The sequence below is a fragment of the Streptomyces sp. NPDC047706 genome, from assembly GCF_043204795.1.
GTDB lineage: Bacteria > Actinomycetota > Actinomycetes > Streptomycetales > Streptomycetaceae > Streptomyces.
The window spans coordinates 1-57,671 of the sequence record NZ_JBIDCW010000024.1 but is presented as its reverse complement, the minus strand read 5'-3'; the positions used below and the strand labels follow the sequence as shown (position 1 = coordinate 57,671).

Annotated in this window: 35 protein-coding genes and 2 riboswitches (1 of these 37 running past the window's edge); of the genes, 17 read left to right on the top strand and 18 right to left on the bottom strand. The window is 74.1% G+C overall.

What is annotated here, in order from left to right; all coding sequences use genetic code 11:
- The 7 genes from ACGF8A_RS25965 to ACGF8A_RS25935 all read left to right on the top strand — a co-directional run.
- Positions 1 to 1,366 carry the 3' portion of an ABC transporter substrate-binding protein gene (locus ACGF8A_RS25965; protein ID WP_393112131.1) on the top strand. 221 nt of this gene lie to the left of the window's left edge, so 1,366 of the gene's 1,587 nt are visible here — the last part of the coding sequence; its start codon lies off the left edge, out of view; the stop codon is at positions 1,364 to 1,366.
- A gap of 20 nt (positions 1,367 to 1,386) precedes the next feature.
- Positions 1,387 to 2,355, top strand: a complete 969-nt coding sequence (locus ACGF8A_RS25960) for an ABC transporter permease (RefSeq protein ID WP_393112129.1) — start codon at positions 1,387 to 1,389, stop codon at positions 2,353 to 2,355.
- 5 nt (positions 2,356 to 2,360) lie between these two features.
- Positions 2,361 to 3,266: an ABC transporter permease gene (locus tag ACGF8A_RS25955; RefSeq protein ID WP_393112259.1), complete on the top strand. Its 906-nt coding sequence runs from the start codon at positions 2,361 to 2,363 to the stop codon at positions 3,264 to 3,266.
- A 191-nt stretch (positions 3,267 to 3,457) separates the two neighbouring features.
- Positions 3,458 to 4,525, top strand: coding sequence for an ABC transporter ATP-binding protein (locus ACGF8A_RS25950; RefSeq protein WP_393112127.1), 1,068 nt, complete (start codon positions 3,458 to 3,460; stop codon positions 4,523 to 4,525).
- A complete protein-coding gene (locus tag ACGF8A_RS25945; RefSeq protein WP_393112125.1) occupies positions 4,518 to 5,216 on the top strand; it encodes an ABC transporter ATP-binding protein in 699 nt (232 codons plus the stop codon). Before ACGF8A_RS25950 ends, ACGF8A_RS25945 begins: the two co-directional genes overlap by 8 nt.
- Before the next feature lie 202 nt (positions 5,217 to 5,418).
- Positions 5,419 to 6,537 carry an MFS transporter gene (locus tag ACGF8A_RS25940; protein WP_393112257.1) on the top strand — a complete coding sequence of 373 codons (1,119 nt, stop codon included), beginning with the start codon at positions 5,419 to 5,421 and terminating at the stop codon, positions 6,535 to 6,537.
- Positions 6,534 to 7,529, top strand: coding sequence for a sugar ABC transporter permease (locus ACGF8A_RS25935; RefSeq protein ID WP_393112123.1), 996 nt, complete (start codon positions 6,534 to 6,536; stop codon positions 7,527 to 7,529). Before ACGF8A_RS25940 ends, ACGF8A_RS25935 begins: the two co-directional genes overlap by 4 nt.
- A gap of 267 nt (positions 7,530 to 7,796) precedes the next feature.
- Here ACGF8A_RS25935 and ACGF8A_RS25930 read toward each other — a convergent pair whose 3' ends face one another.
- The gene (locus ACGF8A_RS25930; RefSeq protein ID WP_393112121.1) at positions 7,797 to 8,927 is read right to left on the bottom strand and encodes an acyl-CoA dehydrogenase family protein; all 1,131 of its coding nucleotides are present in this window, start codon (positions 8,925 to 8,927) and stop codon (positions 7,797 to 7,799) included.
- Between the two features lie 160 nt (positions 8,928 to 9,087).
- Between ACGF8A_RS25930 and ACGF8A_RS25925 the strand changes: the two genes are divergently transcribed.
- Positions 9,088 to 10,830, top strand: coding sequence for a CoA transferase (locus ACGF8A_RS25925; protein ID WP_393112119.1), 1,743 nt, complete (start codon positions 9,088 to 9,090; stop codon positions 10,828 to 10,830).
- Positions 10,827 to 12,503 carry a class I adenylate-forming enzyme family protein gene (locus ACGF8A_RS25920; protein ID WP_393112117.1) on the top strand — a complete coding sequence of 559 codons (1,677 nt, stop codon included), beginning with the start codon at positions 10,827 to 10,829 and terminating at the stop codon, positions 12,501 to 12,503. Before ACGF8A_RS25925 ends, ACGF8A_RS25920 begins: the two co-directional genes overlap by 4 nt.
- A 64-nt stretch (positions 12,504 to 12,567) precedes the next feature.
- Here ACGF8A_RS25920 and ACGF8A_RS25915 read toward each other — a convergent pair whose 3' ends face one another.
- Genes ACGF8A_RS25915 through ACGF8A_RS25905 form a run of 3 tightly spaced genes read right to left on the bottom strand, consistent with a single transcriptional unit; the run spans position 12,568 to position 14,854 of the window.
- The gene (locus tag ACGF8A_RS25915; protein WP_393112115.1) at positions 12,568 to 13,395 is read right to left on the bottom strand and encodes a metal ABC transporter solute-binding protein, Zn/Mn family; all 828 of its coding nucleotides are present in this window, start codon (positions 13,393 to 13,395) and stop codon (positions 12,568 to 12,570) included.
- Entirely contained in the window at positions 13,353 to 14,222 is an 870-nt protein-coding gene (locus tag ACGF8A_RS25910; RefSeq protein ID WP_393112113.1) for a metal ABC transporter permease, read from the bottom strand. Before ACGF8A_RS25910 ends, ACGF8A_RS25915 begins: the two co-directional genes overlap by 43 nt.
- Positions 14,219 to 14,854, bottom strand: a complete 636-nt coding sequence (locus tag ACGF8A_RS25905; RefSeq protein ID WP_393112111.1) for an ATP-binding cassette domain-containing protein — start codon at positions 14,852 to 14,854, stop codon at positions 14,219 to 14,221. Before ACGF8A_RS25905 ends, ACGF8A_RS25910 begins: the two co-directional genes overlap by 4 nt.
- A 138-nt stretch (positions 14,855 to 14,992) precedes the next feature.
- Positions 14,993 to 15,217, top strand: a riboswitch (cobalamin riboswitch).
- A gap of 163 nt (positions 15,218 to 15,380) precedes the next feature.
- Here ACGF8A_RS25905 and metE point away from each other — a divergent pair.
- Positions 15,381 to 17,699 carry a 5-methyltetrahydropteroyltriglutamate--homocysteine S-methyltransferase gene (metE, locus tag ACGF8A_RS25900; RefSeq protein ID WP_393112109.1) on the top strand — a complete coding sequence of 773 codons (2,319 nt, stop codon included), beginning with the start codon at positions 15,381 to 15,383 and terminating at the stop codon, positions 17,697 to 17,699.
- A gap of 225 nt (positions 17,700 to 17,924) precedes the next feature.
- Here the strand turns inward: metE and ACGF8A_RS25895 are convergent, their stop codons facing one another.
- From ACGF8A_RS25895 to ACGF8A_RS25840, 12 genes are all read right to left on the bottom strand, one after another.
- Entirely contained in the window at positions 17,925 to 19,325 is a 1,401-nt protein-coding gene (locus tag ACGF8A_RS25895; protein WP_393112107.1) for an MATE family efflux transporter, read from the bottom strand.
- Between the two features lie 56 nt (positions 19,326 to 19,381).
- A complete protein-coding gene (locus ACGF8A_RS25890) occupies positions 19,382 to 20,404 on the bottom strand; it encodes an LLM class F420-dependent oxidoreductase (RefSeq protein ID WP_393112105.1) in 1,023 nt (340 codons plus the stop codon).
- A gap of 50 nt (positions 20,405 to 20,454) precedes the next feature.
- Entirely contained in the window at positions 20,455 to 21,768 is a 1,314-nt protein-coding gene (locus ACGF8A_RS25885) for a YcaO-like family protein (protein ID WP_393112103.1), read from the bottom strand.
- Between the two features lie 82 nt (positions 21,769 to 21,850).
- On the bottom strand, positions 21,851 to 21,973 hold the full coding sequence (locus ACGF8A_RS25880) for a hypothetical protein (protein ID WP_260460595.1): 123 nt from the start codon (positions 21,971 to 21,973) through the stop codon (positions 21,851 to 21,853).
- Positions 21,974 to 22,110: 137 nt separating this feature from the next.
- The gene (locus ACGF8A_RS25875) at positions 22,111 to 22,803 is read right to left on the bottom strand and encodes a (2Fe-2S)-binding protein (RefSeq protein WP_393112101.1); all 693 of its coding nucleotides are present in this window, start codon (positions 22,801 to 22,803) and stop codon (positions 22,111 to 22,113) included.
- 95 nt (positions 22,804 to 22,898) lie between these two features.
- On the bottom strand, positions 22,899 to 23,735 hold the full coding sequence (locus ACGF8A_RS25870; protein WP_393112099.1) for an ABC transporter ATP-binding protein: 837 nt from the start codon (positions 23,733 to 23,735) through the stop codon (positions 22,899 to 22,901).
- Positions 23,732 to 24,727, bottom strand: coding sequence for a FecCD family ABC transporter permease (locus ACGF8A_RS25865; protein ID WP_393112255.1), 996 nt, complete (start codon positions 24,725 to 24,727; stop codon positions 23,732 to 23,734). Before ACGF8A_RS25865 ends, ACGF8A_RS25870 begins: the two co-directional genes overlap by 4 nt.
- Before the next feature lie 119 nt (positions 24,728 to 24,846).
- Complete coding sequence (locus tag ACGF8A_RS25860; RefSeq protein WP_393112097.1) at positions 24,847 to 25,839, bottom strand: ABC transporter substrate-binding protein; 993 nt, start codon at positions 25,837 to 25,839, stop codon at positions 24,847 to 24,849.
- 142 nt (positions 25,840 to 25,981) lie between these two features.
- Entirely contained in the window at positions 25,982 to 26,389 is a 408-nt protein-coding gene (locus ACGF8A_RS25855; RefSeq protein WP_393112095.1) for a (2Fe-2S) ferredoxin domain-containing protein, read from the bottom strand.
- A gap of 36 nt (positions 26,390 to 26,425) precedes the next feature.
- A riboswitch (cobalamin riboswitch) is annotated at positions 26,426 to 26,616 on the bottom strand.
- Positions 26,617 to 26,752: 136 nt separating this feature from the next.
- The gene (locus ACGF8A_RS25850) at positions 26,753 to 28,192 is read right to left on the bottom strand and encodes a Gfo/Idh/MocA family protein (RefSeq protein ID WP_393112093.1); all 1,440 of its coding nucleotides are present in this window, start codon (positions 28,190 to 28,192) and stop codon (positions 26,753 to 26,755) included.
- A 264-nt stretch (positions 28,193 to 28,456) separates the two neighbouring features.
- A complete protein-coding gene (locus tag ACGF8A_RS25845; protein ID WP_393112091.1) occupies positions 28,457 to 29,287 on the bottom strand; it encodes a hypothetical protein in 831 nt (276 codons plus the stop codon).
- Positions 29,288 to 29,389: 102 nt separating this feature from the next.
- Positions 29,390 to 29,584 carry an amidohydrolase family protein gene (locus ACGF8A_RS25840; protein WP_393112089.1) on the bottom strand — a complete coding sequence of 65 codons (195 nt, stop codon included), beginning with the start codon at positions 29,582 to 29,584 and terminating at the stop codon, positions 29,390 to 29,392.
- Positions 29,585 to 29,606: 22 nt separating this feature from the next.
- On the opposite strand from ACGF8A_RS25840, the gene ACGF8A_RS25835 reads away from it, so the two are divergent.
- The 4 genes from ACGF8A_RS25835 (at position 29,607) to ACGF8A_RS25820 (ending at position 34,856) form a co-directional block, all read left to right on the top strand.
- On the top strand, positions 29,607 to 30,152 hold the full coding sequence (locus ACGF8A_RS25835; protein ID WP_393112087.1) for a hypothetical protein: 546 nt from the start codon (positions 29,607 to 29,609) through the stop codon (positions 30,150 to 30,152).
- Positions 30,153 to 30,231: 79 nt separating this feature from the next.
- Entirely contained in the window at positions 30,232 to 31,941 is a 1,710-nt protein-coding gene (locus ACGF8A_RS25830; protein WP_393112085.1) for an ABC transporter ATP-binding protein, read from the top strand.
- Positions 31,938 to 33,713: an ABC transporter ATP-binding protein gene (locus ACGF8A_RS25825; RefSeq protein ID WP_393112083.1), complete on the top strand. Its 1,776-nt coding sequence runs from the start codon at positions 31,938 to 31,940 to the stop codon at positions 33,711 to 33,713. The genes ACGF8A_RS25830 and ACGF8A_RS25825 overlap by 4 nt, the downstream gene beginning before the upstream one ends.
- Positions 33,714 to 33,785: 72 nt before the next feature.
- A complete protein-coding gene (locus ACGF8A_RS25820; RefSeq protein WP_393112081.1) occupies positions 33,786 to 34,856 on the top strand; it encodes an iron-siderophore ABC transporter substrate-binding protein in 1,071 nt (356 codons plus the stop codon).
- A 48-nt stretch (positions 34,857 to 34,904) separates the two neighbouring features.
- On the opposite strand, the gene ACGF8A_RS25815 is transcribed toward ACGF8A_RS25820, so the two are convergent.
- On the bottom strand, positions 34,905 to 35,114 hold the full coding sequence (locus ACGF8A_RS25815; protein WP_393112079.1) for an MbtH family protein: 210 nt from the start codon (positions 35,112 to 35,114) through the stop codon (positions 34,905 to 34,907).
- Positions 35,115 to 35,134: 20 nt separating this feature from the next.
- Entirely contained in the window at positions 35,135 to 53,992 is an 18,858-nt protein-coding gene (locus ACGF8A_RS25810) for an amino acid adenylation domain-containing protein (RefSeq protein ID WP_393112077.1), read from the bottom strand.
- A 171-nt stretch (positions 53,993 to 54,163) separates the two neighbouring features.
- On the opposite strand from ACGF8A_RS25810, the gene ACGF8A_RS25805 reads away from it, so the two are divergent.
- The 3 genes from ACGF8A_RS25805 to ACGF8A_RS25795 all read left to right on the top strand — a co-directional run bounded on the left by ACGF8A_RS25805 (position 54,164) and on the right by ACGF8A_RS25795 (position 57,561).
- A complete protein-coding gene (locus tag ACGF8A_RS25805) occupies positions 54,164 to 55,204 on the top strand; it encodes a FecCD family ABC transporter permease (protein ID WP_393112075.1) in 1,041 nt (346 codons plus the stop codon).
- A gap of 370 nt (positions 55,205 to 55,574) precedes the next feature.
- Positions 55,575 to 56,684, top strand: coding sequence for a FecCD family ABC transporter permease (locus ACGF8A_RS25800; protein WP_393112073.1), 1,110 nt, complete (start codon positions 55,575 to 55,577; stop codon positions 56,682 to 56,684).
- 4 nt (positions 56,685 to 56,688) lie between these two features.
- Positions 56,689 to 57,561 (top strand): ABC transporter ATP-binding protein, encoded by an 873-nt coding sequence (locus ACGF8A_RS25795; protein WP_393112071.1) that lies wholly within the window; start codon positions 56,689 to 56,691, stop codon positions 57,559 to 57,561.
- The last annotated feature ends 110 nt before the right edge of the window (positions 57,562 to 57,671 follow it).

Below are 57,671 nucleotides of genomic sequence, written 5' to 3'. Positions count from 1 at the left end.
CGAACTGAAGCCGGCGCTGGCGAAGTCGCTCCCGGAGGTCGGCGACGACGGCCTGACCTACACGTACACCCTGCGCGACGGCGTGGAGTTCAGCGACGGTGAACCGCTGACGCCCGCCGACGTCGTCTTCACGTACCGGACCATCCTGGACGAGAAGACCAACAACACGGCCAGAAGCGAACTGGACGCCGTCAAGGATGTGCGGGCGAACGGCGACGACAAGGTCGTCTTCACGCTGAAGTATCCGTATGCGCCCTTCGCCGGTCGCACGGTGCTGCCCATCGTGCCCGAGCACATAGCGGGCGAGCAGGACCCCAACACCGGCTCCTTCAACACCGAGCCGGTCGGTACCGGACCGTACGTCCTCTCCGCCTGGAGCAAGGGCGAGAAGATGACGTTCAAGGCGAATCCGGACTACTGGGGCGACGCGCCGAAGGTGAAGACACTCACCATGGCCGTCATCACCGACGACAACGTGCGCGCCACCCGGCTGCGCTCCGGCGACCTGGACGGCGCCGTCCTGCCGCCCAACCTCGCCGCCACCTTCAAGAACGACGAGGGTGCGAAGTCGTACGAGGCGAGGTCCTACGACTTCCGCACCGTCACCCTCCCGACCGCCGGCAAGGTCACCGGCGACCGCGCTATCCGGCAGGCGCTCGACGCCGCCGTAAACCGCGAGGCCATGGTCGACAAGGTCCTCGACGGCGCGGGCCGACCGGCGTACGGGCCGCTGCCGGTCGACGACCCCGCGTTCGCCAAGGGCATCGAGCGTCAGCAGGACCTGGACGAGGCCCGGCGGATCCTCGACGCGGCGGGGTGGAAGGCCGGCGCGGACGGCATCCGCGCCAAGGGCGGGCAGAAGGCCGCGTTCACGCTGCTGTACCCGTCCGGCGACAAGGTCCGCCAGGACCACGCTCTCGCCTACGCCTCCGACGCCAAGAAGGCCGGCATCGACGTGAAGGTGGAGAGCGCCACGTGGGAGGTGATCGAACCGCGGATGAAGGACACCGCGGTCCTCGCGGGCTTCGGCAGCACCGGTGACCCCGACTTCGGCCTCTACACCCTGCTGCACTCCTCCCTCGCCGGCGACGGCTTCAACAACATGGCCCGCTACCACAACCCGGCCGTGGACGAGGCGCTCGACGCCGGTCGCCGCACCCAGGACCCGGACCAGCGCAAGGCCGCGTACGAGACCGTCCAGCTTGAACTCGTGAAGGACCCCGGCTACACGTTCCTCACCCACATCGACCACCTCTACGTGCTCGCGGACCGCTGGGACGGGCTGACCACGCAGCTCGAACCGCACGAGCACGGCTTCGCCAGCGGTCCATGGTGGAACATCGAGGACTGGCAGCCCAAGAAGTGACACCCCTGCCCTGGGGAGCGATGGCACGCCTGGCGGGACGGCGGACCCTGTACGCCGTCCCCGTCCTGCTCGTCGTGACGTTCGGCGTCTTCGCCATCGCCGCCGCCTCCCCCTTCGACCCCGTGAAGGCGTACGCCGGTACGGCGGCGCTCGGCGCCGACCAGGAGACCCTGGACCGGCTGCGCGACAACCTCGGTGTGGACCAGTCGTTCCCGGCCCGCTGGTGGCAATGGCTGACCTCCGCCCTCACCGGTGACCTCGGCCATTCCAGCGTGCTGCGGCAGCCGGTGGCCCAGGTGATCGGCGAACGCCTGGTGTGGTCCTCGCTGTTGTGCGCGGTCGCGTTCGCGGTGGCCGTGCTCGCCGGGACGGTGCTCGGGGTCCTCGCCGCCCGCCGTCCCGGCTCGCTGCTCGACCGGGCCGTCACCTCGCTCTCGTACACCCTGGAGGCCGCGCCGGTCTTCTGGCTCGCCCTGCTCGCCGTGTGGCTGTTCGCCCTCCAGCTCGACGTGCTCCCGGCGGGCGGACTCACCGACACCGCCAGCGAACAGGTCACGCCCGGACAGGTCGCGAGCCACCTCGTCCTGCCCGCCGGGGTGCTCGCCGTGTCCCAGCTCCCCTGGTTCGCCCTGTACGTGCGGCAAGGGGTGGGCGACGCCCTCGCCGAGGACCCGGTACGGGGCGCCCGCGCCCGCGGACTGAGCGAACGCACGGTCCTGCTGGGGCACGCCCTGCGCTCGGGGCTGCTGCCGGTGCTCACCCTGATCGGGTCCCGCGTTCCCGAACTCATCACCGGAGCACTGCTGGTGGAGAGTGTCTTCAGCTGGCCGGGCATCGCCGCGGCCACCGTCGAGGCGGCCACCGCCGTCGACTTCCCGCTGCTCGCCGCCCTGACCACCCTCGCGACCGCCGCCGTCCTGGCCGGCAACCTGCTCGCCGACCTGCTCTACGGCCTGTTCGACCCGAGGGTGAAACTCAGTGACATGTGACCTTGGTGATTCCCTTGCCTGACACCGCGACAGAGACCGAACCACTGCCGGCGACCGCGTGGCGCTCCGCCGGTCCCGCCCGCCGCTCGACGCGTACTCTGCGTGTGCGGATCTCCGGCGCGCTGGTGGCCCTGACCGTGCTCGCCGTGCTGCTCGTCCCGCCGCTGGTGCAACTCGACCAGCAGGCCGTCGATCTGGCCGCCAAGCTGCAGCCGCCCTCCTGGGCACATCCCTTCGGCACCGACGACGTCGGCCGGGACCTGCTGCTGCGCTGCGTGTACGGTCTGCGGGTCTCGCTGCTCGTCGGTGTGGCGGCGGCGCTGACGGCGACCGTGGTCGGCACGGCCGTCGGGGCCACCGCCGGCGCCCTGGGCGGCTGGTTCGACCGGGGCATCATGCGTCTGGTCGACACCTTCTCCTCCGTGCCTCACCTGCTGCTCGGCATCTTCATCGTCGCCATGTTCCGGCCCGGCGTCTGGCCGGTGGTCGTCTCGGTCGCGCTCACCCACTGGCTGTCGACCGCGCGCATCGTCCGCGCCGAGGTGCTCTCGCTGCGCTCACGGCCGTACATCGACGCCGCCGTCTGCGGGGGTGCCTCCCGGTGGCGGGTGGCGGTACGGCACCTGCTGCCCGGCGTGCTGCCCCAGGCCGCGCTGGCCGCCGTACTGATGGTGCCGCACGCCATGTGGCACGAGTCGGCCCTGTCCTTCCTCGGGCTGGGGCTGCCCACGCACACGGCGAGCCTGGGCACCCTCATCCAGACGGCCCGGGGCTCGCTGCTCGCCGGGCAGTGGTGGCCGACCCTCTTCCCCGGCCTGTTCATCATCGTGCCCACCCTCGCCATCGCCGGACTCGCCGGCGCCTGGCGGGAGCGGATCAATCCCCGCCGCCGATCGGAGCTGATGCTGTGACCGAGCGACCGCCTCAGCGACCGGCCGAACACCCGGCTGAACCTCCGGCCGGGGAACCGGCCGAACGCCCGGGTCAGGAGCCGGCCGAGCGTCTGCCTCGGCGACCCGCCGGCCGGCCGGCCGATGGCCAGGCCGAGCGCCTGACGCGGCAACCCGCCGTTCGGCCTGCCCGAGACCAGGCCGAACGGCCCATGCAGGGCCGCGCCGGACGACCGGCCCGGCGACCGCCCGAGCAGCCCTCCGGGCAGCGAACCGTGCTGTCCGTACGCGGGCTCTCGGTGCGTTTCCGGATGCCCGGCGGGGGCCATGTCCCCGCCGTCAGCGGCGCGCACTTCGACGTGGCGGCCGGCGAGTGCCTGGCCCTGATCGGCGAGAGCGGCTGCGGCAAGTCCGTGCTCGCCTCGGCCCTGCTCGGACTGCTCCCGGCCAACGCGCAGACGGCGGGCGAGGCCCGGCTCGGCGACCTCGACCTGCTGTCCGCCGGGGAGCGGACCCTCGCACGCCGCGTACGGGGCCGGCTGATCGGGCTGATCCCGCAGAGCCCGGCCGCGCATCTCACCCCCGTGCGCACCATCCGTTCCCAACTGGAGGAAACCCTTCAGGAACTGACCGGCGTCCGGGGCCGGGCCGCCCTGCGCGCGGCCGCCGAGACGGCCGCCGGCCGTGCGGCGTTCCCGGTGGACCACCTCGACCGCCACCCGCACCAGCTCTCCGGCGGCCTCGCCCAGCGCGCCGCCACCGCGCTCGCCCTCGTCGGCGACGCCCCGCTGCTGCTCGCCGACGAGCCGACGACGGGCCTGGACCGCGATCTGGTGGACCGCACGGTCGACGAACTGCGCCGTCACATCGACAGCCCGGACGGCACGGGGGAATCCGGGCGCGCGCTGCTGATGATCACCCACGATCTGGCGGCGGCCGAGCGCATCGCCGACCGGATCGCCGTCATGTACGCCGGCCGCATCGTCGAAATCGCCGACGCCACGGCGTTCTTCGGCTCCCCCGGCCCTGCGCACCCCTACAGCCGCGGCCTCCTGCAGGCCCTCCCCGACCGTGCCTTCACGCCCGTCCCCGGCCTGCCCCCGGAACTCGGCGCACTCCCCGACGGCTGTGCCTTCGCCGCGCGCTGCGACCGGGTCACCGACAGCTGCGCCGCGCTGCCGCCACTGGCCGACTCCGTCGCCTGCCACCACCCGCTCACAGGTCACGGCCCGCGAACGCCGCGCCCTGCCGTTCCGGCTCCCGAGGACATCCGTGCTTGAACTACGCGCCGTCACCGCAGGATACGACCGCCGCGCACCCGTCGTACGGAACGCCTCCCTGGCCATCGCGCCCGGCGAGGCCGTCGGACTGCTCGGCCCCAGCGGCTGCGGCAAATCCACCCTCGCGCGGGTCGCCGCTCTCCTGCACCGCCCCGACCGGGGCGCTCTGCTCCTGGACGGCGAACCCGTGCGGCGCTGGCGTCACCGCGCCCCCCGTGAGCTGCGCACCGCCTTCGGGGTCGTCTTCCAGCAGCCACGGCTCTCCGCGGACCCCCACCTCAGGCTCATTGACCTGATCGCCGAACCCCTGCGCGCCACCGGCCGGCGTGACGAGATCCCCCAGCGGGTCCCCGAACTCGCCGACACCGTCGGACTGACCCCCGACCTGCTGCGCAGACAGCCCCACGAAGTCAGCGACGGCCAGCTGCAGCGCGCCTGCCTCGCCCGTGCCCTGGTGCTGCGCCCCCGCTGGCTGGTGTGCGACGAGATGACCGCGATGCTCGACGCCTCCACCACCGCCGCCCTGGTCGCGGCCGTCGAGGACTACCGCAGCACGACCGGCGCGGGCCTCCTCGCCGTCGGCCACGACCGCACGCTCCTGCACCGCTGGTGCGACCGCACGGTCCCTTGGGAGACGGTGTGCGGCAAGGAGCCGGTCGCCGTGGTCGGGCCACGGTCCGGCGGCGCCTGATCCGCCGGGCTCGCCCCATGTGGCACACGCCACACCCGGAGGTCCGCGAGGGCCGGAACCCGGAGCGGGTCCGGCCCGACTGCTCTTGCTGGGAGGTGCGTCTGTGACGACGGGTCGGAGCACGACGGGGAGGGCTGCCGGGGCGGGCAAGGCGGAGGGGGGCGGGGCGGGTGGTGCCCTGACCGCGCTGCTGACCTGCGCGATGGCCTTCTCGATGATGCAGTTGTTCCTGCTGGGGGCCCTGGGCCCGCGGCTGGTGGCGGAACTCGGCGTCTCCCCCACCGTGCTGGGGCTGACGACGACCGTCGGGTTCGCGACGGCGACCGTGCTCTCGCCCGTCGGCGGGCGGGTGGTGGACCGGGTCGGTCCGCGCCGGTGTCTCGTCGCGCTGCTCGCGGTGTCGGCACTGGCGCTGGCCCTCATCGGCGCGGCGCCCGGCTCCGGCTTCCTGCTGGCGGCCGTGGCGCTCGGCGGGCTGCCGCAGGCACTGGCCAACCCGGCGACGAACAAGGCGATTCTGGCCGTCGTGCCGCCCGCCCGGCGGGGCTCGGTGACCGGGATGAAGCAGTCGGGGGTGCAGCTCGGGGCCTTCGCGGCCGGGCTGCCGCTCGCGGCGCTCGCGGGCCTCGCCGGGTGGCGGGGAGCGGTGTGGACGGCTGCGGGTGCCGCGGTCGTGGCGGCCGTGTGGGCGGCGCGTGCGCTGCCCGCCGACCCGCCGGCGAAATCCACTCCGGCGGCGTGGGTGCCGCGCGGCACGATCGCCTGGCTGATGGTCTTCTCGTTGCTGCTGGGCTGCGGTATCGCCTCGGTGAACACCTATCTGGCGCTGTACGGCGCCCAGCGGCTCGGCCTCGGCCCCACCGCCGCGGGCGCGCTGGTGGCCGTGCTGGGCGTGGCGGGGATCGCGGGGCGGGTCGGCTGGTCGAAGCTCGCCGGCCGCCCCCGATGGTCGGTGTGGCTGCCGGGGCTGCTGGCGGCGGGGGCGGTGGTGGCGGCGCTGCTGCTCGCCCTCTCCGCGTCCGCCCCGCCGCTCGCCTGGGCCGCCGCGGTGGCCGTGGGACTGTTCGCGGTGGCCGCCAACGCGGTGTCCATGGTGCTGGTGATGCAGCGTGCCGCGCCCGGCCGGGCGGGCCAGGACTCCGCGCTCGTGTCGGCCGGGTTCTTCGCCGGGTTCGCGATCGGGCCGCCCTTGTTCGGTCTGCTGGCGGAGGCCGGACGGTACGGCGCCGGATGGGGGCTCGTCGCGGGCGAGTTCGCGGGCGCGGGCGCGGTCGCCGTGCTGTGGGCGCTGCGCACGCGTCGCACGGGCGCAGGGTCGTGAGCGCGGGCGTGCCGGACGCGCAGTGCCCGGCATGGGCCCGTCCGGCCCTGGAATCCGTACTCGACAGGGTCGCCGTCACCCGTGCCGGGGCCGGCGACCGCTTCCCGCTGTACGCGGACCCGGACGGGAGATGGACGACGACCGGGCGCGGCTCGTGGACCGGCGGTTTCTGGGCGGGACTGCAGTGGCTGCGCGCCCGGAGCACCGGCGATCCGGCGGACCGGGAGGCCGCGCGGCTGTGCACCGCCCGGCTCACGGACTGGACCGAGGCGGACACCGCCACACGGGGGCTGATCTTCTGGTACGGCACCGTCCTCGCCGACGACGGTGATCTCACCTTGCGGGAGCGGGCCGCCCGGGCCTGCCGGGACGCCTTCGACGGCGAACTCGGCCTGGTGCCCTGGGGTTCCGCGTTCGGCGGGCCGCGCATGCTGGCCCGCGCGGACGGTGTGCCGGGGCTGGTGCCGCTGCTCGCCACCGTGGACGCGGAGATGGCCGTGTCCCATCTGCGGCGCCACCTCGGCCTGTGCCTCGGGCAGCGGCCCCGGCACTGGGCGTGGCAGCACGAACCGACCGCGGGCTGGACCGCCCGGGAGGAGCCGCCGCCGGGCTGGAGCCGGGGGCCGGCCTGGCTGCTGCTGGCGGTGGCCGAGGCCGTACCTCACGCGGGTTTCGGAGAACTCGTCGACGTGACGGCCGAGTTGATGCCCGGGGACCTCGTGCCGCTCGCCGACGCGGCGCGGCCCGACGGCCCCCGTGACACCTCGGCGGCGGCCGTCACCGCCACGGCGTTGCTCCTCCTCGGACACCGGAGCCGGGCCGTCGCCGTCCTCGACGAGCTGGTCCGCTCCCACCTGACCGGCGACGGCCGCCTGCTGGACGGCTGTTACGACCTCGCCTCCGCGACGGCCGTCCGGCACGAGCTGATCTGGGGCGACTTCTTCCTCGCGTACGCGCTCGCCCTCCTCACCGGCCTCGTCGAGCCGGAATGACGACGAGCCCGCATGACCACGAACCCGCCCGACGAGGAGCCCGCTTGACGACCAGTCGGCATGACCACGAGCCGACGTGACGACGAGCCCGTATGACCACGGGCCCGCATGACCACGGGCCCGCCTGACCACGGGCCCGCCTGACCACGAGCCCGCCTGACCACGAGCCGACGTGACGACGAGACCGTATGACCACGAGCCCGTATGACCACGGGCCCGCCTGACCACGGGCCCGCCTGACGCCGTGTCACAGGCCGAAGAGCCCCTCTAGGAAGGGACCGTCCGCAGCACCCGGCGGGCCACCGAGGTGATGTGCAGCTCGTCCGGGCCGTCCAGGATGCGTGCCGTGCGGCCGGTGCGGTAGAGGGCGGGCAGCGCGGTGTCCGGGCCCAGCCCCTCCGCGCCGTACACCTGTATCGCCGCGTCGGCCACCTGCTGCAGCGTCCGGGCCGCCGCCACCTTGGCCAGGCCCACCTCCACGTGGGCGTCGAGTCCGGCGTCCAGCCGGGCCACGGCCTCGTGCACGAGCGGCCGGGTGGTGCGCAGGGCCAGCAGGGACTCGAAGACGTGCCGCTGGACCAGCTGGAGGTCGCCGAGCGGACCGCGGGAGCGGGTCCGGGCGAGGGCGCGTTCGCGCATCAGGCCGAAGGCGCGCTGAGCCTGTCCGAGCCACCGCAGACAGCGCAGGGTCCGCCCGAGTCGGAGCCGCTCCCCGGCGACGGCGAGCGCCGCCCCACGCTCCCCGACCAGGTGGTCGGCGTCGACGTTCACCGCGCCGAGTTCGATCTCGGCCTGGCCCGCCGCGCCGAGGACGGGCAGATCGCGCACCACCCCGAAGCCCGCCGAAGCGGTGGGCACCAGCAGCAGCGACAGCCCCTCACGGTCGGGTGCCGATCCGTCCGTCCGCGCCAGCACGGTGACGAGGTCGGCGTCCGCGGCGCCACTGGTGAACCACTTGCGGCCACTGAGCCGCCAGGCCCCGTCCCCTGTCTGCTCGGCGCGGGTCGTGGTGGAGAAGGGGTCGGTCCCGGGAACGTCGGGCTCGGTCATGGCGTAGCAGGCCCTCAGGTCGCCGGCGACGAGCGCGGGGACGTACGTCTCACGGACGCGCGCGCTGCCGTGCCGCCACAGCATCAGGGTGTCCAGCAGCGACGCCGAACCCAGTGCCGCCGGGCCGTGGTCGCTCGCGCCCTCGGCCTCGGCGATGTGCGCGTACGAGCGCAACGGCAGTCCCTGACCGCCGAGTTCGGCGGGGTGCGGCAAGGCCCACAGACCGGCCTCCTTCGCCTCCTTCCGTAGCCGGGCCAGCACGGCGCCCGCCCGCGGACCGCCCGCGTCGAGCACGGGCTCCTGGGGCATGACCCGCTCGCGGACGAACTCCGCCACCCGATCCCGCAACTCCTGTACACCGGCCGGGCATTGAGGGTCACCCTGCGTCACTCGCACCACTTTCCTCCGCTCCCGTGGGAACTCCGGCCCTCGCCGGTCCGACTGCTCTTGTCGTGGAACAGGTCGGGGGCGACCGCCCCCGGGTTCCCGAGCGTCAGGAAGGAAAGGCATGGCAACTCCAGCCACACCCATCACCCTACGCGCAGCCCGGCCGCTCGAGGGGCTGCGCATGGAGACCTCGGGCCCGCCGGGGCCGGCGGACGGCCTGGTCGCGGAACATCTGCGCCTGATGGGCGCCGACGGTGACGGCCGTCCGGGCGGCCGGTTCGCCGTCTCCGGACGGCCATCCTGGCCGGACGCGGTCACCGCCCGTACGACGTGGGGTGACGGCGTCGTCGACGAGGCGACCGTCCAGGCGGCCACCGGCGTCATGGCCGTGCACGGCCGTCGCGACGGCGGCCCGCGCGGACTCGCCGTCGACTACGCGGCCACCGCCACCGGCGTACTCACCGTGCAGGCGCTGCTGGCCGGGCTGCTCGCGCAGGCCCGCGGCGGTCGCCTCCCCGGTGCGCACGTGAGCGCGGAGCGGGCCGGGCTGCTGGCCGTCTCGCAGTACCTGGCCGCCGCCGGGGCCGAGGAAGGCGAGGCCGCCGAACTCGCCCCGGGCGGGCCGCCGTTCGCCACGAGAGACGGCACGCTCTTCGAGCTGGAAACGCTCGACCCGGGCGGCTGGGCCGCGTTCTGGCGGGCGCTCGGCGCTCCCGAGGAGGCGATCAGACGGGGCTGGCGGCCCTTCCAGTTCCGCTACGCGACCGCCTGCGCGCCCTTCCCGCCCGTGCTGCACGAGAGCGCGCGGGCGTGCTCCTGGGAGCGGGTCCGGGCGGCCGCCGGGGACGCCGGTGTCGACGTGTGCCCGCTGTCGTCGCTCGCGCGGCGTGCCGCCGAGTACGACGGAGCGCCACCGTGGGAGCTGGCTCCGCACCAGGCGTCGTACACCGGGACGACGGCACCGGTGGACGCCCCGCTCGCCGGGCTGACCGTCCTGGAGGCGGGGCGCCGCATCCAGGCACCCCTCACCGCCCATCTGCTCGGGCTGCTGGGCGCCGAGGTCGTCCGGATCGAGCCGCCGGGCGGTGACCCGCTGCGGGGCATGCCGCCCGCCTGCTCGGGGGTCTCGGCACGCTGGCTGGCGCTCAACCGGGGCAAGAAGGCGGTGGAGGTGGACATCAAGTCGTCCTCCGACCGCGAGCGGCTGCGCGAGATGGCGGCGCGGGCCGATGTGTTCCTGCACAACTGGGCGCCGGGCAAGGCCGCCCGACTCGGCCTGGACCACGAACATCTGGCCGCCGTCAACCCGGCACTGGTCTACGCGTACACCAGCGGCTGGGCCGGCCGGCTGACCGGCGCGCCCATGGGCACCGACTTCATGGTGCAGGCCCGTACCGGCGTCGGTGAGGCCGCCCGCCCCGCGGACGAGTCGCCGGCACCGTCGCTGATGACCCTGCTCGACGTGCTGGGCGGGCTGCTGGGCACCGAGGCGGTGCTGGCGGGCCTGCTGCTGCGGGAGCGCACGGGCTGCGGCGTCCGGGTGGACTCGTCCCTGCTCGGCGCCGCCGACGTCCTCACCGCACCCGCGCGCGCCCGGGCGGCGCAAGGGCTCGACCCCCGGCAGCCGGCGGGCTTCCGCCGTCCGCTGCGCACGGCCGACGGCTGGATCGCCCTCCCGGACCACGCCGCGATCCCGCACGACATGCGCGCACGGTCCACCGCGCAGGCCGTGGAGCACCTGCGAGGCCGTGGGCTGACGGCCGTCCCGGTCGTCACCGATCTCGCCGGCCTGCTCGCCACCGGCTCGATCAGCCGCGACGCGCACGGCGCCCCCGCCGTGCCCGACCCCTGGAGCTTCGCATGACCGTCACCCTGCACGACCTGCTGCCCGCCGAACTGCGCCGTTCCTGGGCCGTCGACGGCACCTGCCCCGACCTCGACCTCTACAGCCTCCACCGGGCCCACCAGATCGCCGACCCGCACCGCACGGCGGTCCTCGACGCCAAGGGAAAGCTCTGTTACACCGCCCTCGACCGCAAGGTGCGATGTCTCGCCGCGGGCCTGTCCGGTCTGGGCATACGCGCCGGCGACGTGGTCGGGGTACAACTGCCCAACGGCCGTAACGCCGTCGTCGCCGACCTGGCGCTGGCCGCGCTGGGAGCCGTGGCGCTGCCCTTCCCGGTGGGGCGCGGCGGGCGGGAGGCGGCGTCGCTGCTCGCCAGATCGGAGGCGGTCGCGGTCGTCGCGGCCACCGAGCACCGGGGCAACCGGCACGCGGCCGGTCTGCTCGCCCTGGCCGGTGAGCTGCCCGCCCTGCGCACCGTCGTGGCCGCCGGGCCCGGCACCGCGCCCGAGGGTGCGGTGGCACTGTCCGAGCTGCTGCGCACGGACCCGAAGACCTTCGCCCCGGCCCGACCCCACCCGGACTCCGCCGCGCGCATCCTCGTCTCGTCCGGCTCCGAGGCGGAACCGAAGATGGTGGCGTATTCGCACAACGCGCTGGCGGGCGGGCGCGGCAACTTCCTCGCCTCCCTGATGACCGGCGGGCAGCCGCCGCGCTGCCTGTTCCTGGTGCCGCTGGCCTCCGCGTTCGGCAGCAACGGCACCGCCGTGGCGCTCGCCCGGCACGGCGGCACCCTCGTGCTGCTCGAGCACTTCACGCCCGAGGCCGCTCTCCAGGCCCTCGCCGAGCACGAGCCGACCCATGTCCTCGGCGTGCCCACCATGATCCGGATGATGCTCGACCGTGTCGCCGAAGGGGACCACCCGAAGTTCACCCCGCCCACCGCCCTCGTGGTCGGCGGCTCCCCGCTGGACGAGGCCACGGCGGAGGAGGCGGGGCGCGTCTTCGGCTGCCCGGTCGTCAACCTGTACGGCTCGGCCGACGGCGTCAACTGCCATACGGGGCTGGCCGCCGAGGTGCTGGGGGGTGACGGGCCGGGCGTCGTCGCGGGCCACCCCGACCCGCGCGTGGCCGACATCCGCATCGCCTCGCCCGGTACCCGCGAACTGCGGGAGCTGCCCAGCGGCACGGTCGGCGAGATCGTGGCCCGCGGCCCGATGACCCCGCTGTGCTACGTGGCCGCCCCGGAGCTGGACGCCCGCTACCGCACCGACGACGGCTGGGTGCGCACCGGCGACCTCGGGCTGCTCCAGGAGGACGGTGTCCTGCGGATCGTCGGCCGGCTCAAGGACGTGGTGATCCGTGGCGGGGCCAACATCAGCCCGGCGGAGGTGGAGATCGCGCTGGCGAGCCATCCGCTGGTCCGGGACGTGGTGTGCGTCGGCGTGCCCGATCCGCTGATGGGCGAGCGGCTCGCGGCGTGCGTGGTGCCGCGCGAGGGCCGGGCACCGGCGCTCGACGAGCTGTGCGCCCACCTCGACGAGCGGGGGCTGGAGCGGCGCAAGCACCCCGAACGCCTGCTGGTCGTCGCGGAGTTGCCGCTCACCCCGGCGGGCAAGCCGGACCGTGCCGTACTGCGGGAACGATTCGCCGCACAGCCGGGCCCGGAGCAGCCGCTGGCCCCGGCAAGCTGAGTCCGCCACGCACAGTGGGGGCCGTCCGGCGCGGGCGGCCCCCTCGGTGCGTGACGCGAAGCCGCTACGACGCGGCCATCGCCGTCTCCACCGTCTTCGCCGCCTGACGGTAGACCGCCAGCAGGTCCAGGTCCGTCCCCGGGTAGTTGACGATCTCGACCTGCTCCGCGCCCGAGTCGGGCAGCACCGTACCCGTCGTCATGTGTGCGTTGTCCAGGACGAGTCGGGGCTTGGTCTTCGACAGCTCGGACAGCTGCTTCGCCGTCACGGCCTCGGGCCCGAAGGTGCCGGCGAGTTCGGCGCCCGCCAGCTTCGCCGCCCACGTCGTGAACACCTGGGCGACGACGGTGGGCCGCTTCCCCTGCGGCCACTTGGCCTTCAGGCCCTTCTGCAGCGCCGCGTACTGCGAGTCGAAGGAGGCGGTCCACCGCGCGGCGGCGTCCTGGGTGCCGAACAGCTGGGCCAGACGGGCGACTTCGGCCTTCGCCTTGTCCGCGTCGTTGTCGAGAGCGACCTCGACCAGCTCGGCGTCGGACCCGGCCGCCTCCTTGATCTTCGCGGCGTACGGCTCGAAGGGCGCGTAGAGCACGTAGTCGGCGTCCGCCACCGCCGCGAGGTCGGAGGGCTTGGGGTCGTAGTCGGGGGCGTGCTGCACCGACTGCGGGACGATGACCTCGACGTCCCCGGCGCCGGCCGCCTTGGCGAGGGCGGCCTCCCAGGTGGTGGTGGCGACGACCACCGGCGAGGAGTCCTTGGCCCCGGACGACGCCGGCGGCGCGGTCGACGCGGAACCGGACCCGGTGTCGCCGCCGCAGCCGGTCGTGGTCAGGGCGAGCCCCGCGGCGAGGGTCAGTGCGAGGAGGGAAGAGTTGCGGACGCGGGTGCGCGCCATGAGCTGATTCTCCGTTCGGGTATGAGATGGACGGCGAGGACGACCACGCCGGCGGTGAGGACGAGGACGGGCCCGGGCGGCCAGTCGAAGCGGAGGGCGACGAGGAACCCGGTGAGGTTCACGGCGACTCCGATGCCGACCGCCCAGGCGGTGATGGACTTCAGGGAGGTGCCGAGGCGGCGGGCGGCGAGCGCGGGCAGCAAGGTGAGGGCGTCGACGAGCAGCGCGCCCGTGAGCTTGATGGCTCCGGCGACGGCCACCGCGACCAGGACGAGCAGCACCAGGGTGAGCCGCTCGACCCGGACGCCCGAGGACAGGGCCAGTTCACGGTCGTACAGCAGCAGGGCGAGGTCGCGGCGCCGCCACCAGAACAGGGCCGGGACGGCGACGGCCAGGGCACCGATCACCCACAGGTCGGCCGTGTCCACGGAGAGGATCGATCCCCACAGCAGGGCGAACGCGCCCGCCGCGTTGACCCCGGAGACCGCCAGCACGAGCAGCGCCGCCGCGATCGCCAGGCTCATGAGCAGGCCCATCGCCCCCGACAGCCCGTCCGGGGTGCGGGCCAGCGGCGCGACCCCGGCTCCGGCGAGGGCGCAGGCGAGGAGCGCGCACAGCATCGGGTCGAGCCCGGTCAGCAGACCGACCGCGATGCCGAGCAGCGCCACATGCATCATGGCGAACCGCACCGGCATGATGTCGAGGCCGACGATCACGACGCCCACCACGGGCAGGCCCACGGCCGCCAGCAGCAGGGCGGCACCCGCACGCTGGACCGGGACGAGTTGCAGCAGCTGGCCGACGTCGGCCGCGGCCAGGGCGGTCACCGCACCTCCCGCAGACTGCCCGCGGCCATCTCCAGCACCCGGTCGCAGCGGTCGGCCAGCGCCCGGTCGTGGGTGACGACCACGACGGTCACCGGCAGGGACAGCAGCACGTCGGCGGCCTCCTCCTGCCCGGCGAAGTCGAGTGCCGCGGTGGGTTCGTCGGCCAGCAGCACGCCGGCGCCCGCGGCGACACAGCCGACCGCCCGCGCCAGGTACATCCGCTGCAACTGGCCGCCGGACAGGGTGTGCAACGGCCGGTCCACGAGCTGCCCGACGCCCAGCTTCGCCGCCGCCTCGACCGCCTCGGCCCTGGCACCGCCACTGGCCAGCAACTCCCCGGCCAGCAGCGGGAAACGGCCAGCCGCCGGCTTCTGCGGAATCCACGCGCACGCCCGGCGCCGCCACGCCCACTCGGCCGCGCTGCGGGTGTCCCGGCCGCCCACCAGGATCCGGCCGCCGGCCCGGCGGTGCAGGCCGAGCACCGCCCGCAGCAACGTGGTCTTGCCCGAGCCGTTGGTACCGGTCAGCGCCACCCGCCCGCCGGCCGCGATGTCGAGGTCGACGCCCCGCACGGCCTCCACGCGGCCGTGCCGGCAGGCGACTTCGCGCATCACGACGTCCAGTCCTTCCATGCCACCTCCTCGCTCCTGAACAGGTGTCGGAAGCGGAGGGCGGTTGGTTCCCGGGCATCGCGCGGTGCGTGACGTCTCCGTGTCCGACTTCACCATCCGAATGCCGGACCTGCCCTCCCCGCCCGCGCGACGCCGCGTAGGGTGGTGCGCGCAGCTGGTTCGCCCCGTCCGCCAGGCGGGATGCGTCGCAAGAGGGAACCCGGTGGGAATCCGGGACTGCCCCGCAGCGGTGAGTGGGAACGACCGCCGTCACACGCACTGGGCCCGAGGAAGAGGGCCTGGGAAGCGACGGCCAGTAGGTGTCTCGTACGACACGAGGCGTGCCCGCGAGTCCGAAGACCTGCCAACTGCCCGCGCGCGAACCCTCGTGCGCGGACATCCCGGTGACCTCGAGGGCGGGTCGGCGTACATACCAGGCGGACGACCGCGCTGTGCCGCGCGGGGTCGTTTCCGTCCGGTCCGTCACCCTTCGCGTTCTCGTCCCGTCTCCGGGTTCTCAGGGATTCATCTCGCGAAGGAGATCTCCGTGACATCGAAGTCCGCAGCCGCGGCAGCACGGGCCACCGTGTACGGCTACCCCCGCCAGGGTCAGAACCGGGAACTGAAGAAGGCGATCGAGGGCTACTGGAAGGGCCGCGTCACCGCGGACGCCCTCCGAGCCACCGCCGCCGAGCTGCGCGCCGGCAACTGGCGCTGGCTCGCCGAGGCCGGCATCCACGAGGTACCGACCGGCGACTTCTCGTACTACGACCATGTTCTCGACACCACCGTCATGGTCGGCGCGATCCCCGCCCGGCACCGGGAGGCCGTCACCGCCGACGCGCTCGACGGCTACTTCGCCATGGCCCGCGGCACCCAGGACGTGGCGCCGCTGGAGATGACCAAGTGGTTCGACACCAACTACCACTACCTGGTTCCCGAGCTGGGTCCGGACACCGTGTTCGCCGCCGACTCCACCAAGCAGGTCGCCGAGCTGAAGGAGGCCCTCGCCCTGGGTCCGACGGCCCGCCCGGTCCTCGTCGGCCCCGTCACCTACCTCCTGCTCGCCAAGCCCGCGCCAGGCGTCCCCGCGGACTTCGAACCGCTCACTCTGCTGGACCGGCTCCTGCCGGTGTACGCCGAGGTCCTCGCCGACCTGCGCGCGGCGGGCGCCGAGTGGGTTCAGCTCGACGAACCCGCCCTCGTCCAGGACCGCACGCCCGCCGAGCTGAACGCCGCGGCCCGCGCCTACCGCGAGCTCGGCGCCCTGCCCGACCGGCCCCAGCTGCTCGTCGCCTCGTACTTCGACCGGCTCGGCGACGCCCTGCCGGTCCTGGCCAAGGCCCCCGTCGAGGGTCTCGCGCTGGACTTCACCGAGGCCGCCGCCGCCAACCTGGACGCCCTCGCCGCCGTCGGCGGTCTGCCGGGCAAGCGTCTCGTCGCCGGCGTCGTCAACGGCCGCAACATCTGGGTCAACGACCTGGAGAAGTCCCTGGCCACCCTCGGTACCCTGCTGGGCCTGGCGGACCGCGTCGACGTGGCCGCCTCCTGCTCGCTGCTGCACGTGCCCCTGGACACCGCTGCGGAGCGGGACATCGAGCCGCAGATCCTGCGCTGGCTCGCCTTCGCCCGGCAGAAGACCGCCGAGGTCGTCACTCTCGCCAGGGGCCTCGCCCAGGGCACCGGCACGGTCACGGCGGAGCTGGCCGCCAACCGTGCCGACCTCGCGTCCCGCGCCGGCTCGCCGATCACCCATGACCCGGCCGTCCGCGCCCGCGCCGCCGCCGTCACGGAGGCCGACGCCCGCCGCTCCCAGCCCTACGCCGAGCGGGCCGCCGCCCAGCGCGCCCACCTCGGCCTGCCCCTGCTGCCGACCACGACCATCGGTTCCTTCCCGCAGACCGGCGAGCTGCGCGCCGCCCGCGCCGATCTGCGGGCCGGGCGGATCGACGACGCCGGCTACGAGGAGCGCATCAAGGCCGAGATCCAGGAAGTGATCGCCTTCCAGGAGAAGACCGGCCTCGACGTCCTCGTGCACGGCGAGCCCGAACGCAACGACATGGTCCAGTACTTCGCCGAGCAGCTCACCGGCTATCTCGCCACCCAGCACGGCTGGGTCCAGTCGTACGGCACCCGGTACGTCCGCCCGCCGATCCTGGCCGGCGACATCTCCCGCCCCGAGCCGATGACGGTGCGCTGGACGACGTACGCCCAGTCCCTCACCGGCCGTCCGGTCAAGGGCATGCTCACCGGGCCGGTCACCATGCTCGCGTGGTCCTTCGTCCGTGACGACCAGCCCCTCGGCGCCACCGCACGCCAGGTCGCCCTCGCTCTGCGGGACGAGGTGGGCGACCTGGAGGCGGCCGGGACCTCCGTCATCCAGGTCGACGAGCCGGCGCTGCGCGAGACCCTGCCGCTGCGCTCGGCCGACCACGCCGCCTACCTGGCGTGGGCGACGGAGGCGTTCCGGCTCACCACCGGCGGCGTTCGGCCGGACACCCAGATCCACACGCACATGTGCTACGCCGAGTTCGGGGACATCGTGCAGGCGATCGACGACCTCGACGCGGACGTCATCAGCCTGGAGGCCGCCCGTTCGCACATGCAGGTCGCCCGCGAACTGTCCGCGCACGGCTATCCGCGCGAGGCCGGGCCCGGCGTGTACGACATCCACTCCCCGCGCGTCCCGAGCGCCGAGGAGGCCGCCGAACTGCTGCGCACCGGCCTCAGGGCGATCCCGGCCGAGCGGCTGTGGGTCAACCCGGACTGCGGTCTGAAGACCCGCGGCTGGCCGGAGACCCGGGCGTCCCTGGAGAACCTGGTGGCCGCGGCCCGCACGGTCCGCACGGAGCTGCCCGCCTCCTGAAGTCGAGCCGGGAGCGCGTGAACACTTCCGGCTCGTGCAGCAGGGCCACAGCAACGAGGAAGCCTGCCGGCTCGTCGGGACCGATGCCCGGGCCGGCAGGAAGTGGCGCAACGGTCGCAGCGCCGACCGCAGACAGAGGGCGGCACCAACGTTCAACGCGGCGGTGCCGCCTTCCGGGCCGTCCCGGCATGCGGTGGAGCCCCGGAACAGATCAGTCCGTCACCCCTACCCCGGGACAGCCGCGTCCGGCGTTCGCGCCCCGGTCCGGAACCGGCGCCGGTAGCGCAGGTGGAGCAGCAGGGCGTGCAGCAGGGCGAATGCCGTCCAGGCCAGATAGAGGCCGGTCAGGCCCAGGCCGAGGTGGACGCCGAGGAGCCAGCCGAGCGGGATGAGGAGCGTGTAGTCCGAGGTGATGGACGCGGTCATGACCGACCGGGTGTCCCCCGCGGCCCGCAGCAGTGAGCCCCGCGTCATCGCGAACACCATCGGTGCCATGCTCAGCAGCGCCAGGGGCGTGGTCTCCCAGGCCAGCCGGGCGACCACCGGGTCCTCGGTGATCAGGGAGATCAGTGGCCGTCCGAGGAGCAGTGCGACCGCCGCCGGCAGGGCGAGCAGGAGCAGCAGCAGCCTCGTACCCGCCCGGTGCCAGTCGTCGGCCCGGCCGCGGTCGCCCCGGCCGAGTTCCTGCCCGGCCAGGACCATGACCGCGGAGGCGCCGGAGGCCAGGACGGTGAAGACCACCAGGAGCAGGTTGTCCACGATGCGGTACGCCGCCAGGTCGTGGGTGCCCATCCGCGCGGCGAAACCCGCGAGCAGGGCTTCGTTGACGTAGCCGATGCCCAGGGTGCTCATCTCGGGCCAGCCGATGCGCCACAGGTTTCGCGTGATGTCCCCGGTGCTGCCGGCCGGTTCGCCGGTCGTCCGGAGCAGGCGGGTGCGGCAGTACAGCAGCAGATGGCCGGTCCCGGCGGCGGTGGCGGCCAGGGTGGCGACGGCGGCGCCGGTGACGCCCAGGCCGGCCCGGAAGACGAGCAGCAGGCCGAGGGGCAGGTTCACGGCGTTGACCAGCACCGCCGTGTACATGGAGACCCGGGTCGCGCCGATCCCGGCACAGGCGCCCTGGAGTGTGAACGACACGGCGGCGACGGGCACGGCCCAGGCCAGCACGCGCAGATAGGCGGTGCCGGGCCCGATGAGGTCCTGCGGGGCGCCGAGCACGGTCAGCACGGGTGTGGCCGACGCGTACAGCAGCGCCCCGACGACGACGCCCGCGCCGAGTGCCGTGAGAACACCGGCGCGGACCACCCAGGCGACCTCGTCCGGGCGGCCCGCGCCGTGGCGCTGGGCGACCAGCACCTGGACGGCGGTCGCCCAGCCGCGAACGACGATGAGCGCCACCAGGTACACGGGGGCGGCGAGCGCGAAGGCGCTGAGGGCTTCGGTGGACAGGCGGGCCAGCATGACCGTGTCCACGATGTTCAGGACGATCTGGGTGAGACCTGCGATCAGCAGCGGGTACGCCAGCCTCCAGACGGCCCGGACGGCGGGTGGGGCCGACTCGGCGGGTGGGGCCGGCCCGCCCGCTGGGGTCGGCCCGCCCGGTTCGTCGCCGGAGGAGTCCTTCACCGAAGGGGCAGCCCCATGGGGGTCCCCCGCGGCAGGCTCCGCCGGGAAGGAGTCCGTCACAGCGCGGCCTGGGCGGCTTCCAGGAGCTCGATGTCGCGGTCGAGCAGGATCAGGGTGTCCACGCGGGAGTCCTTCCAGGCGATGATCCGGTCGACGATCGCGGGCAGCGGGCCGACGAGCGCGACCTGGTCCAGCAGCGTGTCGGGGACGGCGGCGACGGCCTCACCCTTGTGGCCTTCGGCGAGCCGGGTGCGGATCGCGTGCGCCGGCCCTTCGTATCCCATCTGGCAGGCCACGTCGAAGTAGGTGTTGCGGACGCCGGGGCCGACCGCTCCGATCAGATGGGCGAACAGCGGCCGCAGCGCGTCGCGGCCCTCCTCGACGGTGCCGGCGCGTGCCACGTAGAGGATCGGGCAGATGCTCACTTCGCCGGGTGCGCGGCCGGCCCGTGCGAGGCCCTCGTCCAGCGGCCGCGTCAGGGCCGCCTCGTGCTCGGGGGCGTACAGACCGGAGAGCCAGCCGTCGGCGATCTCACCGGTCAGCGCCACGCTGCGGGGCCCGATGGCGCCCAGGTAGAGCGGGATGTGGGGCCGCAGCGGGGTCATCTCCGACTTCACCGGCCGCGCCTGTCCGCTGGATCCCGGTCCGCGGTAGGGGAGTTGGTAGATCTCACCGTCGTGCGTGACGCGTTCGTCGCGGGCGATCGCCTTGCGGACGATGCCGACGTACTCCCGGGTCCGCCGCAGGGGCCGGTCGTAGGGCTGGCCGTGCCAGCCCTCGGCTATCCAGGGGACCGACAGGCCGAGGCCGAGCCGGAAGCGGCCGCCCGACAGCATGTCGAGGGTCATCGCGGTCATCGCGGTGGCGGCCGGGGTGCGCGCCGGGATCTGCATGACGGCGGAGCCGAGTCCGATCCGCTCGGTCCGGGCGGCGAGGTAGCCGAGGACGCTGACGGCGTCGGGGCCGTACTCCTCCACGCCCCACACCGAGTCGACACCGATCCGCTCGGCTCGTTCGACGATCGGCAGCACCTGCTCGATGGGTTCTCCGCCGTAGCCGAGGGCCAGCCCGAGGCGCATGCGGCGCTCCTTCCGTACGTCGTGAGGGGGGCGTCGGTGGTGCACAACGGTCAGGAGAACGGCAGGGGATCGAGCACCAGGCCGTCCTCCGTGAGCGGGCCGGGCACCCAGCCGCGAGCGACCGGTTCCTCGTACAGCCGGCGCCCGCCCAGCAAGGGGAAGGCGGCCGGGGCGTTGCAGGTGAGGCCGGGTACGAGCACGCGGGCGACATGCAGCCCCGCGGCACGGACCTCCGGTGTGGTCAGATCGACGGCGACGGTACGCAGGTCGAGGGGCCTCGCCGCGCGGACGACCTCGCCGGGCGGCGGGGTCCGCGGACTGCGGAGCCGGTCGAGCCGGGAGTCCTGCATGCGCGGGTCGAGGTACAGCTGCACGTGCAGGCGGACGTCGTTGATGTCGCGCAGATCGGGCCGGAAGCCGTCCCGGTAGCCACGGTCGCTCCGGTACGGCCGGTAGGGCCGGTAGGGCCGGTGGCCGTGGTGGCCCGCGCGGACCCCGGTCCAGAAGTCTTCGTCGTCGTCGAGGAGTTCCAGACCGGTCTCGTGCATGCCGACGGCCTCGGTGAGGGCCTTGGCCGCCGCCTCCTCGGCGGTGGCGCGGCAGGCGCTGCCGAACGCGACCAGCTGCCGTCCGGGGTCCTCGACGAACGCGCCGGCGACCGTGGCGTCGTACGTCGACGGGATGTGCAGGAAGGTCACCTTCAGGCCCGCGGTTCGGGCCTCGCCGGCCGCGGCGGCGACGCGGCCGCCCGGTTCCGGGACCAGAACCGAGGCCGGCGCACCGCTCAGCCACCACAGGGTCACGGCGTCGCGCTCCAGCACCTCCTCCAGCGCCGCGCGTCGTGCCCGCCCGGGACTGGTGCCGGCGGCCGTGCCCGCCAGGAGGGGGTAGTTGGTGGGCGGCTCCGCGCAGTGCGGGCCACGGAAGTAGTTGACATAGGCCAGGGACGCGGGGACGAGGACCTCTTCCCCGTCGGTGAGGTCCGTGCCCCGCACCCAGGCGATCTCCAGGTCGCGCGTCATGGCGACGAAGGGGAAGCCGCGCCGGGCGTGCTGGGAGGGCGAGTAGAGGGCGAACTCCCGGGGGTCGACGGCGGGTCTGCCCTCCCGGGTCAGCCGGGCGTGGGAGGCGACGGTCAGTACGGGCGGAACGGCGTTGCCGCAGTAGCGTTCGACCGCTTCGCCCATGGCCGCGGCACGTGCCCTGTCGTGGTCGCCGAGCGCGGCGCCCGCGGTGACGGTGTCGACCACCCGGTGGGCGTACTCGGGGCGTGCCGACAGATGGGCGCTGTAGGAGACGCAGCTCGGCACGGTCTCGACCCGGGGGCGATCGCGGGTGACCCGTTCGATGAGGCCTGGCACCACGGTGTCTGGCGTTCCTCTCCGGTCCGGTGGTACGGCACGGGCAGGTGCGGGGGGTGACGGTGCGTCATCCCCCGCCTGGTGCTCAGCTCTCGGTCTGCTCGTCCTCGACGTCCTCACGCCACTCGAACGGGGCGTCGATCGCCGGGGTGTGGGACTTCAGGCCCTTCTGGGGCTCCTCAGGTTCGGCCCAGCCGTGGTGCGCCATGTGCGTCCTCCTCAGATCGGCACAGGACCCGCCAACTCACTTGCACATCCTGTGCAGTTGCGAGCTGATTGCATTGTCAGATTAGGGCTGTGGCGCCGGATTGCTCAATACCCTGTTCGGCCAGGAATTGCCGGAATTCATTCGGCCAGCGAGCAGTCCTCGCACTTCACTCCCGCGGGCACCCGGTAATAGAGGCAGCAACTGCGCCTGCGGAAGCTCAGGTCCGGGCCCAGGACCTTTCCGGTGCCGGCCAGCCGGCCGGTCCTCAGCAGGTCGTCGACGAGCCCTGCGAGCGGCTCGCGCAGATCCCCTCTGGCCGCCAGGACGGCGCGGGCCGCCTCGGCCAGCGCGGATGCGGCGTTGCCCGCCAGCAGCCGGGGCGCGACCTTGACCCGCAGCCCGGCGGCCAGCGCGTCGAGCTGCCGGTCCACCACGACCTCGTACAGCAGGCCGGTGAGGTGGGGGGGTTCAGGGGCGTGCCAGCCGGTGGGTGCGGCCGGCAGACGCAGGGCGGGCCCGTCGTCTGCGCGGTGCAGCCCGCGCAGGTCGGGGACGATGCCGTGGACGACGGCGCAGGCCAGTACGGGTGACCACAGGCGCGCGGCGTGTCCCAGCTGCACGATGGAGGCGCCGATGCGCAGTTCCCGGGTGTCGTAGCGGCCTGCCGTCGCCGCGATCAGGTCGGCGACCCCGTCCGCGTACGCGTCCTCGATCCGGTGCCATCCGTCGTCCGGGCCGCCGAGCTCGATCGAGAAGAAGCCGCCGAAGTCCGCGACATCCTTCAGCGCGGCGGCGACGGAGCTGACGGGGGCCTGCCGCAGGGCGTTCATGTCGACTCCCACATCTCTGCGTCAACACTGCAGTGTCTTCTGGTGAATTCGCGCATGCCGAAGAAACCTCCCCGCATTTCGTGGGAAAGCGCGCGTCACTCCTTTCCGAAGGAATCGGCGCCCGGAAGCAGCGTGATGTGCGGGGCACCGGTACGGGGGTGCTCCGTCACCTCGGCCTCGACGCGGTAGACGTCTGCCAGGAGTTCGGGGGTGAGGACCTTCCCGGGGGGCCCGGCGGTCACCACACGGCCGTCGTCCATCACGCAGATGCGGTCGCAGAAGACGGCGGCCAGGTTGAGGTCGTGCAGGGCGACGACGGCCGTCACACCGAGGCGGCGGACGAGGCGCAGCGTGTCGAGCTGGTGGCGTAGGTCCAGGTGGTTGGTCGGCTCGTCCAGCACCATCGTCCCGGCGCGCTGGGCGAGCGCACGGGCGATGAGCACCCGCTGCTTCTCGCCGCCCGACAGCCGGCTGAAGGGGGCGTGCGCGAGGCCGGCGGCCTCGACCTCGCCCAGTGCGGCCATGATGACGGCGCGGTCACCGGCGTCGTCCCCCTCGAAGGCCCGCTTGTGCGGGGTGCGGCCCATGGCCACCACGTCGTACACCGACAGCTCGAACTCCGCGGCCGACTCCTGCAGAACGGCCGCCAGCCGCCGCGCCAGGCTTTTCCCGGGCATCCGCCGGACGTCCTCGCCGTCGAGCAGCACCCGCCCCGTGGTGGGACGCAGCGCTCGGTAGACCGTGCGCAACAGGGTCGACTTCCCGGCGCCGTTGGGGCCCACGAGCCCCACCACCTCGCCGGGGGCCACGTGCAGCGACGCCCGGTCCACCAGTGCCCGGCCGTCCACGACGACCGAGACGTCCTCCACCGCCAGCCTGCCGGGCGCCGCCGCGGCCGTGGCGCCCGTCCTGGCCGTGACCGTCTGCGTCATGCGGTCCTCCTTCGCATCAGCCACAGGAAGAAGGGGCCGCCGACCAGGGCGGTGAGAATGCCCACGGGGATCTCCTCGGGACTCATCACGGTGCGCGCCGCGAGATCGGCGGTGATGAGGAAGGCCGTGCCGAGCAGCGCCGCGGCGGGCAGCGCACGGCGGTGGTCGGCGCCGACGAGCAGCCGCACCACATGGGGCATGATCAGGCCGACGAAGCCGATCTGGCCGCTGACCGCGACGATCGTGCCGATCATGACGGCGACCAGCGTGAACAGCGCGGCCCGGAAGCGGTGCACGTCCAGGCCGAGCGCCGCGGCGGCCTCCTCCCCCGCGAGCAGCAGGTTGAGCGGCCGGCAGACGCCGAGCAGGACAGCCGTGCCCAGGAGGACAGCGCCGACGGGGATCCACACGACCGTCCAGGTGGTGCCTGCAAGTCCGCCGAGCATCCAGCGCAGCGCCGACTGCGTCTTGTGGGGGTCGTTGGAGGTGACCACCAGGAAGCTGGCCAGGGCCGACAGCACCTCGGCCGTCGCCACGCCCGCCAGCACCAGCCGCACGGTCGTCATCCGCCCGCCGGACCGGGCCAGGAAGTAGACCGCGACGAGCGCGGCGAGAGCGCCGAGGAACGCCGCGACGGGCAGGGAGAACACGCCGAACAGGGTGAGGTTGAACACGACGACCAGCACCGCGCCGACGGAGGCGCCCGACGACACCCCGAGCAGCATCGGGTCCGCGAGGGGGTTGCGCACCAGCGCCTGAAGGGCCATCCCGCACACCGCGAGGCCCGCGCCCACCACGCCGGACAGCAGCACCCGGGGCAGCCGTACGTCGACGACGATCGTCTCGCGGACCGGGGTCCAGACCGGATCGGCCAGCGCCGGGTGCACGCGGTGCAGGAGGATGCCCCAGACCTGGTCGGCCGGGACGCTGATGGAACCGGCGGCGATACCGAAGGTGGCCGCGAGCACCACCAGCGCGGCCAGCAGCACCAGGACGAGGGGGTAGGGAAGTCTGGTGCCGCGCCGGACGACGTCCGCCTCGACCGGCTTTCGCGTGCCGGCCTGCGCGGTACCGCTCTCGTCGGTCACGCCCGTGACGTCTGCCGCGCCGCTCACTTGAAGCGGTCCGGGTGGAGCTGGCGGGCCAGGGACTCCACGCCGGAGGGCACCCGGACACCGAGCACGGTGGACGACAGCGGCAGTACCGCGAACCGCTTGTTCCTGATGGCGGGTACGTCCTTCAGCGCCGGGTTGGCCAGCAGGAACTTCTTCTTGTCCGCCACCGGCTGGTCGCCGTAGTCGTAGATGACGACGACCTCGGGCGCGCGCTCGGCGACCTGCTCGAACGACACGTCGCCGAAGGCCTTGTCCAGGTCGGCGAAGAGGTTCACGCCGCCGGCCCGCTCGATCATCTCGTTGCCGATGCCCGCGCCGCCCGCGGTGAAGGCGGTCTTGTCGCCGCTGTCGTACACGAAGAGCTTGACCGGGGTGACGCCGGCGAGCTCCTCCTCGACCGTGTCCAGGGTGGAGTGGAGCTTCTTCAGCTCCTGTTCGGCCCGGTCCGGCACGCCGAACATCTTGGCCACGTTACGGATCTCCTGGTCCATCGTGGCCATGGTCACGGGCCCGGTCGGGCACTCCTCGATGTTCAGGTAGGAGTTGATGCCCGCCTTGGACAGGGCGTCGCGGCTGCGGCCCTCCTTCTCGTCGAAGGTGCTGGCGAAACCGCCGTAGGCGAAGTCGGGTTCGGCGGCCAGCAGCGTCTCGAAGGACGGGTACTCCTCGGCGATGACCTTGATGTTGTCGTAGGCGTCCTGGTACTCGGGGAGGATCTTGTCGTCGAGGTAGGCCGTGCCCACCATCGACTTCTCCAGACCGAGCGCCAGCATGACCTCGGTGGCGTGCTGGTTCAGCGACACGGCCCGCTGCGGGGGCCGCTGATACGTCGTCTTCACCCCGCAGTTGGACAGCGTGACCGGGAAGCCCTCGGCGGCGGGACCCGCCTGCGCGGCGTCGTCCCGGGTGGAGCCGCCACCGCAGCCGGACATCAGCAGGGCCGCGGCGGCCAGGGCGGACAGCAGGGGGAGCGGGCGCTTGCCCATCATGGATTGGTCCTCTCACCGGAGGGTGGAACGCGGAACAGTGCGGGGTGCGGTCCGGGAAGTCGGCCGGGTACGGCCGGTCGTGGACGCCCCGGGTGCGGCGGGTGTGAGCGGCGGGCGGTGACGGCGAACGGTTCTGCGACCGTCAGGCCGCCGGCCCGGGAGCGGGCGTCACGAGCGGCCCGGTCCGGGCACGCCGGGGCGGGGTGAAGACGTGGAGGTCCAGGATGTCGGGAAGCGCCGCGAGGCCCGGGCCGCCCGCCCGTACCCAGGCGGCGACGTCCTCGGTCGCTGCGGAGTCGTTGACGAGGCCGAGCCAGACCGGCCGGCCTCCCGCGGCACGCCCCACGGACGAAGGCTGCACGACGACGACGTTCGCCTGGGCGCACACGTCGAGACAGTCGGTGATGCGGACCGGGGCTTCCTCGGCGAGCCGCAGGGCCTGCGCCTCGTGGTCCACACCGCTCACCTTCGGGCTGCCGCAGCAGCAGTCACGGCACACCACGACCCGGCACGGCACGGCACCGTCCCGTGATGTCTCGGCAGGCGTCACAACCAGCCCTCCTCCCCGGGGAAATCCGCCCCGGTCACGTCGAGGAGGCGACCGCGTGAGTCTCCTGGCTCTCGGGTCAGTGCTCGTCCCGCCCTTCCCACCCGCATCCGGGCAGTGGGCGTCCGGGATCCGCTCGCCGATCACAGTGGCGGGACCGCGCCGGATTCACACCGGCTTCCTCGTTCCGCCGTCGCCTTTTTCGCGGCACATCATGTCAGACGAACTCGTCATCTCATACGCCTGCGGCAGGACCGGGCGGGGTGAAGTGCTGCACACGACCGGCGGGCGGCATGCGAAACGCGCCGCCCCGTCGGCATCGACCGGGCGGCGCGCCGCGCGCCGCTGTGGTGTGAGGGGGCCGGCTCAGCTGACCGGCGGCATGTCGGTGGGGCGTGAGTCGAGACCCGTGCGGCGGTTGACCCAGGAGCCACGGGTGAAGTCGGGCACGGCGACCGGCCGGCCGCCCGCCGCGAGGGACTTGACGCTCAGCGGGACCGGGGAGCACCAGGCGGCGGCGTCGTAGACGTCCATGTCGGGGACGAGCCCGGCACGCATCTGCTGGACGGTGCGCCACTGCAGGACGTAGTCCATCCCGCCGTGGCCGCCGTTGTTCTCCGCGTCGTCACCGATCTTCTGCCACAGCCAGTGGTCGAACTCCTTGCGAGAGGCGTCGAACGACCGCCAGGTGTGGCCGCTGTGATCGGGTTCCAGATAGACGCGGCCGCCGCTCGCGGAGGTCACGCCGGCGTAGTCCTCGAAGATGCCACGGCTGCCGGCGAGCGAGTTGATACGACTGTAGGGGCGGGGCGAACTGACCTCGTGCTCGGCGCGGATCACCCGGCCCTGGGCGGTGTCGATCAGGCAGGTGACCAGGTCACCGTTGATGTAGGTCTCCTTCCAGCTGGGGTGCGACCGCGGGACGAACCGCGCGCGGTAGTCGGCGAGACCGCGGGGTTCGGTGGAGGTGGCCCGCAGCGTGGTGAAGCGGTCGCCGCGGTTGATGTCCATGGCCGCGGCGATCGGGGCGAGACCGTGCATGGGGTAGAGCGACGCGGTGCTGCGGGTGTGCCACAACCGCCGCCAGGAGTCGGTGTAGTACGTGTCGGAGAACAGCAGTGCGCGCAGGTCGTGCAGATAACCACCGTGTCCGTTGGTGACGTCGCCGAAGAGGCCGTCGTGGGCCATCCTGAGCATCGCAAGCTCGTTGCGGCCGTAGGAGCAGTTCTCGGACAGGAAGAGGTGCCGGCGGGTCCGCTCGCTGGTGTCGACGAGGTCCCACAGCTCGCGCAGTTCGGTGGCGACGGGCAGTTCGACGATGGCGTGCCTGCCGGACAGCAGGGCTGCGCGGCCCTGTTCGTAGTGGAACTCCCAGGGCGTGGCGACGTAGACGAGGTCGATGTCCTCGCGGCGCAGCATGCGGGCGTAGGCGTCGGCGGAGCCGCCGTACTCGGCGGGACGGGGCCTGCCCTCGGAGACCAGCTTGTCGGCGGTCCGTCTGGCGCGGTCGGGGCGGACGTCGCAGACGGCCGTCACGGTGCAGCCGGGGACGGCGGCCCACCCCGAGGCCATGCCGTGGCCCCGGTTGCCGAGGCCGATCAGGGCGACGCGGACCGTCCGGTACGCATCGAAGGGGACGTTGATCATTGACTTCTGGCCGTGCCGCCGGGCCGGCGGGGTGTCCGCGGCCGCGTGGGCGGCGTCCGGTGCGGCGGCGGCCGTGGTGCCGAGCCCCGCGACGACGGCACCGGAGGCGAGGGCCCCGCCCATGAGAGTACGGCGTGAGACAGCAGGGATTTCATGCATGGCGCTGAACGCTCCCTTGTGGGTGGCCGACTGCTCCTGTTGCCGAACGACTTTGTCGAGCGGACGACGGAGTGTCAATAGTTGCTCGAATGCAGCCTGTTGCGAGCACGAATGAGCAACCAGCCTGGCCATGCGGGTCCGGTGGAGCTGGTCAGGCGTGACGGCGGCACGGCAGCACGGCAGCACGGCAGCACGGCAGCACGGCAGCACGGCGAACGAGGTGCCGTCCTGACGGGCACGGCGGCTCCGGGCGGGGCGGCGGCCCTAGGGCGCGTGCTCGTCCGCCTCCCCGAAGCGGGCCAGCGCGAGGGCTCCCGCGATGGAGGCAGCGAAACCGGCGACGGCCAGCGGCGCGAGCCCGTGGCGGGTGGTGTCCCCCAGCCAGATGATGCCGAACAGGGCGGGCCAGACGGTCTCCCCGATGACCATCGCCGCGGTGGCGGAGGTGACCGAACCGGACTGGAGGGCCTCGATCAGCAGCAGGTAGCCGGTGATCCCGGACAGGATCACGGCGTAGACCGAAGGATCGGCGAGCAGAGCGGGCAGGGACAGCTCCGGCAGCAGCCGGGCCGCCACGGCCGTCACGCCGAAGCTGACTCCCGCCAGCCCGCCCAGCACGGCCGCGCGATGGCGCACGTTGCGCAGGCGCGGCGCCAGTGCCCAGCTCACCAGGGCGAGACCCACCGAGCCCACCAGCACCGCGAGCCGCATTCTCATGTCGCCGTCCCCGCCGGTCTCACGCCCCGCCGTGATCGCCATCACCGCCAGCCCGCCGCACACCGCGGCGACGGCGGCCCACTCCACCCGTCGCAGCCTGATGTGCAGCACCAGCGCCGAGACGAGCGCGGTCACGGCCAGCGCGCCGGCGACCGCCGCCTCGACCAGGAAGAGCGGGACCGAGCGCAGCGAGAACAGCTCGGCGCCGAATCCCAGTGTGTCGAGCGCGACGCCGACGACGAACGGCCACTGCCAGGTGGCCCGCACCGCCGCGCCGGCGCCTCCGGGAGCGACCCGCCGCGCACCGAGCGCCTGGAACACCGTCGCCGTGCCCATGAAGACGGCGGCGCACAGCGCGAACAGCAGGCCGAGTCCCATGACCGCAGGCTAGTGCGCGGACGGCGCGGCGGCGCGGAGGGCGGGGTGCCGTGGTGTGGCGGCCGGCGTGGCGGGCCGGCGGGGGCTTTGGGGCTCCCCCGGTCAGAGACCGTCCTCGCCCTCCAGGAACGTCCGCAGCACCTCGATGTCCCCGATCCGGGAGGGATCCACCCGGTACGGGTCGTCGCCGAGCACGACGAGGTCGGCCCGCTTGCCCGGGGTGAGGCTTCCGGCGTCGGCCTCCCAGTGGCAGGCGTGGGCGGCGTCGACGCGGTGGCGGAAACGGTGGGCCCCCACCGCGAGTTGGCGGCCTGGGCCGATGGTGTGCCCGGCATGTATCGACGCGCAACAGGGACTCGACGACGAGTTGCTCGCCGCGCCGGGGCGCGGTCCGAGCCTGCGCGAGGAGACGCCGGCCCGGATGGCGGAGGCCGTGCGGGCGGCGGCCCTGGGCTTCGGCCCGGCCGGCTGCGCGGCGGCCGCCGGGGCGCCGGAACGGCTGCCGCTCAACCGGCAGGTCCGCAACCCGTCGTTCGCCGCGGCCATGTCGGGCGCGCGGGCACTGGCCCGGTCGCACGGGTGCGAGGCGAACGGCGCGGACGTCCGCCGAGCGCCGTCGCGCTGCCGGTGCTGCTCCAGGCGATTCGGGCGGGCGCGCAGCATTCCTGTCGCGGCCGCGCTCGCCGGCACGCCCCGGGCGGCCCTCTGCCGGCTGCGCAAGGAGCGCCCGAAGGTGAGCGCGCCGATCCTCGCGGCGCGCCGCGCGCGGTCGAGCCGGACCGGACGGCGTGGCGGTTACGCGTACGAACACCGGTTACCGGCTCGCCCGTGTCGACGACGCCGCCGCGAACCCCCAAGGGGGTAGCCGCGCGAGCCAGATCTGATTAGCCTTACCTAAGTTTTGTGCACGGTGTCTGCGCTGTGACCCCCTTCCGGAGGGATGCGTGAGAAAAGCGGACCTGCCGGGACAGCGTGTCCTGCGGGATGCGGTGGGCGGGCAGCGCCGGGACGTCGCGCTCGGCGCGGTGCTCGGTATGGGCCACCAGACGGGCGAGGCCCTGGTGCCGGTGCTCATCGGACTGGCCGTGGAACGAGGCGTCGTGGCCGGCGACGCGGGCGGGCTGCTGCTGTGGCTCGGTGTCCTGGCCGTCGTCTACGTCGGGCTCTCCTACAGCTTCCGCTTCGGCGCCCGGGCCGGCGAGCGCGCCTCCGTGACCGCGGCGCACCGGCTCAGGACCCAGCTCGTCGGCCGCGTACTCGCCCCCGAGGGGGGCGCCGACGAAGGCCGGTTGCCCGGGGAACTGGCCAGCACCGCGACCGAGGACGCCAAGCGGGTCGGCGCCGTCACGATGGCGCTCGTCGTGGGCATCGGTGCCGCCACCGGCCTGGTCGTTGGCGCGGTGGTACTGCTGCGTATCTCACTCCCCCTCGGCCTGCTCGTCCTGCTGGGTACACCGCTGCTGCTGTGGCTGGTGCATCTGCTGAGCAAGCCCCTGGAACGCCGCAGCGAGACCGAGCAGGAACGCGCGGCGCGGGCCTCGGGCGTGGCGGCGGACCTCGTGGCGGGGCTGCGGGTGCTCAAGGGCATCCGCGCCGAACCGGCGGCCGTCGCCCGCTACCGCCGCACCAGCCAGGAGTCGCTGACCGCCACCCTGCGCGCGGCCCGTGCCGAGGCCTGGCAGAACGGCGTCGTCACGATCCTCACCGGCGCGTTCCTCGCGCTGGTGGCGCTCGTCGGCGGACGGCTCACCGCACGCGGCGACATCAGCCTCGGCGAACTCGTCTCGTCCGTCGCCCTCGCCCTCTTCCTCATCGGCCCGCTCTCCGAGTTCTCGTGGGTCAACGCCGAGCTGGCGCAGGGCCGGGCGTCCGCCGCCCGGATCGCCGAGGTGCTCGGCGCACCCCGGGCCGTGACGCCGGGGCCGCCGCACGGCGGCGCCGTACCGCGCCGGAACGCCGGCCGGCTCCGGCTGAGCGGCCTGTCGTACGGCTCTCTGCGCGAGGTGGACATGGACATCGCCCCGGGCGAGACGGTGGGCGTGGTCACCACCGACCCCGCCGACGCGACGGCCCTGCTGCGCTGCCTGGGCCGCCACGCCGACCCGGCCGGCGGGACCGTGGAACTGGACGGCACGCAACTGCCCGCGCTGAGCCTCGCGCAGGTGCGCGCGGAGATCCTCGTCGCCGAGCACGACGCCGACCTCTTCGAGGGCACGCTCCTCGACAACGTGACCGCCGGGCACGGCAGCCCCACCGCCGCGCCCGTCACCGCCGCGATCGCCGCGTCGGGCACCGACGAGGTGGTACGCGCCCTGCCCGACGGGACGGCCACCGCCGTCACCGCGCGCGGCCACTCGCTCTCCGGAGGCCAGCGGCAGCGGGTGGCCCTCGCCCGGGCACTGGCCGCCGACGCGCCTGTTCTCGTGCTCCACGAGCCCACCACGGCCGTCGACGCCGTCACGGAGGCGGGCATCGCCGCGGGGATCAGGGACGTCCGCGGCGGCCGCACCACCGTCCTCGTGACCAACAGCCCCGCGCTGCTCGCCGTCACCGACCGGGTCGTTCTGATCGAGGACGGCAGGGTCACCGCGACCGGCGCCCACGAGCGGCTCGTGCACGACCGCGCCGCCTACCGGACGGCGGTCCTCGCATGACCGGGCCCCGCACGGCGCAGGCCCACCTCCTGCCCGTCGCCACGCCCGCGCGCACCCGCGCCGCCGTCGCGGAACTGCTGCGCCCGCAGCGCCTTTTGGCCGTCGGCGCGTTGGCCGTGATGGTCGCCTCCACCGCCGTCGGGCTGCTCGTGCAGCCGCTGCTGGGCCGGATCGTCGACCTGGCCGCCGACCGCGGCTCCGCCGACGCCGTCACCACCACCGCGGCGCTTCTCCTGGCCGTCGCCGTGGCGCAGGGCGTCACCGCCGGGTTCGGGCTGTCGCTGATCTCCCGGCTGGGGGAGACAAGCCTGGCCCGGCTGCGCGAGCGCTTCGTGGAGCGCGCACTCGGGCTGCCGCTGGAGCGGGTCGAGCGGGCCGGCGCCGGTGACCTCACCGCGCGGGTCACCGCCGACGTCTCCCTCGTCGCCGAGGCCATCCGCAACGCCCTGCCAGAACTGGCCCGTTCGCTGCTGACCATCGTCCTCACGCTGGGCGCACTGGCCCTGCTCGACTGGCGTTTCCTGCTGGCCGCCCTGATCGCGGTGCCCGTCCAGGCGGCCACCGCCCGCTGGTACGTCACCCGTGCCGTCCCGCTCTACGCCGAGCAGCGCAGGGCCGCGAGCGCGCAGCAGCAGCAACTCCTCGACACCGTCACGGGCAGCTCCACCGTGCGCGCGTTCCGGCTGGAGCGGGAGCACACCGAGCGGGTGACGACACGGTCCTGGTCGGTGGTGGCGCTGACGATGCGCGGGGTGCAGCTCGTGCTGGGCTTCTACAGCCGTCTGCACATCGCCGAGTACGCCGGTCTCGCCGCCGTGCTGCTCACCGGCTACTGGCTGGTCCGCGAGGGCTCGGCGTCCATCGGCACCGCGACCGCCGCCGCCCTGTACTTCCACAGCCTGTTCACCCCGGTCAACGCCGCCCTGGTCCTCCTCGACGACGCCCAGTCGGCCACCGCCGGCCTGTCCCGGCTCATTGGGGTCACCGACGGGCCGCCGCCCCCGGAGGGCACCCGTCCGGTCCGGTCGGGCGGCGTCGACGTCACCGTGCGGGGTCTGCGCCACGCGTACCGGCCCGGGCATCCCGTCCTGCACGACGTCGACCTGACGATCCGGCACGGCGAGCGGGTGGCCCTCGTCGGAGCCAGCGGCGCCGGAAAGACCACCCTGGCCCGGCTCGTCGCGGGCATCCAGCAACCCACCGCCGGCACCGTCCTGATCGGCGGTGTGCCGCTCACCGAACTCGGCGCTGCCGCCACCCGCACGATCGCCCTGATCACCCAGGAGACCCATGTCTTCGCGGGCCCCCTCACCGACGACCTGCGCCTGGCCAAGCCCGACGCCACCGACGGCGAACTGCGCGCCGCGCTCGACCGGGTGGACGCCCTCGGCTGGGCCGAGGCACTGCCCGACGGCCTCACCACGGTCGTCGGGGACGGCGGCCACCGGCTGAGCGGAGCACGGACCCAGGCTCTCGCCCTGGCCCGGCTGATCCTGGCCGATCCGCCCCTGGTGATCCTCGACGAGGCCACCGCCGAGGCGGGCAGCGCCGGGGCCCGCGCCCTGGAGAAGGCGGTCGCGCAGGCGGTGGACGGCCGCACCGCGCTGATCGTGGCCCACCGTCTCAGCCAGGCGGCGACCGCGGACCGCGTCGTCGTCATGGACGCCGGCCGCGTCGTCGAGACCGGCACGCACGACGAACTCCGCGCCGCCGGGGGACGCTACGCCGCCATCTGGCGGGCGTGGTCGGACACCCGCGACACCGGCACCTGAACCCCACGGACGCACCTCGAAACCCCCCGCACCGCCCGGCTCCACAGGAATCCGAAGAACGAAGGACCATCGATGTTCCGCTCCCGCAGAGCACCACGGCTCGCCGCCGCCCTCGCCTCCGCCCTCCTGCTCCTGTCCGCCGCCACGGCCTGCGGTGGTGACGAATCCGGATCCGACGACACCGGTGCGGGGTCCCGGGAAGGCGCCTCCGGCGAGTCCGCCTTCCCGGTCACCGTCCCCCACAAGTACGGCAGCACCACGATCACGTCCGAGCCGAAGCGCATCGTCACCGTCGGCCTCACCGACCAGGACGCCGTCCTCGCGCTCGGCAAGGTGCCGGTCGGCACCACCGAGTGGCTCGGCGGCTACAAGGGCGCCATCGGCCCCTGGGCCGAGGACGAGCTCGGCGGTGCCGAGGTGCCGACCGTGCTCAAGGACACCGGCACCGGCCCGCAGGTGGAGAAGATCGCCTCGCTCGCGCCGGACCTGATCCTCGCGGTCTACGGCGGACTGACCAAGGATCAGTACGAGTCGCTGTCCAAGTTCGCGCCCGTCGTCGCCCAGCCCGAGGAGTACAACGACTACGGCGTGCCCTGGCAGGAGCTGACCGAGAAGGTGGGCCAGGCTCTCGGCAAGCCCGAGGAGGCCGCGAAGGTCGTCGAGGACACGGAGGCCCAGATCGAGGCCGCGGCCGCGGAGCACCCCGAGTTCAAGGGTGCCCGCGCGGTGATGGCAACGCCGTACGAGGGCATGTTCGTCTTCGGCAGCCAGGACGCGCGCTCGCGGATCCTGACCGACCTCGGCTTCGCCCTGCCCGAGGACCTGGACGAGGCGATCGGTGACCAGTTCGGCGCGAACATCAGCAAGGAGCGCACCGACCTGCTCGACCAGGACGCCGTCGTGTGGATCGTCGGTGACGTCACCAAGGATTCCGGCAAGCTGCACAAGGACGCCTCGTACAGGGATCTGGCCGTCGTGAAGGAGGGCCGTGAGGTCTTCGTCAACGAGGCGAGCGACTACGGCAACGCCACCTCGTTCGTCTCCGCGCTCAGCCTGCCGTACGTGATCGAACGGCTGGTCCCGCAGCTGGCCGCGGCCGTCGACGGCAAGACGGACACGAAGGTGCAGCAGCCCGCGTCCTGACCCCGGCATGACGGTGGGGCGGTCCCGGGGACCGCCCCACCGTCGTGGTCAGCCGTCCATCGACTCGGCCAGGCTGCGCGGCCTCATGTCCGTCCAGTGCGTCTCGACATGGTCCAGGCAGGACTGCCGGCCGGCGGGGCCGTGCGTCACCCGCCAGCCGGCCGGCACGTCGACGAAGTCCGGCCAGAGGCTGTGCTGGTTCTCGTCGTTGACCAGCACCAGGAAGACACCCTCGGGGTCCTCGAACGGATTGCTCATGCTCTTCCTCTCCTCATGGTTCACGGCCGTGCGGTGCGCTCTGCCCACGCGACCAGCCCCTCCAGCGCCCTGAACCAGGTCTCGGCCAGGTCCTGGACCGTCTCGCGCGCCAGCAGTCCATCCAGGTAGGACCAGTGGGCGGCCAGCACCGGCCCGTCCGCCCGGTCCTCGGTGACGACGTTGATGCTCAGCGCGTGGCCTTCGCGCATCGCGCCTTCGGGGCCGATGTCGGCCGCTTCCTCCTCGGGCGCGTACGACCAGTCCGTCTCCTCGGGGATGCCGAACCGGCCGAGGTAGTTGAACTCGATCCGCGCCGCCTCGCGGCCCGCGAGCACCTCGCGGGTCCGCGGGTTGAGGTGGCGCAGCATTCCGTACCCGACGCCACCGGAGGGCAGCGAGGCCAGGTGCTCACGGACCCGGCGCACGGCTTCCCCGGCCGCGGGGCCGCCCGCGAAGGCCTCGGCGGGGTCGGCCGGGCCGGGATCGAGCCGGACCGGGAAGACGCTGGTGAACCAGCCGACCGTACGGGAGAGGTCGACGTCGTCGCCGCCCAGCTCCTCGGTGCGGCCGTGCCCTTCCAGGTCGACCAGGACGGAGGTGCCGCAATCGCCGTGCCGCCGCCGCAGGTCGGCGAAGGCCAGCGCGAGCCCGGCCAGCAGGACGTCGTCGACGCCGGCCCCGAAGGCCGCGGGCACCGTGGACAGCAGTGGCCCGGTGTGCTGGGCGGGCATCCGCAGGACGACCTCCCGCTGGGTGGCGGTCGTGTCGCGGTCCGGGTCCAGTTCGCGGGCGAGCGGGAAGGGCGGTGCACCACCGTCCAGGACGGCCGTCCACACGGGCAGTTCCGCCTCCCTGGCCGGGTCCTGGGCGAGTGCGGTCAGCAGCCGCGCCCAGCGCGCGAACGACGTCTCGACCGGGGCGAGCCGCGCGGGCCGCCCGGCGGCGACGTGCCGCCAGGCCGTCGCCAGGTCCGGCAGGAGCACGCGCCAGGAGACGCCGTCCACCACCAGGTGGTGGGCCATCAGAAGCAGCCGTCCGGGCGCGTCGCCGGCGTCGAACCACACGGCCCTGACCATCACGCCCGCGTCCGGGTCGAGCAGCGCCCGCGCCGCGTGCGCCCGGTCCCGTACGCTTGCGGCGAGTGCCTCGGCGTCCAGGCCCGCCACGTCCACGCGGTCGATCCATCCGGCGGCGTCGACCGCGCCGGGGGGCGGGACGTGCAGCGACCAGTCCTCCGTGGCGTGCGGCGTGGGCCGCACCAGGGTCGCCCGCAGCAGGTCGTGCCGGTCGGCCAGCGCCTGGAGCACGGCGGTCAGGCCGGGCAGCTCCAGCTCCGCGGGGGTGCGCACCAGCGCCGCCTGGTGGTACGAGGCGAACGGCCCGCCCAGTTCGCGCAGCCAGTGCATCACCGGGGTGAGCGGCACGGTGCCGGTTCCGTCGTCCGCCGGACGGGAACCGGACGCGCCGGCGGCCTCGGCGACGGTGCTCAGCGCGGCGACCGTGCGATGGCGGAACACCAGCCGGGGCGTGATGCGGATGCCGGCCGCGCGGGCCCGGCCGACGAACTGCATCGCGACGATGCTGTCACCGCCCAGGGCGAAGAAGTCGTCGTCCACGCCGACCTGTTCCAGCCCCAGCACCTCGCCGACGACCGTGCAGAGCAGCTCCTGCACGGCAGTGGCGGGCGCGCGGCGGGAGGAGAGCGCGGAGAAGTCCGGCGCGGGCAGGGCGGCGCGGTCGAGCTTGCCGTTCGCCAGCTGCGGGAACCGCTCCAGGGTGACCACCGCCGCCGGGACCATGTGGTCGGGAAGCCGTGCGGCGACATGGCCGCGCAGCGCCCCCGGGTCCGGTTCGGTGCCAGGGACCGGGATCACATGGGCCACGAGGAGCTTGCGCGGACCCTCCTGACGCACCGTCACCACGGCCTGACTGACGGCGGGATGGCCGGTGAGCGTGGACTCGATCTCGGCGGGCTCGATGCGGAAGCCGCGGATCTTGACCTGGTCGTCGGCGCGTCCGAGGTAGTCGAGGCGCCCGTCGGCGGTCCAGCGGGCGAGGTCGCCGGTGCGGTACAGCCGTGCGCCCGGTTCACCGAACGGGTCGGCCACGAACCGTTCGGCGGTGAGCCCGGGCGCGCCCAGGTAGCCCCGGGCGAGACCGCCGCCCGCCAGGTACAGCTCACCCGTGACCCCGGGCGGCACCGGCTGGAGCAGGCCGTCCAGGACATGGGCGCGGGTGCCGGCCACCGGCCGTCCCACGAGGGGGCGTTCGCTGTCGCGGACGCGGGCCACCAGGGCGTCCACGGTGGACTCCGTCGGCCCGTACAGGTTGAACGCCTCGGTGGCGCGCAGTGAGGCGAGCCGTTGCCACTGCGCCGCAGGTACGGCCTCGCCGCCCACGCCGACCACGGCGAGGGGACAGTCGTCGCCGTTCAGCAGACCGCTGTCGGCCATCTGCGCGAAGAACGACGGGGTGACCTCCAGGAAGTCGAAACGGTGCTCGGCGACGGCGGCCGCGAGCAGTTCGGGATCGCGCCGCACCTCCTCGGACACCACGTGCACGCAGTGCCCGTCGAGCAGCCACAGCTGAGGCTGCCAGGAGGCGTCGAAGAAGAAGGACCAGGCGTGGCCCGCCCGCAGATGCCGCCGCCCGGTGGCCCGGGCGGCCGGCCGGTACAGCGTCTCGCGGTGGCTGTGGAAGAGATGGCCGAGCGTCTCGTGGGTGACCACGACTCCCTTGGGCCGGCCGGTGGAGCCGGAGGTGTAGATGACGTACGCCGGGTGCCGGGGCGTCAGCGGGGCGGTGCGGTCGGCGTCCGTGAGGTCGGCCGCGTCCTGTCCCGCGATCCGTTCGGCGGTGCCGGGCTCGTCCAGGACGAGGGGGCCGGTACCGGGCGGCAGGGTGGCGGCGAGTGCCCGGGTGGTGAGCGTCAGCACGGGGCGGGCGTCGGCGAGTACGCCGGCCGTGCGGTCCCCGGGTGCGTCGGGGTCGAGCGGCAGATAGGCCGCTCCCGCCTTGTGCACCGCGAGCACGGCCACCAGGAAGCGCGCGGTGCGCGGCAGCGCGAGGGCGACGTACCGTTCGGGGCCCGCGCCGTGCCGCACCAGGAGGCGGGCGAGCCGGTTGGCTTCCCGGTCGAGCTCGGTGAAGCTGAGCTCGAGGCCGTCGGAGGCGGCGGCGGGCAGGTCCGGGAAGCGGCGCACCGCTTCCGCGAAGAGGGCGGGCACGGTGGCCGGCGCCGCGGCGAGCGGACGGCTGTGCCAGCCGCCGCGCAGCCGGGCCTCCTCCTCGGCGTCGAGGATGCCGATGCGCCCGAGCGGCACGTCCGGGTCCGCGGTGACGGCCCGCAGGATGCGCCGCAGGCGGTCCGCGAAGGACTGTGCGGTCGGGTGGTCGAACAGTTCGGCGCTGTACTCCAGCACGCCGTCGACGCCGCGGCGGTCCGCCCGCTCCACGAAGTCGAACGACAGGTCGAACTTCGCGGTCGTCTGCGCCACGTCGTCCCGGTACGCCCGCAGTCCGGGCAGCCCGCCGCCGTCGTCGCCGGACGCCAGGTACACCACCATCACCTGGAACAGCGGATGCCGGGCCAGCGACCGGGTGGGGTTGAGCACCTCCACCAGTCGTTCGAACGGCACGTCCTGGTGGTCGAAGGCGACGAGGTCGGCCTCCCGCACCCGGGCGAGCAGTTCCCGGAAGGAAGGGTCCCCGGAGGTGTCGGTGCGCAGCACCAGCGTGTTGAGGAAGAAGCCGACCAGGTCCTCCAGAGCCGCGTCGGTACGTCCTGAGATGGGGCTGCCGATCGGGATGTCGTGGCCCGCGCCGAGCCTGGTGAGCAGAGTGGCCACGGCGGCCTGGAGCACCATGAAGACGCTGACGCCGTGGTCGCGCGCCAGCCGGTGCAGCCCCGCCGCCAGTTCGGCGTCGAGCGAGAGGTCGGCGGAGCCGCCCCGGTGGCTCGCCTCCAGCGGGCGGGGCCGGTCGACGGGCAGCGCCAGTTCCTCGGGCAGCCCGGCCAGCGCCTGACGCCAGTGGGCGATCTGACGCGCGGCGAGGCTCAGCGGGTCCTTCTCGTCCCCGAGTACGGCGCGCTGCCACAGCGTGTAGTCGGCGTACTGGACCGGCAGCGGCTCCCAGCCGGGGGCACGCCCCGCCGTGCGGGCCGCGTAGGCGAGCGCCAGGTCGCGGTGGAGCGGGACTTCCGACCATTCGTCACCGGCGATGTGGTGCAGCAGGAGCAGCAGCGTCCACTGCCCTTCGCCCGTGCGGAACACCTGGACACGCACGGGCGGTTCGCGGTCCAGCCGGAAGCCGTACGCCCCGGCGCGCTCCAGCAGCCCGGGCAGCCGGCCGGCATCCGTGTCCTGCACCTCGAAGGGGATGCGGACGTCGGCGGCGTCCAGCACCCGCTGGAAGGCCCGGCCCTCCTCGTCGGGGAAGACCGTGCGCAGTGTCTCGTGCCGTACCACCAGGTCGTGCACCGCGGCGCGCAGCGCCTCGACGTCCAGGTCTCCGGTCAGCCGCCAGGCCGTGGGGATGTTGTACGTCGCGGAGGGGCCCTCCACCTGGTACAGCACCCACAGGCGCTGCTGGGCGGAGGAGAGCGGCAGGCGTTCGGGACGCGGCCGGGCGGTGAGCGCGGGGCGGGCGGAGTGCCGGTCGTGCGTGAGCCGCCGCGCGAGCCGGGCCACGGTGGGCGCGTCGAACACGGTACGCAGGGACACCTCGGCGCCGAGCGCGGCGCGGATCCGGGCGGTCAGCCGCATGGCGAGCAGCGAGTGGCCGCCCAGCGCGAAGAAGTCGTCGTCGACGCCGACCTCGGGGACGTCGAGCACGGCGGCGAACGCCTCGCACAGCAGGTCCTCGCGGGGGGTGCGAGGCCTGCGTCCCGAGCTGAGCGGGGCGAGTTCCGGCGCAGGCAGCGCCTTCTCGTCGAGCTTGCCGGAGACCGTGCGCGGCAGCGCGGCGACGGTGACGAAGGCAGCCGGGACCATGTGCGCGGGCAGCGCGGCGGCGGCGTGGCCGCGCAGCTGGGCGGGGTCGGGCTCGCGGTCCCCGGCAGGCAGGACGTAGGCCACCAGCCGGCGTACGCCCGGAGTGTCCTCGCGCACGACGACGGCGGCGGTCGCCACGTCGGGGTGCCCGGCCAGCAGTGTCTCGATCTCGCCGGGTTCGATGCGGAAGCCGCGCAGCTTGACCTGGCTGTCGGCGCGCCCCAGGAACTCCAGCGTGCCGTCCCGGCGGCGCCGGGCGAGGTCGCCGGTGCGGTACATGCGGCTGCCCGGCGTCCCGAAGGGATCGGCGGTGAACCGCTCGGCGGTCATGCCGGGCCGGTTCAGATAGCCACGGGCCAGCCCTTCGCCCGCGAGGTACAGCTCGCCCGTGACGCCCACGGGGACGGGCCGCAGCGTGGCGTCCAGGACGTGGGCGCGGATGTTGTCGAGGGGGGCGGCCCAGCGGCCGGAGGCGTCGCGGTGCCGGCCGTAGGCGTCGACCGCGCACTCGGTGGGTCCGTACAGGTCGTGGACCTGGACGTCGGGCAGCGCGCACAGCCGTTCCCACAGCGCCGCGGGGGTCGCCTCGCCGCCCACGGCGATCACACCGGGGAGGTGGCCGCCGGGCTCCAGGAAACCGTGGTGGATCAGTTCGCGCAGATAGGTCGGTGTGACGTCGAGGAAGTCGATCCCCTCCCGGCCCAGGTGCGCCAGCAGGGCCGCCGGGTCGGCCATGGTGGCCTCGTCGGTGACGTGCAGCTCATGCCCGGCGAGCAGCCAGATCAGCGGTTCCCAGCTGCCGTCGAAGCTGAACGACGCGGCGTGCGCGGCCCGCAGGCATGTGCGGCCCGCCGCTCGCTGGGCGGGGACGACGAGGTCCTCGCGGTGTGCGGCGAAGAGGTTGCTCAGGCCGCGGTGGGTGCCGACGACGCCCTTGGGCCGGCCGGTGGAGCCGGAGGTGAAGATGACGTACGCGGCATTCGACGGGGCGGGTGTCACGGGGGCCGGGGTCTCGCCGTCGCCGCGGTGGTCCGCCTCGTCGAGGAGCACCCGCTCGCAGCCGTCCGGCAGTCGCGGCGCCAGGGCGGATGTCGTCAGGACGCACAGGGGCGCCGTGTCCCGGAGCATGAACTCCAGCCGGTCGGCCGGGTGTTCGGGGTCGAGCGGCAGATAGGCGGCTCCCGAGCGCAGTACGCCGAGCAGGGCGGGGACCATCAGGTGCCGGGGCAGGGCAAGCCCGATGACCGTCTCGGGCCCCGCTCCGCGGCGCAGCAGCAGCCGGGCCACCGCGTCCGCCCGCTCCGCCAGCTCCCGGAAGCTCAGCCGTTCGCCCCCGGCCACGAGCGCCGGGGCGCCGGGCCGGGCACGGACGACGTCGTCGAGGATCTCCGGCACGGACCTGGTCTCCGGCGGCCTGGCCGTGTCGTTCCACAAGGTCGTGGCGGCCGACTCCTCGTCGGCCGTCAGGACGGTCAGCGAGCCCACCGGGCGTGCGGCGTCCCGGGCGACCTGCTCCAGCAGGCTCACCAGCCGCTCGGCGAGCCGGGTGGCGGTTTCCGCGTCGGTCAGGTCGGTCGCGTACTCCAGCAGCAGCACCATGTCGCGTCCGGCGCCGTGGTCCACGAACGTGAAGTCCAGGTCGAACTTGGCCGTACCGGTGTCCATCTCGAACCACTCGGTCGGCAGCCCGAACAGGGCGGGGTCACCGCCGGGCCGGTGATGGTAGCCGAGCATCACCTGGAACAGCGGGTTGCGGTCGGCGACGCGGGCGGGGTTGACGGCCTCGACCACCCGGTCGAACGGCACGTCCTGGTGCTCGAAGGCGGCGAGCGCGGCTTCCCGTACGCGGCCGAGGAGTTCGGCGAAGGTGGGGTCGCCGGACAGGTCCGTGCGCAGGACGAGCGTGTTGACGAAGAAGCCGACCAGGTCGTCGACCGCGCTGTCGGTGCGCCCCGCGATCGGTGCGCCCAGCGGGATGTCGTCGCCCGCTCCGAGCCGGTGCAGCAGCGCCGCCGTCGCCGCCTGGAACAGCATGAACATGCTGACCTGATGGGCGGCCGCCAGCTCCCGCAGCGCGGCGGCCGTCGCGTCCGGCAGGCCCAGGCGGACGGTGGCGCCCCGGCCGGTGGCGCGGGCCGCGCCGGGGCGGTCCAGCGGCAGCGGGATCTCCTCCGGCAGGTCGCGCAGGGCCCGTGTCCAGTAGGCGAGTTGTGCGTCGCCGGCGTCGGCGAGCAGGCGTTCCTGCCACAGCGTGTAGTCGGCGTACTGCACCGGCAGGGGTGCCTCGTCCGGCTGCCGGCCGGCGGCGCGGGCGGCGTAGGCGCGGTTGAGGTCGGCCAGGAACGGCCGGTCCGACCACTCGTCGGTGGTGATGTGGTGCAGCACCAGGGCCAGCACGTGGTCCTCGGCTCCCAGCCGCAGGACGTCGGCCCGGAGAGGAAGTTCGGTGCTCAGGTCGAAGGGGCGGCGCTGGGCCGCCTCGATCCGGGCGGCGAGTTCCTCCTCGGCGCAGTCGGTCACCCGGACGCCGGGCTCGACCGCTCCGGGCGGCGCGATCCACTGGTACGGCTCGCCGTCCTCGGTCACGAACCGCGTGCGCAGCGCTTCATGACGGTCGGTCACATCGCGCAGCGCGGCCCGCAGGGCGTCGAGGTCCAGTGCTCCGCGCAGCCGGACGACCAGCGGGAAGTTGTACGCGACTCCGCCGCCGGTGATCCGTTCCACCAGCCACAGCCGCCGCTGGGCCGCCGACAGCGGTACCCGTGCGGGACGCTCGGCCGCGGGCACCGGCTCCAGCACCGGCCGGACGGGGCGCCCCGCCTCCGCGCGCAGCGCCAGCGCCTCGGGCGTCGGTGCCTCGAACAAATCCCGGATCGCGAGTTCCGCGCCCAGTTCGGTGCGGGCCCGGCTGATCAGCCGGGTGGCGAGCAGCGAATGGCCGCCCAGGTCGAAGAAGTTGTCCTCCGCGCCGGTGCGCGGCAGTCCCAGCACCTCGGCGAAGAGCCGGCACAGCACCTCCTCGGCCGGCGTGCGCGGTCCGCGGCCCTCCGACAGGGCCACCGCGGGCTCGGGATCCGGCAGTGCCCGCACGTCGAGCTTGCCGTTGTCGTTCATCGGCAGCCGCGGCAGGACCACGAGGGCGGCCGGGACCATGTAGCCCGGCAGGCGCTGTCCCAGGTCCTCGCGCAGCCTGCGGACGAGCGCGCCGTTGCCGCGGGTGGCGGTGGGGGTGTTGGCGTAGGGGGCGGTGCCCCGGTCGGGGCGTGGGCGGTGCAGGCCCGAGGTGCGCCGGGGCTCCGGGCCGCGCACGAACACGGCGTCGAAGTGGCCGGGTTCCTCCGACCAGGTGGTCAGAACCCGGTAGCCGCGGGACTCCCCCAGCGACCGCAGCCGCTCGGGCTCCTCGCCCGCCGGAACGGGGACGGGCCGTGCGGCGTCCATCGCCCGCGTCGCCGCGAGGTCGTCCGCCGTACGGGCGTCGGGTATGCGGCGGACCCGGAGCAGGTCCGCGCCGCCCAGGCGGGCGCCGAGGTCACCCGTCCCGGCCCAGTCCAGCACGGGGGCGTCCTCGACCCGCAGAGCGCCCTCGCCCTCGTACAGCACCACGTCGTAGCGGTACCGGGTGAGTTCGTTGTGGTGCCGTCCCGCCTTGGTGCGCAGCTCGACGCCTACGCCGAGGGTGCTGAACCAGTCCGGGTCGACGAGGAGTTCCTTCTCCAGGGCGAGGCCGCGGTCCACGGCCCGGCGCAGCGCCACCGGGTCGGTGTCCGCGCCCGCGCGGGCGAGCTGGACACCCGTCTGGAACACCCGGGCCTGCCGCAGGTCGCGCACGTCACCGAGGAACAGGGCGCCGCCCGGCGCGAGCAGGGCCATGGCGGCGCGGATCACCTTGTGCAGGTGGTCCAGGCTGGGGAAGTACTGCACGACGGAGTTGATGACGACGGTGTCGAAGAACCCGGTCGGCAGGCCGTCGGTCACCTCGGCGGCCTGGCAGCGCAGTTCGACCTTCCGCGCCAGCCCCGGGTCGGCCTTCAGGTCCTCGCCGATCTTGCGGATCACGGGCGCCGCGAAGTCCGTCGCCCAGTAGGACTCGGCGTCCGGGGCGAGCCGCGACAGCAGCAGGCCGGAGCCGACGCCGATCTCCAGGATCCGCCGCGGCCGCAGCTCGCGGATGCGCTCCACGGTGGCCTCGCGCCACTCGCGCATGTGTTCCACGGGGAGGGGCGCTCCGTCGTAGGAGCTGTCCCAGCCCGCGAAGTCCTCGGTGAAGACGGCCGTGCCGATCTCGGTGTACTCGGCGGAGTAGATCTCCCGCCATTCGCCGATCTGGTCGCGCTCGGCCGCCCGGAGCGCCTCGGCGCCGGGCTCCGCCGGGACGACGTAGCCCACCAGCCGCTTGGTGCCCGGGGCGGTCGTGTCGTCGCGGGCGACGACGGCGGCCTGGGACACCTCGGGGTGCTGGGCGAGCACCGTCTCGATCTCGCCCAGCTCCACCCGGTGACCGCGGATCTTGACCTGGTCGTCGGTACGGCCGAGGAAGTCGAGGTTGCCGTCCGGACGGCGCCGCACCAGGTCACCGGTGCGGTACATGCGCTCGCCCGGCCGCCCGTACGGGTCGGCCACGAACCGCTCGGCCGTCAGGCCAGGCCGGTCGAGGTAGCCGCGGGCCAGGCCCACGCCCGCGATGTACAGCTCGCCCGCCACACCGTCCGGGACGGGGCGCAGCCAGGGGTCGAGGAGGCGGGCGCGGGTGGCGCGGATCGGGCGGCCCACGGTGGGGGTGGCACTGTCGTGGGTGCCGCCGCCGAGGGTGTTGATCGTGTACTCGGTGGGCCCGTACAGGTTGTAGCCGTACGTCCCCTCGGTGTCCCGCAGGGTGTTCCACACCGTCTCGGTGACCGCCTCGCCGCCGAGCAGCACCAGCGGCGGCCGGTGCCCCTCCAGCAGTCCCTCCTCGATGAGCAGATGGGCGTAGGTGGGCGTCACGTTGACCACGTCGACGCGGTGCTCCTCGCAGTACGCCACCAGCGCGGTGGCGTCACGGCGCAGTTCCTCGTCGCAGACGTGCAGCTCGTGGCCCTCGACCAGCCACAGCAGCTCCTCCCAGGACATGTCGAACGCGAACGAGACGGTGTGCGCGATGCGCAGCCGCCGCCCACCCGCCGAGGCGATCGCCGGGGCGAAGATCTCCTTCTGGTGGTTGAGCTGCATGTTCGTCAGGCCGGCGTACGGCGTGACCACGCCCTTGGGGCGGCCGGTGGAACCGGAGGTGTAGATGACGTACGCGGGGTGGTCGAGGCTGAAGGTGACGTCCACGGCGTCGGCGGGCAGCCCCGTGAGCTCGGCCGCCACCTCCGGGTCGTCGAGCAGGACGCGTGGGGTGTCGCCCGTCAGTGTCCGGGACACGGCCCCCGTCGACAGCATGAGCAGCGGGCGTGCGTCGGCGAGCGTCAGCGACAGCCGCTCCGCCGGGTGGTCCAGCTCCAGCGGCAGGTACGCGGCCCCGGTGCGCAGCACCGCGAACAGCGCCACCACCATGTCGATGGAACGCGGCAGGCCCAGCGCGACGACCTTCTCGGGTCCGGCGCCGCGCGCGAGGAGCAGCCGGGCCATCCGGTTGCAGCGGGCGTCGAGTTCGGCGTAGGTGACGCTCTGGGCACCGAAGACGAGGGCCGTCGCGTCCGGCGTGCGGGCGGCCTGGGCGGCCAGCATGTCCGCGACCGTCTCGTGCGGCACCGGCTGCCGGCTCGCGGCCTCCTCGCGGGCCAGCCCGGCGGCCTCGGCGGGCAGCAACGCGTCCAGCGAGCCGACGGGGGCGGCCGGGTCGGCCACCAGCCGCTCGACCAGGAGCACGAACCGGTCCAGCAGGCTTCGCGCGTACGCGTCGTCGAGGAGGTCCGGACGGTAGGCGAGGGTGACACGGACCCGCTCACCGGGGGTGACGACCAGGTTGGCCGGGTAGTGGGTGGCGTCCACGTTGGCGACTGCGCTCGCCCCGTGCCGGTCGCGCAGTTCGGCGAGCCGCACGTCGGTGTCGGCGTTGCGCAGCACGAACAGCGTGTCGAACAGGCGCCGGTGGCCCGTCTCGGCCTGGAGGACGCCCAGGCCGAGGTACTCGTGCGGCATCAGCTCCAGCCGCTCCGCCTGGATCCGGCGCAGCAGGGCGAGCACCGGCTCGCGCGGGTCGAGGGCGATGCGCGCGGGGACGGTGTTGAGGAACATGCCGATGACGTTCTCGACGTCCGGCACCTGGCTCGGCCGGCCGGCGACCGTCGTGCCGAAGACGACGTCACCGCGGCCCGTCGCGCCGGCGAGGACCAGGCCCCAGGCGGCGTTGAGCACGGTGTTGGGGGTGAGGCCGTGCCGGCGGGCGGTGTCGCGCAGCCGCCCGGCCGCCTCCGGTGCAAGGACGGCGTCCAGGTGTTGCGGGATCACCGGCTCCAGGCCCCGGTCGTCGACGGCCGGCACCAGCAGCGTCGGCTCGTCGAAACCGGCCAGGGCGGTGCGCCAGGCACGCGTCGCGTCGGTGTCGTCCTGCCGCTCCAGCCAGGTCAGGTAGTCGCGGTAGGAGCCGGGGCGGGCCAGGCCCGCGGGGTCGCCGCCGCTGTCGTACAGCGCGAACAGCTGGTCGAGGAGGAGCCAGGCGGACCAGCCGTCCCACAGGATCAGATGGCGGCCGACGACGAGCCGGTCCCCGCGCGCCCGGCCGAGCCGGATCAGCAGCATCCGGAACAGCAGGGGGCGGGTCAGGTCGAAGCGCCGGGAGCGCTCCTCGTCCATCAGGGCGGCCATTCGCCGGTCCTGTTCGGCCGGCGGCAGTCCGGACAGGTCCACCTCCGTCAGCGGGGCCTCGGCGTCGCGCACGATGAACTGCACGGGCTCGCGCAGTCCTTCGCTGGTGAACCCGGCGCGCAGGCTCGGGTTGCGGTCGAGCAGGGTGCGGGTCGCCGCCCGCAACCGCTCGGCGTCCATCCCCCCGGCGAGGTCGAAGGACTCGTGGACCGTGTAGACGTCGAGGGAGCTGTCGTCGAACGTGGAGTGGAAGAACAGGCCCTCCTGGAGCGGGGCGAGCGGCCACACGTCCTCGACGCGGCCGGGGGCGAGCCGTTCGACCCGGGCCCGCTCCTCCTCGGTGAGGGTGAAGGCCGGGGCGGGCTGCGCGGTCCCGGCGGGCTCCCGCACGGTCACCGCCGCCGCGAGCGCCGCCGGTGTGCGGTGCTCGAAGACGTCCCTCGGGTCGAGCACCAGGCCGGCGCGGCGGGCCCGGCTGGAGACGGCGATGGAGCTGATGCTGTCGCCGCCGAGCAGGAAGAAGTCGTCGTCCACGCCGACGTCCCCGAGCTTGAGCACGGCGGCGAAGATCTCCGTCAGCAGCGCCTCCCCCGGATCGCGCGGGGCGCGGTCGGCGGCCCGTACGGCCCGGGGGGCGGGCAGCGCGGCCCGGTCCAGCTTGCCGCTGGGGGTCAGCGGCAGGGCGTCGAGGACCACGTAGGCACCGGGCACCATCGGGGCGGGGAGGGCGCCGGACAGGGCGTCGCGCACGGCCCTGACGTCCACGCCGGTCCCCGCCACCAGGTAGGCGACGAGCGCGTCGTCCCGTACGGTCACGGCGGCCTGCGCCACCCCGGGCAGGCGCACCAGCGCGGCCTCGATCTCGCCGGGTTCGATGCGGTTGCCGCGCAGTTTCACCTGCCGGTCGGTGCGGCCCAGGTACTCGACGACGCCGTCCGCGCGGCGCCGCACCAGGTCGCCGGTGCGGTACATGCGGCTGCCGGGCGGGCCGTAGGGGTCGGCGGAGAACCGTTCGGCGGTGAGCGCCGGGCGGCCGTGGTACCCGCGCGCCAGTTGCACGCCCGTCAGGTACAGCTCGCCCGGGACACCGTCCGGCACGGGCCGCAGGCAGGAGTCCAGCACCCGCAGACCGGTGTTCCACACGGGCCGCCCGATGGGCACGGTCGTGCCCGGGTCGCCGTCGTAGGGGTGGTGGGTGACGTCGACGGCGGCCTCGGTCGGGCCGTACAGGTTGTGCAGGGGTACGCCGGTCAGTTCGCGCCAGCGGCTCGCGGCGGCCACCGGCAGGGCCTCGCCGCTGCTCAGCACGCGGCGCAGGGACGCCGCCCAGGCGGGGTCGGCGGTGACGTCGTCCGACCGGAGGAACGCCTCCAGCATGGATGGCACGAAGTGCATCGTGGTGATGCCCTGCTCGCGCACGAGCGCCGCGAGATACGCCGGGTCGCGGTGACCGTCGGGCCGGGCGAGGACCACGGCCGCGCCTTCCAGGAGCGGCCAGAAGAACTCCCACACCGACACGTCGAAGCTGGACGGTGTCTTCTGCAGCACCCGGTCGTCGGCGCGCAGCCCGTAGGTGCCCTGCATCCAGGCGAGCCGGTTGACGATCGCGCGGTGGGTGACGACCACGCCCTTGGGCAGGCCGGTCGAGCCGGAGGTGTAGATGAGGTAGGCGGGGTCGTCGGGGCGGGCCGCCGCGCGCCCGGTGACCGGCTCCCCGTCCGCCTCGGGGGCGTCGAGCAGCAGGGCCGGGGGGGCCTGCCGGGGCAGCCTTCCGGCGGACGCGGACAGCGTCAGCACCGTCGTGGCGCCGGAGTCGGCGAGCATGTGGGCCACCCGGTCCGCCGGGTAGTCCAGGTCCACCGGCAGATAGGCGGCACCCGACTTCAGTACGGCGACCAGGGCGACCATCAGCTCCACCGACCGCGGGACCGCGACCGCGACGAACGTCCCGGGAGCGGCGCCGCGACCGCGCAGCCGGGCAGCCAGCGCCGCGGCGCGGGCGTCGAGTTCCGCGTAGGTCAGCCGTTCGTCCTCGTGGACGACGGCGGTGGCGTCCGGGGTGCGGGCGGCCTGTGCCGCGAACGCCTCGGCCAGGGTGGTCTCCGAAACGGGACGTTCCTCGCCCTCCGGGTGGGCGCGCAAGGCCTCGTCGGGCGACAGCAGTTCGACGGAGGCGGCGGGGCGCGCCGGGTCGACGGCGATCGCCTCCAGGATGCGGGCCAGCCGGTCGCCGAGCGCGCGCGCGGCGTCGGCGTCGAGCCGTTCCGTGTGGTGCTTGAGCCGCAGGTCCAGCCGCCGGCCGGGCTTGACGACGAGGGCGAGCGGATAGTGGACGGCGTCGTGGAAGGCGTCGCCGGTGATCCGGACGCTGCCCGAGGGGTCCCGCAGGTCCGTCTCGGCGGGGTAGTTCTCGAACACCACGAGGGTGTCGAAGATCTCGCCCCCGCCCGCGTGCCCGGCCAGCCGCTGGATCTCGGCGAGGCCGAGGTGCTGGTGGTCGAGGAGCCGTGCCTGTTCCTCCTGGAGACGGCCGAGCAGCTCCGCGAGCGGCTCGCCCGGGGACCAGCGCAGGCGCGTCGGAAGGGTGTTGATGAACAGGCCCACCATCGCGGCGATGCCGTCGACCTCGCTGTCCCGGCCGGAGACGGTGGTGCCGAACACCACGTCGTGCCGGCCCGTCAGTCTGCCCAGCAGCAGCCCCCAGGCGGCCTGGACGACCGTGCCGAGGGTGACGCCGTGGGCGCGGGCGCGCTCGGTGAGGCGCGCGGTGGTCGCCTCGGGCAGTTCCACGCGGATGTGCGCCGGCCGCACCGGCGCGTCCGTGCCGGGGGCCGCCACCAGCCGGGTGGGCTCGTCGAGTCCGGCGAGGGCGGTGCGCCAGGCGGCGCGGGCCGCGTCACGGTCCTGCGCCGCGAGGCGGCGCAGGAAGGCGCGGTACGGGGTGACGTCGGCGAGGGGCGGCGTGTCGTCGCCGTAGCAGGCCATCAGCTCGCGGTGCAGGACCGGCAGGGACCAGCCGTCGGCCACGATGTGATGGAACGTCAGGACGAGCCGGCTGCGGTGTGCGCCGAGCCGGACCAGGGCGCAGCGCAGCAGCGGCGGCGCGGCCAGGTCGAACCCGCGGGCCCGCTCGTCCTCGGCCACCGCGTCGCCGAGCGATTCGCGGACCTCGCCGTCCTGGGCCGACAGGTCGACCTCCCGCCACGGCAGCTCGGCGTCCCGGGTGATGATCTGGACCGGGGTGCCGTCCGCGCGCCGGCGGAACGCGGCCCGCAGGGGGGCGTGCCGGTCCAGCAGGCGCTGCGCTGCGCGGCGCAGGGTGGGGCCGTCGACCGGCCCGGCCAGGTCCAGGACCTGCTGCACCACGTAGGCGTCGCCGTCCGGACCACCGTTCAGCGCGTGGAAGAAGAAGCCCTGCTGGAGCGGGGTGAGCGGAAGCAGTTCCTCGACGGCGAGCGGCCGCGTCCCCTGGATCCCGGCCAGTTCGGCGGCGTCGGCCACCACCAGCGGATGGTCGTCGGTGTCCTGGTCCGTCCGCGCGACGGCCGCCTTCGCGAGGGCCTCCACCGTGCGGTGCCGGAACACGTCACGGGTGGTGAGCCGGAGCCCCGCCTCACGCGCCCGGACCAGCAACTGGATGGCGGTGATGCTGTCGCCGCCGAGGGCGAGGAAGTCGTCCTCGGCCGTCACCGAGTCCAGCCCGAGCACGCCGGCGTACAGCCCGCACAGCAGCTTCTCCCGGGCGGTGCGCGGCGGCCGGCCGGAGCTCGTCGCCGAGCGGTCCGGGACGGGCAGCGCCTTGGCGTCGATCTTGCCGCTGGGGGTGACCGGCAGGGCGTGCAGGGGGACGAAGGCCGAGGGGACCATGTGGTCGGGCAGCCACTCGGCGGCGTGCGCGCGCAGGGTGCGCATCAGCGCGGTCACGTCGCGGAAGGGGGCGGGGCGGTTGGCGAGGGGATACGCCCCGGCCGTGCGGTACGGCCCGCACAGTGGGCCGTCGAGGGCGAGGAGCACGTCGAACGCGCCGTCGTCGGCGGCGCCGTCCCAGGTGAGGGCCGCCGCGTAGCCGTGCTCGGCGGCCAGGCGTTCGATGTCCTCGGGGTCGGCGCCGGGTGCCGCCTCCTGGCCGCTGCCGTCCAGTCGCCGCAGGTCGGCCAGGTCGTCGGCGAGCCGGGCGTTGGGCACCGCGGTGACCCGCAGCCGCCGCGGCCGCTCGGCGAGCACTCCGGCCAGGCCGGCCATGCCGCCGACGGCGGGCCAGTGGACCTCCCGCTCCTGCGGGACGCCGGTCACGGTGGCCGCGGGGCGCAGGACGACGTCGTAGCGGTACCGGCTCAGCTCGTTGTGGTGGGCGGCCCGCTTGATGCGGATGTCGGCGTCGAACCCGTCGAGCGTGGCGAAGAAGTCCGGGTCGAGGAGCAGTTCGCCCTCCCAGCGCACCGACTGCTCGACGGCCGCGCGCAGGGCGCTCTTGTCCGTCTCCTCCTCGCCCGCCGCCCGCCTGGTCTCGACGGCGCAGCGCAGGGTGCGCAGCAGGCGCAGATTGCGTACGTCGCCGACGAAGACGCTTCCGCCGGGCACGAGCAGCGCCGAGACCTGGCGCAGTACGTCGTGGAGGTACTCGGCGCTCGGGAAGTACTGGGCGACGGAGTTCAGGACGACGGTGTCGAAGTACGCGGTGGGCAGCCCGGCGGTGTCGTGCGCGGGGCGGGCGCGCAGTTCGACCTTGGCGGCGAGTTCCGGGTCGGCCGCCACCTGGGCGCGCAGCGCGTCGATCGCCTGCCGGGAGAGGTCCGTGCCCCAGTACGCCTCGCAGTCCGGGGCGACCCTGGACAGGATCAGGCCGCTGCCGACGCCGATCTCCAGCACCCGGCGGGCGGTGCCGAGTCCGCGGATCCGTTCGACGGTGGCGTCCCGCCACTCGCGCATCTCACCGACCGGGATCGGCCTGCCGTCGTACATGCTGTTCCAGCCCGCGAAGTTCTCGCGGAAGCTCTCGGAACCGGCGGCCGCGTAGAGGAGTTCGTGCAGGTCCTTCCACTCCTGGACCCGCGCGTGGGGGTCCTCGCCGCGAGGGCCGTCCAGGGCGGGCACGACGTAGGCGGCGAGGCGCCGGTCGCCGGGGCGGTCCTCGCGGGCGACCACGGTGACCTGGTCGACGGCCGGGTGGCCGCGCAGCACGGACTCGATCTCGCCGGGCTCGATGCGGAATCCGCGGATCTTGACCTGGGCGTCGGCGCGGCCGAGGAACTCCAGCCGTCCGTCGGCCTTCCAGCGGACCAGGTCGCCCGTGCGGTACAGGCGTTCGCCGGGTGCGCCGAAGGGGTCGGCGACGAACCGCTCGGCGGTCAGGTCCGGGCGGCCCAGATAGCCGCGCGCGAGGCCCGCTCCCCCGAGGTACAGCTCACCGGTGACACCGGCGGGCACCGGCCGGAGGAAGGGGTCGAGGACGTACGCGCGCGTGCCGGGGTCGGGCACGCCTATGGGCACGACGGCGCCGGCCGGGATGTCCGGATCGCACAGTCCGAGGGTGGAGTTGGTGGTGGCCTCCGTCGGCCCGTAGGCGTTGAACATCATCCGGCCGCGCGCGTAGCGGCGCACGAGCTCCGGCGACACCCGCTCGGTGCCGGCCAGCAGCGTGGCCGTGGGCGGCAGCCGGACGTCGTCGGGCATGGCGGCGAGCAGCGCGGGCGGCAGGATCATGAACGTGACGCCGTGGGCGTTCGCGTATTCGGCGAGCGGCGCGCCGGGCACCCGCCGTTCGGCCGGTACGACGACCAGCCGGCCGCCGGAGAGCAGGCCGAGGCACAGGTCCCAGAAGGCGACGTCGAAGCTGGGCGAGGCGAACTGCAGCACCCGGCTGTGCGGCCCGATACCGAACCGCTCGCTCTGCGTGGCGACGAGCTTGGCGACACCGCCGTGGGAGAGGACGACGCCCTTGGGCCGGCCGGTCGAGCCCGACGTGTAGATGACGTAGGCGGCGTTCAGGAGGGAGACGGGCGCGGCGGGGTCGTGAGCCGGCCGCCCGGCCAGCTCGGCCCCGGCGGCGGGCGCGTCGAGTGCGAGCAGGGTCATGCCGTCCCGCTCGGGGAGCTCCCGCGCGGTCTCCTCGGTGGTGACCATGCAGACCGGCGCGGCGTCGCCGAGCATGTACGCGATGCGCTCCACCGGGTAGTCGTGGTCGATCGGCAGATAGGCGGCGCCGGACTTGAGGACGGCGACCTCGGCGACGATCAGGTCGGTGGAGCGCGGCAGCGCCAGCGCGACGACGGCTTCGGGGCCGGCGCCCCGCGCGGCCAGGGCGTGCGCGAGCCGGTTCGCCCGCGCGTCCAGCTCGGCGTAGGTGAGTTCCTCGTCCTCGAAGACCAGCGCGACGGCGTCGGGACGTGCCCGCACCTGCTCGGCGAACATCGCGGGCCAGGTGAGCGGCGGCACGGTGTGCCCGGTGGCGTTCCAGTCGTCGACGACCTGCCGCGTCTCGTCCTGGCCCATCAGGTCGAGCCGGGCGACGGGGGTGCCGGGGCGGGCCAGGGCGGCGGTGAGGACGACCAGGTAGTGGCCGAGGAGCCGCTCCACGGTGGTGCCGTCGAAGAGCCGGGGATCGTATGTCGCCCGTGCCTCGCCGTTGCGCACCTCCAGCACCACGTCGGCCGGCGCGGGCAGGTCCCCGGCCGGCCGGGCCGCGGTCGCGAAGACCGTGTTGAAGAACAGGCCGCCGCCCCGCGTCGGCCGTGGCCGCAGCTCGTCGACGAGGAGTTCGGCGGGCACCCGGTGGGTCTGCGCCTCGTCCCACGCCTCCGTCACACGGCGCACCAGCTCCTGGAAGGTGGGCTCGTGGTCGACGCAGACGCGCACCGGGAGCCCGTCGTGGCCGACGGTGAGGTCCGGCGCACCGCTGTAGCGGTGCAGCAGGGCGACGAACGCGGCGAGCAGCACGGCCTCGCCGGCCTCCGGCACACCGGCGAGGGTGCGGGTCTGCCGTTCCGCCGCCGGCGCCGCGGGATAGGACCGGTCGGTGGGCAGGGATATCTCCAGCGGGAGCGGTGTGAGTGTCCGCCGCCAGTACGCCAGCACTTCTTCGGAACCGCACACAGCAGCGTGCCTCCCCAGCGGGTCTGTCCCGGCCCTGGGCCGGGGGTCGGCGACATACTAAGGTAAGGGTTACCTAATTCACAGGGCAGGCACATGGTTCACCAAGGGGTGGGACGCCGGGCCGTCTCCCCCTACGCTTGGCTAAGGCAAGCCTCATCAAAGGAAGTTCACGTGGGGACCTCGGTGGTCCGGGCGGCCAAGGGCCCCCGCGCAGTCGCACTGCTCGCGCTCTTGGGCGTGGCGCTCCTCGCGCTGTGCGCCCTGTCCATGGCGTACGGCGCGCTGGCCGTACCCTTCGGACAGGTCTGGGACACGCTGCTCGGAGACGCGCCCGACTCCCGTGTCGAGAACGTGATCTGGTCCGTGCGGCTGCCCCGCACGGCCCTGGGCCTCGCCACCGGAGCCGCGCTGGGCCTGTCGGGGGCACTGATGCAGGCCCTCACCCGCAACCCGCTCGCGGACCCGGGCATCCTGGGCGTGAGCGCGGGCGCGGCCTTCGCCGTCGTGCTGTCCGTCGGCGTCCTGGGCATCGGCACGGTCTACGGCTACATCTGGTTCGCCTTCGCCGGTGCGCTGGTGGCCAGCATGCTGGTCTACCTCCTGGGCGGGCTGGGCCGCTCGGGGTCGACGCCGGTCAAACTGGCCCTGGCCGGCGTCGCCGTGACCTCCCTGCTCTTCTCCCTGACCAGCGCGGTCGCCCTCACCGACCCGGACGCCCTGAACCGCTACCGCTTCTGGTCCGCGGGCTCGCTCGCCGACCAGAACGACGAAGTCCTCCTGCGCGTCCTGCCGTTCCTGGTGACGGGCGCGATCCTCGCCCTCGCCTGCGCGCCCGCGCTGAACAGCCTCGCCCTCGGCGACGACGTCGCGAGGTCGCTGGGGCTCAAGCTGGGGACGGTCCGCGTCTGCGGGGTGGTGGCCGTCACCCTGCTCACCGGCGGAGCGGTCGCCGTGATCGGCCCGGTCGTCTTCGTCGGCCTGGTCGTGCCGCACATCGCGCGCGTCCTCACCCAGTACGCCGGCATCGGCCCGGACCACCGCTGGCTGCTGCCCCTGTCGGCGGTGCTCGCGCCTTGCCTGCTGCTCGCGGCGGACATCGCCGGCCGGCTGATCGCCCGCCCGGTGGAGATCCAGGCGGGCGTCCTGGTCGCCTTCGTCGGAGGCCCGTTCTTCATCGCCCTGGTCCGCCGGCGTCGTCTCGCGGAGCTGTGAGCGATGACGCATCCGCGAGGAGGGCGGGTTGAGGGCCGCGAGCCTGTGGTGAGCCGCACTGTGCGCCGACGCGCGGGGCTTCGTGCCCTGCCGGTCCGGCCCGCCGGGCTCCGGGCGACCGAGCGCAGCCACCGCACGCAGTCACGGGTCCCCGGCCGGCTGCCGCGCCGGGGCGTGGACCGGGAGGCAGCCACGGACCGCCACGAACCGGCTCCCACCCCCGCAGCCCACTCCACGAGCCGCCACGAACCCGCACCCGCACCCGCCCACTCCACGACCGCCACGAACCCGCACCCGCACCCGCCCACTCCACGGACCGCCCCCCTCGGCCGCCGGCCCAGGACGACCCCACGCACGAAGGTGTGAGCGTATGACGACCGAACTCGTGCCCGGAGTGGGCCGGAAGGACGCGGCGGACCGCCCTGCCCTGCCCCGCTCCCCCGGCCGCGTCCCCTTCCGGCTCGGCGTCCCGCCCGTCTCGGGGGTGCTGCGGCCCCGGCTGGTGGCCGTCTGCCTGGTCCTCGCCGCCTGCGCCTTCCTCGCCTTCGCCGTGGAGACCGCGATCGGCGACATCGGCCTCCCGCTCACCCACGTGATGCAGGCCATGTTCGGTGCGGGCGACCCCGGCACCCAGCTGATCGTCCATGAACTGCGCCTCCCGCGGGCCCTGGCGGGCCTGCTCGTCGGCATCGCGTTCGGCATCTCGGGCGCCCTCCTGCAGACCATGACCCTCAACCCCCTCGCCAGCCCCGACATGATGGGCATCACCCAGGGCGCCGGCGCCGCGGTCGTCGCCGGCATCGTCCTCGGCTGGGACAGCGGCCCGGGCACCCAGGCCCTGGGCCTGCTCGGCGCGCTCGCGGCCGCGCTGCTGGTGTACGTCCTGGCGTGGAGCCGCGGCACCACCGGCTACCGGATCGTCCTCGTCGGCGTCGGTATCGCCTGGATCTGCACCAGCGCCACCGACTACCTCATGGCACACGGCAGCCGGTTCCAGGCGCAGTCGGCGCTCGGCTGGCTGGTCGGCAACCTCAACGGCCGCACCTGGGAGCAGATCGGCCCGCTGGCCGTGACCATGTCCGCACTGGTGCCGGCCGCCCTGCTCCTGGGGCGGCAGATGCGCACCCTGCAGCTCGGCGACGACGTGGCGCGGGGCCTGGGCACTCGCGTCCAGACCGTCCGGGTGGCCGTGCTGCTCGTCTCCGTCGGACTCGTGGCCTTCGGTACGGCGACCGCGGGGCCGGTCGCGTTCGTGGCGCTCGCCGCGCCCCAGGTCGCCCAGCGTCTCGCCGGCACGGCCGTCCCGCCGCCGGTGGCCGCGGGGCTGACCGGCGCCGTGATGGTGCTCGTGTCCGACCTGATCGCCCGGAAGCTGATCCCGGACACGGAACTCCCGGTGGGGATCGTCACGGGCGTCCTGGGCGCCCCCGTACTGCTGTGGCTGCTCGTCCGCGCCAACCGCGCCGGTTCAGGAGGCTGAAGACGTGTCATCGAAGCACGAGGTGTACGAAGGTCCCGCCGACGGCCCCGACCTGCGCGCCGAGGGCCTGCGCCTGGCCTACGACGACCGGGTCGTCGTCGACGGGCTCGACGTCGTGATCCCCTCCGGCCGGATCACGGCGATCGTCGGCGCGAACGCGTGCGGCAAGTCGACCCTGCTGCGGGCCCTGGCCCGGCTGCTGACACCCAAGTCGGGTGCCGTGTACCTCGACGGGCGCTCGGTGCACTCGATACCCACCCGCGCCCTGGCGCAGCGGCTCGGCATCCTGCCGCAGACGCCCGTCGCGCCGGAGGGGCTGACCGTCATCGACCTGGTGGGGCGCGGGCGTTCACCGCACCAGACGTGGTGGCGGCAGTGGTCGGCGGCCGACGAGGAGGCCGTGCACGACGCGCTGCGGGCCACGGCGATGACCGAGCTCGCGCACCGGCCCGTCGACGCGCTCTCCGGGGGCCAGCGGCAGCGGGCCTGGATCGCCATGGCGGTCGCGCAGGGCACCCCGGTGATGCTGCTGGACGAGCCGACGACGTATCTGGACCTCGCGCACCAGATAGACGTCCTCGATCTCGTCACCGACCTGAACCGGCATCAGGGCCGCACCGTCGTGATGGTGCTGCACGACCTCAACCAGGCCTGCCGGTACGCCGATCACGTCGTCGCGATGAAGGCGGGCCGCGTCGTGGGCGAGGGCGCCCCCGCCGACGTCGTGACCGCCGCGAGGGTGGAGGAGGTCTTCGGGCTGCGCTGCGTGGTCGGCGAGGATCCCGTCAGCCGGACGCCGATGGTCATCCCGATGGGCCGTCACCACGAGGGCACCGGCGCCACGGCCTCCGTCGCCGTCCCCGGCGCGGCCGGCTGACGCGGGGGCCGGGGGCCGCGGGGGCCGGGCCGGCCCCCCCCCCGCCCCCCCGGGCCGGGGGGGAGGAATAACCCCCCGGGTGGGGAGTATTTTGGGGGGGGGGTCACGGG

Coding starts and splice junctions, on each gene's coding strand:
- ACGF8A_RS25860 (WP_393112097.1), bottom strand. CDS start 25,839: ATGATGGGCAAGCGCCCGCTCCCCCTGCTGTCCGCCCTGGCCGCCGCG.
- ACGF8A_RS25940 (WP_393112257.1), top strand. CDS start 5,419: ATGGCCTTCTCGATGATGCAGTTGTTCCTGCTGGGGGCCCTGGGCCCG.
- ACGF8A_RS25820 (WP_393112081.1), top strand. CDS start 33,786: ATGTTCCGCTCCCGCAGAGCACCACGGCTCGCCGCCGCCCTCGCCTCC.
- ACGF8A_RS25880 (WP_260460595.1), bottom strand. CDS start 21,973: ATGGCGCACCACGGCTGGGCCGAACCTGAGGAGCCCCAGAAGGGCCTG.
- ACGF8A_RS25925 (WP_393112119.1), top strand. CDS start 9,088: ATGGCAACTCCAGCCACACCCATCACCCTACGCGCAGCCCGGCCGCTC.
- ACGF8A_RS25835 (WP_393112087.1), top strand. CDS start 29,607: ATGGTGTGCCCGGCATGTATCGACGCGCAACAGGGACTCGACGACGAG.
- ACGF8A_RS25960 (WP_393112129.1), top strand. CDS start 1,387: ATGGCACGCCTGGCGGGACGGCGGACCCTGTACGCCGTCCCCGTCCTG.
- ACGF8A_RS25890 (WP_393112105.1), bottom strand. CDS start 20,404: ATGCGCCTCGGGCTGGCCCTCGGCTACGGCGGAGAACCCATCGAGCAG.
- ACGF8A_RS25825 (WP_393112083.1), top strand. CDS start 31,938: ATGACCGGGCCCCGCACGGCGCAGGCCCACCTCCTGCCCGTCGCCACG.
- ACGF8A_RS25915 (WP_393112115.1), bottom strand. CDS start 13,395: ATGGCGCGCACCCGCGTCCGCAACTCTTCCCTCCTCGCACTGACCCTC.
- ACGF8A_RS25950 (WP_393112127.1), top strand. CDS start 3,458: ATGCAGGGCCGCGCCGGACGACCGGCCCGGCGACCGCCCGAGCAGCCC.
- ACGF8A_RS25845 (WP_393112091.1), bottom strand. CDS start 29,287: ATGGGACTCGGCCTGCTGTTCGCGCTGTGCGCCGCCGTCTTCATGGGC.
- ACGF8A_RS25905 (WP_393112111.1), bottom strand. CDS start 14,854: ATGGAAGGACTGGACGTCGTGATGCGCGAAGTCGCCTGCCGGCACGGC.
- ACGF8A_RS25870 (WP_393112099.1), bottom strand. CDS start 23,735: ATGACGCAGACGGTCACGGCCAGGACGGGCGCCACGGCCGCGGCGGCG.
- ACGF8A_RS25800 (WP_393112073.1), top strand. CDS start 55,575: ATGACGACCGAACTCGTGCCCGGAGTGGGCCGGAAGGACGCGGCGGAC.
- ACGF8A_RS25850 (WP_393112093.1), bottom strand. CDS start 28,192: ATGCATGAAATCCCTGCTGTCTCACGCCGTACTCTCATGGGCGGGGCC.
- ACGF8A_RS25920 (WP_393112117.1), top strand. CDS start 10,827: ATGACCGTCACCCTGCACGACCTGCTGCCCGCCGAACTGCGCCGTTCC.
- ACGF8A_RS25815 (WP_393112079.1), bottom strand. CDS start 35,114: ATGAGCAATCCGTTCGAGGACCCCGAGGGTGTCTTCCTGGTGCTGGTC.
- ACGF8A_RS25875 (WP_393112101.1), bottom strand. CDS start 22,803: ATGAACGCCCTGCGGCAGGCCCCCGTCAGCTCCGTCGCCGCCGCGCTG.